Annotated in this window: 54 protein-coding genes (1 of these 54 cut by a window edge); 34 read left to right on the top strand and 20 right to left on the bottom strand. The window is 64.3% G+C overall.

What is annotated here, in order from left to right; all coding sequences use genetic code 11:
• On the bottom strand, window positions 1–582 hold the 5' portion of the coding sequence (locus ACODSK_RS13645; protein WP_489016721.1) for a PA1041 family peptidoglycan-binding anchor lipoprotein. The gene continues 120 nt to the left of window position 1, outside the view; the window shows 582 of its 702 coding nt (coding positions 1–582); its start codon is at window positions 580–582; its stop codon lies beyond the left edge, outside the window.
• A 140-nt stretch (window positions 583–722) separates the two neighbouring features.
• Between ACODSK_RS13645 and ACODSK_RS13640 the strand changes: the two genes are divergently transcribed.
• The 7 genes from ACODSK_RS13640 to ACODSK_RS13610 all read left to right on the top strand — a co-directional run bounded on the left by ACODSK_RS13640 (window position 723) and on the right by ACODSK_RS13610 (window position 6880).
• The gene (locus ACODSK_RS13640) at window positions 723–1217 is read left to right on the top strand and encodes a DUF6231 family protein (RefSeq protein ID WP_489016719.1); all 495 of its coding nucleotides are present in this window, start codon (window positions 723–725) and stop codon (window positions 1215–1217) included.
• A gap of 4 nt (window positions 1218–1221) precedes the next feature.
• Window positions 1222–1698: a YchJ family protein gene (locus ACODSK_RS13635; RefSeq protein WP_489016718.1), complete on the top strand. Its 477-nt coding sequence runs from the start codon at window positions 1222–1224 to the stop codon at window positions 1696–1698.
• A gap of 3 nt (window positions 1699–1701) precedes the next feature.
• Window positions 1702–2175, top strand: coding sequence for an LEA/WHy family protein (locus ACODSK_RS13630; RefSeq protein ID WP_489016717.1), 474 nt, complete (start codon window positions 1702–1704; stop codon window positions 2173–2175).
• Between the two features lie 6 nt (window positions 2176–2181).
• Entirely contained in the window at window positions 2182–2382 is a 201-nt protein-coding gene (locus ACODSK_RS13625; protein ID WP_489016715.1) for an SEC-C metal-binding domain-containing protein, read from the top strand.
• 128 nt (window positions 2383–2510) lie between these two features.
• Window positions 2511–3152, top strand: coding sequence for a glutathione binding-like protein (locus tag ACODSK_RS13620; protein WP_489016714.1), 642 nt, complete (start codon window positions 2511–2513; stop codon window positions 3150–3152).
• A gap of 124 nt (window positions 3153–3276) precedes the next feature.
• Window positions 3277–5706, top strand: coding sequence for a penicillin acylase family protein (locus tag ACODSK_RS13615; protein WP_489016713.1), 2430 nt, complete (start codon window positions 3277–3279; stop codon window positions 5704–5706).
• Between the two features lie 157 nt (window positions 5707–5863).
• Window positions 5864–6880 (top strand): ligase-associated DNA damage response exonuclease, encoded by a 1017-nt coding sequence (locus ACODSK_RS13610; RefSeq protein WP_489016712.1) that lies wholly within the window; start codon window positions 5864–5866, stop codon window positions 6878–6880.
• Here ACODSK_RS13610 and ACODSK_RS13605 read toward each other — a convergent pair.
• A complete protein-coding gene (locus ACODSK_RS13605) occupies window positions 6877–8487 on the bottom strand; it encodes a mechanosensitive ion channel family protein (RefSeq protein WP_489016711.1) in 1611 nt (536 codons plus the stop codon). The genes ACODSK_RS13610 and ACODSK_RS13605 overlap by 4 nt on opposite strands.
• Before the next feature lie 140 nt (window positions 8488–8627).
• On the opposite strand from ACODSK_RS13605, the gene ACODSK_RS13600 reads away from it, so the two are divergent.
• Window positions 8628–10286: an ATP-dependent DNA ligase gene (locus tag ACODSK_RS13600; protein WP_489016710.1), complete on the top strand. Its 1659-nt coding sequence runs from the start codon at window positions 8628–8630 to the stop codon at window positions 10284–10286.
• A 114-nt stretch (window positions 10287–10400) separates the two neighbouring features.
• Here the strand turns inward: ACODSK_RS13600 and ACODSK_RS13595 are convergent, their stop codons facing one another.
• From ACODSK_RS13595 to ACODSK_RS13560, 8 genes are all read right to left on the bottom strand, one after another.
• Window positions 10401–11864 (bottom strand): MFS transporter, encoded by a 1464-nt coding sequence (locus ACODSK_RS13595; RefSeq protein WP_489016708.1) that lies wholly within the window; start codon window positions 11862–11864, stop codon window positions 10401–10403.
• The gene (locus ACODSK_RS13590; protein WP_489016707.1) at window positions 11761–12750 is read right to left on the bottom strand and encodes a prephenate dehydrogenase dimerization domain-containing protein; all 990 of its coding nucleotides are present in this window, start codon (window positions 12748–12750) and stop codon (window positions 11761–11763) included. The genes ACODSK_RS13595 and ACODSK_RS13590 overlap by 104 nt, the downstream gene beginning before the upstream one ends.
• A 3-nt stretch (window positions 12751–12753) precedes the next feature.
• Window positions 12754–14772, bottom strand: a complete 2019-nt coding sequence (pabB, locus tag ACODSK_RS13585; RefSeq protein WP_489016706.1) for an aminodeoxychorismate synthase component I — start codon at window positions 14770–14772, stop codon at window positions 12754–12756.
• Window positions 14773–14775: 3 nt separating this feature from the next.
• Window positions 14776–15096, bottom strand: a complete 321-nt coding sequence (locus ACODSK_RS13580) for a chorismate mutase (protein ID WP_489016705.1) — start codon at window positions 15094–15096, stop codon at window positions 14776–14778.
• Window positions 15097–15112: 16 nt separating this feature from the next.
• Window positions 15113–16381 carry an aminotransferase class I/II-fold pyridoxal phosphate-dependent enzyme gene (locus tag ACODSK_RS13575; RefSeq protein WP_489016703.1) on the bottom strand — a complete coding sequence of 423 codons (1269 nt, stop codon included), beginning with the start codon at window positions 16379–16381 and terminating at the stop codon, window positions 15113–15115.
• Window positions 16378–17223: a N5-glutamine methyltransferase family protein gene (locus ACODSK_RS13570; protein ID WP_489016702.1), complete on the bottom strand. Its 846-nt coding sequence runs from the start codon at window positions 17221–17223 to the stop codon at window positions 16378–16380. The genes ACODSK_RS13575 and ACODSK_RS13570 overlap by 4 nt, the downstream gene beginning before the upstream one ends.
• Window positions 17220–18650, bottom strand: a complete 1431-nt coding sequence (locus ACODSK_RS13565; protein WP_489016700.1) for an FAD-dependent oxidoreductase — start codon at window positions 18648–18650, stop codon at window positions 17220–17222. The genes ACODSK_RS13570 and ACODSK_RS13565 overlap by 4 nt, the downstream gene beginning before the upstream one ends.
• A 367-nt stretch (window positions 18651–19017) precedes the next feature.
• Entirely contained in the window at window positions 19018–19680 is a 663-nt protein-coding gene (locus ACODSK_RS13560; RefSeq protein ID WP_489016699.1) for a LuxR C-terminal-related transcriptional regulator, read from the bottom strand.
• A gap of 468 nt (window positions 19681–20148) precedes the next feature.
• Between ACODSK_RS13560 and ACODSK_RS13555 the strand changes: the two genes are divergently transcribed.
• The 7 genes from ACODSK_RS13555 to pdeM all read left to right on the top strand — a co-directional run bounded on the left by ACODSK_RS13555 (window position 20149) and on the right by pdeM (window position 27496).
• The gene (locus ACODSK_RS13555; protein ID WP_489016697.1) at window positions 20149–20931 is read left to right on the top strand and encodes a transporter substrate-binding domain-containing protein; all 783 of its coding nucleotides are present in this window, start codon (window positions 20149–20151) and stop codon (window positions 20929–20931) included.
• Window positions 20932–20998: 67 nt separating this feature from the next.
• Entirely contained in the window at window positions 20999–21727 is a 729-nt protein-coding gene (locus ACODSK_RS13550; protein WP_489016696.1) for an ABC transporter permease, read from the top strand.
• Window positions 21724–22434 (top strand): ABC transporter permease, encoded by a 711-nt coding sequence (locus ACODSK_RS13545; protein WP_489016694.1) that lies wholly within the window; start codon window positions 21724–21726, stop codon window positions 22432–22434. The genes ACODSK_RS13550 and ACODSK_RS13545 overlap by 4 nt, the downstream gene beginning before the upstream one ends.
• A gap of 8 nt (window positions 22435–22442) precedes the next feature.
• Window positions 22443–23558, top strand: a complete 1116-nt coding sequence (locus ACODSK_RS13540; protein ID WP_489016692.1) for a succinylglutamate desuccinylase/aspartoacylase family protein — start codon at window positions 22443–22445, stop codon at window positions 23556–23558.
• 10 nt (window positions 23559–23568) lie between these two features.
• Window positions 23569–24333 carry an ABC transporter ATP-binding protein gene (locus tag ACODSK_RS13535; RefSeq protein ID WP_489016690.1) on the top strand — a complete coding sequence of 255 codons (765 nt, stop codon included), beginning with the start codon at window positions 23569–23571 and terminating at the stop codon, window positions 24331–24333.
• A 54-nt stretch (window positions 24334–24387) separates the two neighbouring features.
• Window positions 24388–26853: a ligase-associated DNA damage response DEXH box helicase gene (locus ACODSK_RS13530; protein ID WP_489016688.1), complete on the top strand. Its 2466-nt coding sequence runs from the start codon at window positions 24388–24390 to the stop codon at window positions 26851–26853.
• On the top strand, window positions 26837–27496 hold the full coding sequence (pdeM, locus tag ACODSK_RS13525) for a ligase-associated DNA damage response endonuclease PdeM (protein WP_489016686.1): 660 nt from the start codon (window positions 26837–26839) through the stop codon (window positions 27494–27496). Before ACODSK_RS13530 ends, pdeM begins: the two co-directional genes overlap by 17 nt.
• 2 nt (window positions 27497–27498) lie before the next feature.
• Here the strand turns inward: pdeM and ACODSK_RS13520 are convergent, their stop codons facing one another.
• Window positions 27499–27723 carry a hypothetical protein gene (locus tag ACODSK_RS13520; protein ID WP_489016684.1) on the bottom strand — a complete coding sequence of 75 codons (225 nt, stop codon included), beginning with the start codon at window positions 27721–27723 and terminating at the stop codon, window positions 27499–27501.
• A 98-nt stretch (window positions 27724–27821) separates the two neighbouring features.
• Window positions 27822–28388: a dCTP deaminase gene (gene dcd, locus ACODSK_RS13515; protein WP_042122772.1), complete on the bottom strand. Its 567-nt coding sequence runs from the start codon at window positions 28386–28388 to the stop codon at window positions 27822–27824.
• Between the two features lie 335 nt (window positions 28389–28723).
• On the opposite strand from dcd, the gene ACODSK_RS13510 reads away from it, so the two are divergent.
• A complete protein-coding gene (locus ACODSK_RS13510; protein WP_028943495.1) occupies window positions 28724–28933 on the top strand; it encodes a cold-shock protein in 210 nt (69 codons plus the stop codon).
• Between the two features lie 97 nt (window positions 28934–29030).
• Here ACODSK_RS13510 and apbC read toward each other — a convergent pair whose 3' ends face one another.
• Entirely contained in the window at window positions 29031–30125 is a 1095-nt protein-coding gene (gene apbC, locus ACODSK_RS13505) for an iron-sulfur cluster carrier protein ApbC (RefSeq protein ID WP_489016682.1), read from the bottom strand.
• 154 nt (window positions 30126–30279) lie between these two features.
• Here apbC and metG point away from each other — a divergent pair, with 154 nt between their 5' ends.
• The 7 genes from metG (at window position 30280) to ACODSK_RS13470 (ending at window position 36112) form a co-directional block, all read left to right on the top strand.
• The gene (gene metG, locus ACODSK_RS13500) at window positions 30280–32322 is read left to right on the top strand and encodes a methionine--tRNA ligase (RefSeq protein ID WP_489016680.1); all 2043 of its coding nucleotides are present in this window, start codon (window positions 30280–30282) and stop codon (window positions 32320–32322) included.
• A gap of 60 nt (window positions 32323–32382) precedes the next feature.
• Window positions 32383–33045 (top strand): Rnf-Nqr domain containing protein, encoded by a 663-nt coding sequence (locus ACODSK_RS13495; RefSeq protein WP_489016678.1) that lies wholly within the window; start codon window positions 32383–32385, stop codon window positions 33043–33045.
• Window positions 33042–34025: an RnfABCDGE type electron transport complex subunit D gene (locus ACODSK_RS13490; RefSeq protein WP_489016677.1), complete on the top strand. Its 984-nt coding sequence runs from the start codon at window positions 33042–33044 to the stop codon at window positions 34023–34025. Before ACODSK_RS13495 ends, ACODSK_RS13490 begins: the two co-directional genes overlap by 4 nt.
• The gene (locus ACODSK_RS13485) at window positions 34022–34633 is read left to right on the top strand and encodes an RnfABCDGE type electron transport complex subunit G (protein ID WP_489016676.1); all 612 of its coding nucleotides are present in this window, start codon (window positions 34022–34024) and stop codon (window positions 34631–34633) included. The genes ACODSK_RS13490 and ACODSK_RS13485 overlap by 4 nt, the downstream gene beginning before the upstream one ends.
• Window positions 34626–35186: an Rnf-Nqr domain containing protein gene (locus ACODSK_RS13480; RefSeq protein WP_489016674.1), complete on the top strand. Its 561-nt coding sequence runs from the start codon at window positions 34626–34628 to the stop codon at window positions 35184–35186. The genes ACODSK_RS13485 and ACODSK_RS13480 overlap by 8 nt, the downstream gene beginning before the upstream one ends.
• A gap of 3 nt (window positions 35187–35189) precedes the next feature.
• Window positions 35190–35828 carry an endonuclease III gene (gene nth / locus ACODSK_RS13475; RefSeq protein ID WP_489016673.1) on the top strand — a complete coding sequence of 213 codons (639 nt, stop codon included), beginning with the start codon at window positions 35190–35192 and terminating at the stop codon, window positions 35826–35828.
• A 104-nt stretch (window positions 35829–35932) separates the two neighbouring features.
• Window positions 35933–36112, top strand: coding sequence for a PA3496 family putative envelope integrity protein (locus tag ACODSK_RS13470; protein WP_489016671.1), 180 nt, complete (start codon window positions 35933–35935; stop codon window positions 36110–36112).
• 65 nt (window positions 36113–36177) lie between these two features.
• Here ACODSK_RS13470 and ACODSK_RS13465 read toward each other — a convergent pair whose 3' ends face one another.
• Entirely contained in the window at window positions 36178–36804 is a 627-nt protein-coding gene (locus ACODSK_RS13465; protein WP_489016669.1) for a response regulator, read from the bottom strand.
• Between the two features lie 463 nt (window positions 36805–37267).
• Between ACODSK_RS13465 and ACODSK_RS13460 the strand changes: the two genes are divergently transcribed.
• Window positions 37268–37741 carry a hypothetical protein gene (locus ACODSK_RS13460; protein ID WP_489016667.1) on the top strand — a complete coding sequence of 158 codons (474 nt, stop codon included), beginning with the start codon at window positions 37268–37270 and terminating at the stop codon, window positions 37739–37741.
• A 72-nt stretch (window positions 37742–37813) separates the two neighbouring features.
• Here the strand turns inward: ACODSK_RS13460 and ACODSK_RS13455 are convergent, their stop codons facing one another.
• Together ACODSK_RS13455 and ACODSK_RS13450 are read right to left on the bottom strand one after the other, a co-directional pair.
• Window positions 37814–39031 carry an argininosuccinate synthase gene (locus ACODSK_RS13455; RefSeq protein WP_009396513.1) on the bottom strand — a complete coding sequence of 406 codons (1218 nt, stop codon included), beginning with the start codon at window positions 39029–39031 and terminating at the stop codon, window positions 37814–37816.
• A 128-nt stretch (window positions 39032–39159) separates the two neighbouring features.
• Window positions 39160–40143: a flagellar protein MotY gene (locus tag ACODSK_RS13450; RefSeq protein ID WP_489016665.1), complete on the bottom strand. Its 984-nt coding sequence runs from the start codon at window positions 40141–40143 to the stop codon at window positions 39160–39162.
• A 131-nt stretch (window positions 40144–40274) separates the two neighbouring features.
• Here ACODSK_RS13450 and pyrC point away from each other — a divergent pair, with 131 nt between their 5' ends.
• Together pyrC and rnt are read left to right on the top strand one after the other, a co-directional pair.
• Window positions 40275–41321 carry a dihydroorotase gene (gene pyrC / locus ACODSK_RS13445; protein WP_489016663.1) on the top strand — a complete coding sequence of 349 codons (1047 nt, stop codon included), beginning with the start codon at window positions 40275–40277 and terminating at the stop codon, window positions 41319–41321.
• Complete coding sequence (rnt, locus tag ACODSK_RS13440) at window positions 41318–41992, top strand: ribonuclease T (protein ID WP_489016662.1); 675 nt, start codon at window positions 41318–41320, stop codon at window positions 41990–41992. The genes pyrC and rnt overlap by 4 nt, the downstream gene beginning before the upstream one ends.
• 79 nt (window positions 41993–42071) lie before the next feature.
• On the opposite strand, the gene ACODSK_RS13435 is transcribed toward rnt, so the two are convergent.
• The gene (locus tag ACODSK_RS13435) at window positions 42072–42674 is read right to left on the bottom strand and encodes a peroxiredoxin (protein WP_489016661.1); all 603 of its coding nucleotides are present in this window, start codon (window positions 42672–42674) and stop codon (window positions 42072–42074) included.
• A gap of 231 nt (window positions 42675–42905) precedes the next feature.
• Between ACODSK_RS13435 and ACODSK_RS13430 the strand changes: the two genes are divergently transcribed.
• Complete coding sequence (locus ACODSK_RS13430) at window positions 42906–43127, top strand: bacterioferritin-associated ferredoxin (protein ID WP_042122752.1); 222 nt, start codon at window positions 42906–42908, stop codon at window positions 43125–43127.
• 208 nt (window positions 43128–43335) lie between these two features.
• Window positions 43336–43806: a bacterioferritin gene (gene bfr / locus ACODSK_RS13425; protein WP_009399751.1), complete on the top strand. Its 471-nt coding sequence runs from the start codon at window positions 43336–43338 to the stop codon at window positions 43804–43806.
• A 179-nt stretch (window positions 43807–43985) separates the two neighbouring features.
• Here bfr and grxD read toward each other — a convergent pair whose 3' ends face one another.
• Window positions 43986–44321: a Grx4 family monothiol glutaredoxin gene (grxD, locus tag ACODSK_RS13420; protein ID WP_489016659.1), complete on the bottom strand. Its 336-nt coding sequence runs from the start codon at window positions 44319–44321 to the stop codon at window positions 43986–43988.
• A gap of 92 nt (window positions 44322–44413) precedes the next feature.
• The gene (locus ACODSK_RS13415; RefSeq protein ID WP_489016657.1) at window positions 44414–46522 is read right to left on the bottom strand and encodes a molybdopterin oxidoreductase family protein; all 2109 of its coding nucleotides are present in this window, start codon (window positions 46520–46522) and stop codon (window positions 44414–44416) included.
• A 396-nt stretch (window positions 46523–46918) separates the two neighbouring features.
• Between ACODSK_RS13415 and argF the strand changes: the two genes are divergently transcribed.
• Entirely contained in the window at window positions 46919–47839 is a 921-nt protein-coding gene (argF, locus tag ACODSK_RS13410) for an ornithine carbamoyltransferase (protein ID WP_489016655.1), read from the top strand.
• Window positions 47836–48945 (top strand): ABC transporter ATP-binding protein, encoded by a 1110-nt coding sequence (locus ACODSK_RS13405; protein ID WP_489016653.1) that lies wholly within the window; start codon window positions 47836–47838, stop codon window positions 48943–48945. The genes argF and ACODSK_RS13405 overlap by 4 nt, the downstream gene beginning before the upstream one ends.
• Before the next feature lie 191 nt (window positions 48946–49136).
• On the opposite strand, the gene ybaK is transcribed toward ACODSK_RS13405, so the two are convergent.
• Entirely contained in the window at window positions 49137–49607 is a 471-nt protein-coding gene (ybaK, locus tag ACODSK_RS13400; protein ID WP_489016652.1) for a Cys-tRNA(Pro) deacylase, read from the bottom strand.
• A gap of 303 nt (window positions 49608–49910) precedes the next feature.
• On the opposite strand from ybaK, the gene ACODSK_RS13395 reads away from it, so the two are divergent.
• The 4 genes from ACODSK_RS13395 to glpD all read left to right on the top strand — a co-directional run bounded on the left by ACODSK_RS13395 (window position 49911) and on the right by glpD (window position 54916).
• On the top strand, window positions 49911–50759 hold the full coding sequence (locus ACODSK_RS13395; protein ID WP_489016650.1) for an MIP/aquaporin family protein: 849 nt from the start codon (window positions 49911–49913) through the stop codon (window positions 50757–50759).
• Window positions 50760–50813: 54 nt separating this feature from the next.
• Entirely contained in the window at window positions 50814–52313 is a 1500-nt protein-coding gene (glpK, locus tag ACODSK_RS13390; protein WP_489016648.1) for a glycerol kinase GlpK, read from the top strand.
• Between the two features lie 142 nt (window positions 52314–52455).
• Complete coding sequence (locus tag ACODSK_RS13385; RefSeq protein WP_489016647.1) at window positions 52456–53211, top strand: DeoR/GlpR family transcriptional regulator; 756 nt, start codon at window positions 52456–52458, stop codon at window positions 53209–53211.
• A 184-nt stretch (window positions 53212–53395) separates the two neighbouring features.
• Window positions 53396–54916, top strand: coding sequence for a glycerol-3-phosphate dehydrogenase (glpD, locus tag ACODSK_RS13380; RefSeq protein ID WP_489016645.1), 1521 nt, complete (start codon window positions 53396–53398; stop codon window positions 54914–54916).
• Window positions 54917–54988: the final 72 nt, after the last annotated feature.

Genomic DNA, 54988 nt, shown 5'->3' with positions numbered 1-54988 from the left:
GCCGGTTTCCACCAGGTATTTCACTACCGAGTGGGCACGCTTGTCCGACAGCCGCTGGTTGTAGGCATCGGAACCGACGCTGTCGGTATGTCCGGTCACGGTCAGGCGCACGCCTTCTTTTTCAGCACGCAGGCGCTCGGCGATGCTGTTCAGGCGCGACTTGTCGGCGGCGGTGAGCTTGTCGGAATCGAAGGCGAAGTGCACATCGCGGATCACGATGGTTTCTTCTTTCACCACCACCACTTCCTCGACCACAGGTGGCGGTGCAGGCGGCGCCAGCGGGCAGCCCGTGGCATCGACCGGCGTGCCACGTGGCGTACCCGGGCACTTGTCGCGGCTGTCCGGTACGCCATCGCCATCTTCATCGCCATCGCCGTGGGCCCAGCAGTAACCCGCCGCCAGGCCACCGCCGATCAGCGCGCCCCAACCGGCCCAGCTACTGCTCTCGATGGCGCCCAGTGCGGCACCACCGACGCCGCCAACGGCAGCACACTTCGGCCAATCGGTTTTTTGCAGACCTGCACAACCAGTCAATACGCTGGTTAGCAGAACCAGAGGTAAAGCTGTGCGAACTATGCTCATCTGTTGCTTCTCCATGGGAAATATGCCTTGCGGTACCGCTGCTCTGGGAGTAAAGACCGGCGAAACCATCTCCGCCAGCAATAAGCCATGACGTGGAAGCCTTTGCCCGCTAGGCTTGGCGGATTGGATGAGGACCTTCGATGACCGAGAGCTTTTCTTCGCGCACGCCACAACAGGCCCTGGCGGCGCTGCTGGAACACCACGCACCGCAGCACCTGCTGCTGGTCGGCGCACGCTTCCCCGCGCTGGACGCCTTTGCCGCCGCGCACCCGGATACCCGTATCGATGTCGCCGAGCCCGGCCAACTGCCGGCTGAACTGGCCGGCCAGCGCTACGACCTGGCCCTGCTGGTGGACTGCCTGGAGCACCTGCCCAAGCGCAACGGCCTGGAGCTGCTCGGCGGCATCCGCAATCTCAACGCCAGCCGCATCGCCGTGCTCGCCGACAAGCACGCCAGCGGCTGGCAGGACCGCGACTTCTTCTCCCTGGCCCTGCAGGCTACGGAGCGTTTCCAGCGCGACGAGCAGGTGCTCGACCTGTTCACCTACGATCTGCGCGACTACAAGCAGGTGCCGGACTGGCTCAACGCCAAGTTCTGGGCCAACCCGCAAAACTTCGGCAAGTACTGGTGGTGAGACGATGAGCGTTTCGGTTTGTCCCTGCGGCAGCGGCAACCTGCTGGATGCCTGCTGCGGGCATTATCACGCCGGCCATCCGGCCCCCGACGCCCAGGCGCTGATGCGCTCGCGCTACAGCGCCTATGTGCTGGGCCTGATCGATTACCTGGTGGCGACCACCCTGCCGGTGCAGCAGGCCGGCCTCGACCGTGCCGGCATCGCGGCGTGGAGCGCGCAAAGCACCTGGCTCGGGCTGGACGTGGAGTCGGCGGAGGTCTTCGGCGGCCAGCCCGAGCATGCCTTCGTCACCTTCACCGCACGCTGGCACGACCTGGACGGCGAGCACAGCCACCGCGAGCGTTCGGCCTTCGTGCAGAACCAGGGCCGCTGGTACTTCATCGACCCGACCGTGGGCCTCAAGGCCGGGCGCAACGATGCCTGCCCCTGCGCCAGCGGGCAGAAATACAAGAAATGCTGTTCGAGCTACGTCGGTAGCTGAGCCATGTCGACGCTCGCGCGCCTGCTCCTGCTCAACCTGCTGTTGAGTCTGGGCGGCTGCGCCAGCTGGCTCGACAGCGATTTCCGCAAGCCCGAGGTGCACCTGGTGCAGGTGGAGACGGTCCGCGCGCGCCTGCTGCAACAGCACTTCATCCTCCACCTGCGCATCGACAACCCCAACGACAGCACCCTGCAGGTCCGCGGCCTGAGCTACGCGGTGCACCTCAACGACCTGTTGCTGGCCGAGGGCGACAGTGGCCAGTGGTTCCGTGTCGAAGCCAATGGCAGCCGGGTGTTCCAGGTCGAGGTGCGCACCAACCTGTGGCAGCACGCCAAGCCGGTGACGAAGATGCTGCGCCAGAACACGCCCCTGCATTACCGTCTCGAAGGTACCCTGCGCACCGGATTATTCTTTGCCCGCGACCTGCACTTGGCGCGCAGTGGTGAGATAATCCCCGGCGATTTTTTCCCGGAGTGACCCGCAATGAGCCAGCAACCCCACGTCCACGGTCCTGACTGCAACCACGACCACGACCATCACCACCACGATCACGGCCATGTGCATGGCCCGCACTGCAACCACGGCCACCAGGAGCCGGTGCGCAACGCCCTGAAGGACGTCGGCCGCAACGACCCTTGCCCGTGCGGCAGCGAGAAGAAATTCAAGAAGTGCCACGGCGCCTGAGTGCGTCGCCCTGTAACAGCGGTCGCGCTTTGTGATATCCATTGACGCCGACCGCTGTGCCCGGGACCTTCCCGGCGCGGCAGACCGACGGCAGCGCCCTTTGCTGCCGTCTCCTGACGGAGCGCCTCATGATCGATCTGTACTACTGGACCACCCCCAACGGCCACAAGATCAGCCTGTTCCTTGAGGAGACCGGCCTTCCCTACCGGATCCACCCGATCAACATCGGCAAAGGCGAACAATTCGCCGCCGACTTCCTGAAAATCGCCCCCAACAACCGCATTCCGGCCATCGTCGACCACGACACGGCGGACGGCCAGCCGCTGTCGCTGTTCGAATCCGGGGCCATCCTGCTCTACCTCGCCGAAAAAACCGGCAAGTTCATCCCCCAGGACCTGCGCGGCCGCCAGGAAGTCCTGCAATGGCTGTTCTGGCAGATGGGCGGCCTCGGCCCGATGGCCGGGCAGAACCACCACTTCAACCGCTTCGCCCCGGAAAAGATCCCCTACGCGATCAAGCGCTACGTCGACGAGACCGCTCGCCTGTACGGGGTGCTGAACAAACGCCTGGGCGACCGACCGTTCGTCGCCGGCGAGGCCTACAGCATTGCCGACATGGCGATCTATCCGTGGATCGTTTCGCACAAGTGGCAAGAGCAGAATCTTGACGATTTCCCGCACCTGAAGGCCTGGTTCGAGCGGATTCAGGCACGTCCGGCAACCCAGCGCGCCTACGCCCTGGTCGAGAAGATCAACCCGCCGCAGAAATAACCGCGCAAACCGGCGCAGGACTTTGCAAATAAAGCCTGCGCCCCCGCTTGCATGGGGCCTGCGCGCTCACTAACGTAGCGCCTTTCGCCGCCCGCCTTTCCCCCTTGCATGCAGGAGCTTCGCCATGGCCTCGCCAGCCTTTCCCCTTTCACGTCTGCGCTTCGGCGTCGCCGCGGCCGCCCTCGGGCTGCTCGGCCTGACGGGTTGCCAGACCGGCAGCCATGGCGACAGCGTACCGCCCACGGTCGGCGTGCAGCCGCTCAAGGGCCTGGCGAACAACGTCTCGGTCCGGCGCAGCGCCCAGGGCCTGCCGCTGATCGAAAGCAGCTCGTTCCATGACGCCCTGTTCAGCCTCGGTTACGTGCATGCCTCGGACCGCATCGGGCAGATGCTGGCCATGCGTCTGCTGGCCCAGGGACGCCTGGCGGAAATGGCCGGTGCCGATGCCCTGGACGTCGACCGCTTCATGCGCGCCGCCAATCTGCGGCAGAGCGCCAACCAGCTCTACGCCGATGCTTCGCCGCGGGTGAAGCGCTTCTTCGACGTGTATGCCCGGGGCGTCAACGCCTACCTGTTCCGCTACCGCGAAAAACTGCCGTCGCCGCTCGCCGGCTACCGTCCGGAATACTGGAAGGCCGAGGACTCGGCGCTGGTCTTCGCCCTGTACAGCTTCAGCCAGTCGGTGAACCTGCAGGAAGAACTGGCGGCCCTGACCCTGGCGCAGAAGGTCGGTGCCGACAAGCTCGCCTGGCTGCTGCCGACCTACCCCGACGAACCACTGGCCGAAGCCGAGGCCGACAAGCTCAAGGGCGTCAACCTGGCCAGCCAGTTGAGCAGCCTGCCAGCAGTTACCGCGGCCAGCGCGCAACTGGCGGCGTTCAACGTACTGGGCAGCGGCAACTCGGCCAATTGGGCCATCGCCCCGCAACGCAGCCGCAGCGGCAAGAGCCTGCTGGCCGCCGACAGCCAGGGCGCCTGGGTGCTGAGTCCGGTGCAGATCCGCACCAGCAAGTACCAGGCCGCCGGCTTTACCCTGCCGGGCCTGCCCTTCGTGCTGTCCGGCTTCAACGGCGCGCTGGCCTGGAGCGGCAGCGCGGTGATGGGCGACAACCAGGACCTGTACCTGGAAAAACTGCGTCGCCAGGGCAGCCAGCTCAGCTATGAAGTGGACGGCCGTTGGCAGCCGGCGCGGGCACGCAACGAAACCTACTTCATCAAAGGCCGCAGCCCGCTGCGCGAGGTGATCTACGAAACCGGCCACGGCGCGCTGCTGGGTGGCGCCCAGGGCGGTCTGGGCCTGGCCCTGAAAATGCCCGACTTCAAGGGTGACCGCAGCCTCGACGCGCTGTTCGACCTGAGCCGCGCGCGCAATGTCGAACGGGCCTCCGAAGCCAGCAGGGAAATCGGCGCGGTAGCACTGAACATGGTCTTCGCCGACGCCAGCAACATCGGCTGGCAGGTCACCGGGCGCTACCCCAACCGCCGCGAAGGCCAGGGCCTGGTGCCGTCGCCGGGCTGGGAAAGCCGTTACGACTGGGACGGCTACGCCGACCCGATGCTCCACCCCTACGACCAGGACCCGCTGGCCGGCTGGCTCGGCACCGCCAACCAGCGCAGCGCGCCGAAGGGCTATGGCATGCAGCTGTCGAGCAGTTGGTCCTACCCGGAGCGCGCCGAGCGCCTGGCGCAACTGGCCGGCAACGGCAAGCACGACGGGCGCAGCCTGATCGCCATGCAGAACGACCAGACCACCCTGTTCGCCGCCAAGCTCAAGGCAATGTTCGAAGCCCCCGGTATGGCCCAGGCCCTGAAAAAGGCCATCGATGCCCTGCCAGCCGAGCAGAAGGCCAAGGCCCGCGAGGCCCAGACCCGGCTGATGGCCTTCGACGGCCGCCTCAGCCAGACCTCCACCGATGCGGCGATCTACCAGTTGTTCCTCCAGGAAAGCGCCAAGGCCACCTTCCTCGATGAACTGGGCCCCGAATCAGGCGCGGCCTGGCAGGCGTTCGTGGCCAATGCGCGCTTCTCCTACTCGGCCCAGGCCGACCATCTGCTAGGTCGCGACGACAGCCCGTTCTGGGATGACCGCAACACCCCGGCCAAGGAAGACAAACCGGCCATCCTCGCCCGCAGCCTGGCGGCCGCCATCAGCGAGGGTGAACGGCAGATGGGCGCCGACCGCCGTAGCTGGCAATGGGGCCGCCTGCACCAGTACCAATGGCCGCAGGCCAACCTGTTCGGCATCGGCGACAGCATCGAGCGCCGGGCCCAGGCCACGGGTGGCGACCACAGCACCCTGAGCCCGTCGGGCTACGCCTGGGGCCAGGACTTCAAGGCCACCTTGCCGCCCACCCTGCGCATGGTGGTGGACTTCGGCCAGGCCGAGCCCTTGCAGTTGCTGACCAGCAGCGGCCAGTCGGGCAACCCGGCGAGCCCGCAGTTCAATGGCCTGGATGCCTGGTTCCGCGGGCAATACCAGAGCGTGCCGTTGCAAGGGCAGAACTATGAGCGGGTATTTGGCAGCAAGCGCCTGACCCTGGTGCCTGGCAAATAATTCAGGGCGGTCTTTCGGCCCTCATCGCTGGCAAGCCAGCTCCCACAACGCGATCCCTGTGGGAGCTGGCTTGCCAGCGATGGGGCCCTCAAAAACAGCGAACTTCTCCAGCCGATCACCGCTCTACCGCTACAACCCCACCACCCCGGCCCCCGCCATGGACCTCGTCATCGCCCGCCCCGAAGGCCTCTACTGCCCGCCCGGCGATTTCTACATCGACCCCTGGCGACCGGTGGACCGCGCGGTCATCACCCACGGCCACGGCGACCATGCCCGAACCGGCAACAACCATTACCTCTGTGCCGAACCCGGCGCCGGCATCCTGCGCAGCCGCCTCGGCAACGATATCGACCTGCAGACCCTGCCCTACGGCCAGCGCCTTGACCACCATGGCGTAACCCTCAGCTTCCACCCCGCCGGCCATGTCCTCGGCTCGGCCCAGGTGCGCCTGGAATACCGCGGCGAAGTCTGGGTCGCGTCCGGCGACTACAAGGTGGAGCCCGACGGCACCTGCGCGCCGTTCGAGCCGGTGCGCTGCCACACCTTCATCACCGAATCGACCTTCGGCCTGCCGATCTACCGCTGGCAGCCCCAGGCCGAGATCTTCGAGCAGATCAACGCCTGGTGGCGCGACAACCAGGCACGGGGCAAGGCCAGCGTGCTGTTCTGCTACGCCTTCGGCAAAGCCCAGCGCATCCTCCACGGCATCGACGCCAGCCTCGGCCCGATCCTCGCCCACGGCGCGGTCGAGCCGCTGAACCGGGTCTACCGCGAAGCCGGCGTGCATATCCCGGAAACCCGCTACGCCGGTGATATCCCGCGCAACGATCCGCTGCTGCGCCAGGCCCTGGTCATCGCTCCGCCCTCGGCCGGCGGCAGCAGCTGGATGCGCCGCTTCGGCGACTACAGCGACAGCTTCGCCAGCGGCTGGATGCGCCTGCGCGGCACACGGAGGCGGCGCGGGGTGGATCGCGGCTTCGTGCTGTCCGACCATGCCGACTGGCCCGGCCTGTTGTGGGCCATCGAACAGACCGGCGCCGAGCGGGTGATGGTCACCCACGGCTCGGTGCAGGTGCTGGTGCGCTACCTCAAGGAACTGGGCCTGGACGCCCGCGGTTTCGTGACCGAGACCGGCAACGACAATCTCTATGTGGAAACCGAAGCGGACGTCTAGACGTCCTGCTCCGGCGCCTTGGCCGGCGCAGTGAACCATGCCTCACGCGGTACCCATTTTTCCTTGTCGGGATCGCCCAGGTAGTGCGGCGACATGATCTGCACGCCGTATTCGTTGAACACGTCCTGGATATTGGCGTGCAGCAGGCTCAGCAGTTCGGCCCGGGGCCGCGGCTCGCTGGGCACGGCCTGGGCCACCAGGCGGTACTCGGGATAGAAGTCCGACAGCCCGGTCTGGAACACCTGCGGCCTGGGGTCGTCGCGCACCCCCTCGGTACGCCGCGCCGCCTCCAGCAGCATCGCCTCGACCTGGCGCCAGGGCGTGTCGTAGCCGATGGTCACGGTGGTGTCGACGATATAGCCGACGCCCTTGACCACCCGCGAGTAGTTGCGCGTGACGGAACCGGTGATCAGCGAATTGGGCAGGGTCAGCACCTCGCCCAGGCCGGTACGGATGGTGGTGTTGAACATGCCGACCTCGGTCACCGTGCCCTCGTGCTCGCCGACGCGCACGTACTCGCCGCTTTTCAGGGTGTGCGAGTAGGTCAGGATCAGCCCGGCCGCCGCCTGCCCCACCACACTCGACGCGCCCAGGGAAATCATCAGGCCGAGCAGCACCGACAAGCCCTTGAAGGCATCGGTGCCGGAGCCCGGCAGGTAGGGATAGGCCATCACCAGGGCGAACAGCCATATCGCCAGGGCAGTCAGGCGCGTGGTCGGTTGCAGGGTTTCGGCGGTAAGCCAGCCGAGGGTGCCGGGGCGTGCCAGGCGGGTCAGCAGGTGGCGGCTGAAACTGCTGATGGCACGGGCGATGAAGAAGATCATCAAGGCCACGCCGATCCCGGGAATGGCATCGAGAATGCCGCTGAGCACGTAGTGCAGGGTATCCAGCAAGTAGCTGTTGAGGCCCTCGCCCCAGGGCCGGGTGTAGGGAAAGCGCGACAGCACGAAGCTCAACCACTGGTAGCTGAGCAGGAACAGCAGCAGCCAGTAGATCAGGTGCACCAGGCGGTCCATCAACACATAGACCTGATGCAGGTCGAACAGCGGCATCTGCCCCACCTTGAACTGCCGCGTGCGATTGTGCAGGGCCCGCGGCAGCAGGCCGCTCAGCTTGCGCTGGCAGTAGCCTGCGAGCTTCAGCGCCAGCAGGTAGACCAGGGTCGCCGCCAGGGAAATCAGCGCGGCCCGCACCAGGAAGTGCAGGTTGCGCGCCTCACCGGTTTCCGCCAGCACCTGGCGCAGCCGGCCGGCCGCCTGCTCGGCCAGCATCCGCGTATCACCGTCAGCGGGTCCGATATCCTGCTCGGTGACGATAAACGCCCGGCGCCCGCCCAACAGCACCAATTGGCTGTTCATCACCGCATCGACCTTGACCTGCAGCTCGTCATCGCCACGCAGTGCCTCGTCGATCACCGCCGCCGCGCGTTGCATGCGTGCCGCCGGTGCCTCGCCCAGAACGCTGGCGCGGAAAGTGAAAATGCTGCGATTGGCGACCCGCAGATCCGCCGTCTCGCCGCCGCTGCTCGCCGGCGTCACCTCGACGGCCTGGACCTGCAGCGGCACCACCAGCCACACCCACAGCAACAACCTGGACAACCCCCTCATCGTCGACGCTCCCTGACCCGTCCGTCTCACTGCCTGAGCTAACGATAGCCACTGCGCCGACAGACGGTGAGGCCAACCCGATCGGACTTTTCCGTCGCCCGCCGGTCACAGCAACAAGCCCCTCACCCTGAAGCGCACCGATGAAAGCCTTTGCCGAGCTCTACCTGCGCCTCGACGCCACCACCTCCAGCAACGCCAGGCTGCAGGCGCTGCAGGACTACTTCAGCCAGGCCCCGGCAGAGGATGCGGCCTGGGCGGTGTATTTCCTCTCCGGTGGACGCCCGCGCCAATTGGTGCCGACCCGCCTGCTGCGGGAGCTGGCGGTTCACCTGTCGGGCCTGCCGGAATGGCTGTTCGAGGAGAGCTACCAGGCGGTCGGCGACCTGGCCGAGACCTTCTCCCTGCTGCTGCCGGAAAGCGCGTACAGCAGCGACGAAGGCCTGGCGCATTGGGTCGAGGAGCACCTCCTGCCCCTGCGCGGGCTGCCCCCGGAAGTCCTGACCGAACGCCTGCCGGCGCTGTGGGCGCAGCTGGACCGCAACAGCCTGCTGGTGTGCATGAAGCTGATCACCGGCAGCTTCCGCGTTGGCGTGTCCAAGCTGCTGGTCACCCGCGCCCTGGCGCAACTGGCCGGGCTGGATGCCAAGCAGGTGGCGCAGCGCCTGGTCGGCTATACCGATCTTGCCCATCGCCCCACGGCCGCCAGCTACCGTGCCCTGGTCGCCCCGCCCAACGCCGAGGAACATGCCCAACGCGGCGGCCAGCCCTATCCGTTCTTTCTTGCCCATGCCCTGCAACAACCGCTGGAGCAGTTCGACACCCTGCTCGGCCCGGTCGACGACTGGCAGGCGGAATGGAAGTGGGACGGCATTCGCGCGCAACTGGTCAAGCGCGACGGCCAGCTATGGATCTGGTCGCGGGGCGAGGAACTGGTAACCGAGCGTTTTCCCGAACTGCACGCCCTGGCGGATAGCCTGGCGGACGGCACGGTGCTGGATGGCGAGATCGTCGTATGGAAGCCGGACGATCGCGCCGACGCCATCGCCGTGCAGCCGTTCGCCCTGCTGCAACAGCGCATCGGCCGCAAGACCCTGGGCAAGAAGCTGCTGGCGGATGCGCCGGTGGTCCTGCTGGTCTATGACCTGCTGGAGTGGCGAGGCGAGGACTGGCGCAATCGGCCGCAAGTGCAGCGCCGCCGGCAGTTGGAAACGGTGGTCGAGAACTGCGCCCGCGAGGTGCTGCGCCTGTCGCCGGTACTGACGGCGACGGACTGGACCGACCTTGCCCGGCAACGGGAAGCGTCGCGCAGCCTCGGCGTCGAGGGGTTGATGCTCAAGGCTCGCGAGGCGCTCTACGGGGTGGGCCGGACCAAGGATCTGGGGGTGTGGTGGAAATGGAAGATCGACCCCTTCACTGTGGACGCCGTGCTGATCTATGCCCAGCGCGGCCATGGCCGCCGGGCCAGCCTCTACAGCGACTACACCTTCGCCGTCTGGGACGCCCCGCCCGGCTCGCCGCAGCGCAGCCTGGTGCCGTTCGCCAAGGCCTACTCGGGGTTGACCGATGCCGAAATGCGCAGCGTCGACGGGGTGATTCGCAAGACCACCATCGAAACCTTCGGCCCGGTGCGCAGCGTCACGCCGAGCATGGTGTTCGAACTGGCCTTCGAAGGCATTGCCCTGTCCAAGCGACACAAGAGCGGCATCGCCGTGCGCTTTCCGCGCATGCTGCGCTGGCGCCAGGACAAGCCGGTGGAAGAAGCGGATGACCTGGCGAGCTTGCAGGCGCTACTCAACTGATCCTGAAGGTGTGCTGTTTCTGATGGCCTCATCGCTGGCAAGCCAGCTCCCACAGGTCCGGTGCATGCAGTACCTGTGGGAGCTGGCTTGCCAGCGATGAGGCCCTCAGCCTATCTACCTGACCCGCAGACCGCGCATCACCACCCAGGCAAACCCCACGACCACCACCGCCACCACCCCGCTGGTCAGCATCACCCCCTCACGGAACGCCAGCCCCGCCGCCTGGGCCAGGCCCTCGATGGCATAGGCCCCACCCAGGGTCGCCGCCGCGTCGTTCATGCCTTCCGGCACCACCAGCGACAAGCGATACACCGCTGCCACCGCCCCGCCGATCAGCGTGGTCCCGAGCACCACACCCACTTCATAGGCGGTTTCGCTTACCGATGAAGCACTGCCGGCACTTTCCACCGGCACGCTGCCCAGCACCAGGTCATTGGACACACTGGTGATCGCCGCCACGCTGACATTCAGCAGCAGGAAGGCGATCCCCAGGCTCAGCACCGTGGCCGGCACCAGCGCCATCACGGCAAACGCCGCCGCCGCACCCAGCAGGCAGAAGGCGATCAACTGGTTCGGCGCCACCCGCCGCGCCACCGGCACCACCGCCATGCCGGCGACGATCGCCAGCGCCTGGCCGGGAACCAGCACCAAACAGGCAGCCAGCGGCGACAGGCCGAACACCAGTTGCAGCAATTGGGTGGCGAAGAAGATAAAGCCGATCAGCAAGCCCAGGCTGACCAGGTTGACCAGGATCGACACGCTGAACGCCGGCCGGCGGAACAGGCGCAGGTCCAGCAGCGGCTGTTCCAATTGCAACTGGCGGCGCACAAAGAGCATCCCCCAGGCGCCACCCGCCAACAGGCAGAACAGCGCCTGGGCATCGAACCCACTAGCCGCCGCATGCTTGAGGCCGAGCATCACCCCGGTCATGGCCGCCAGGCTGAGCAGGATGCTGGCAACGTCGATGGCGCCACCGACATGTCGCTCGGTCTCGCTGATCGACGGCGCCAGCAGCAACACCGGCAGGAGGAACGGCAGGGCCACCAGGAACACCGACGGCCAGTCGAAGAACTGCAACAGCACCCCGCCCAGCAAGGGTCCGAGGGCCGAACCCAGGGTCAGGCAGGTGGCCCAGACCGCCACGGCGATGCGGCGCTCCTCGCGGTCCTCGAAGGCGCTGCGGATCAACGCCAGGGTCGCCGGCAGGATCATCGCCCCGAATACTCCGAGCAAGGCCCGCCCGGCGATCACCTGCCAGGCCTGCTGGGACAACGCCAGCAACAACGAAACCAGGGCAAAACCGCCGCAACCGATGAACAGCAAGCGCCGATGACCGAAGCGGTCGCCGCTGCTGCCCATGGTCACCAGCAACCCGGCCAGCACCAGGGAGCAGGCATCGATCATCCACAACTGGGCGGCGGCGGACGGACTGAGAGCCACGGCAATGCGCGGCAGGGCGAAGTTGAGGATGGTGTTATCGATGGTGACCAGTAGCACCGGCAGCATGATCACCAGCAGGGCCGCCCCCTTGGCGCGGTCCCTGATCATCGAGAACAGAGGGCTTGCCGCTTCTTGCATCGTGGTGCTCTCCCTGAGAGGTGTTCAACAGATTGAAAAGCCGCGTGCAGGTGCGGCTGTGCCCGGCCACTCCCGGGCCGAACCAGGCGCGCACTGCGTCGAGCTCGGCGGCGAAGGCATCCGTCGAGTCCTGGCGGCAAAACTGGTGCAACTGGTCGAGGCCACCGGCCAGGTACTCGCGCTGGCGCGCCCCGTGACGGTTGTGGCGCTGGATGTCCCAGTAGGTTTGCGGCGGGTTGTGCAGGATCCGCGCAGCCAGGGCGAACAGGGTCTGCATCGGTGGCGGCGCCAGTTCGGCGAGCAGTTCGGGATCGCACTCGCTGCGTTGCAGGGCGAAGGCAAAGGCCATGACCGCGGCGTGGGGCAGGGTCTGGCACACCGCCATGGTGCGGTCATGGGCCTCCGGACTCAGATGGCGCACGCGCATGCCATGCTCGCCGAGCAAGGTGGCGAAGCGCGCCCCGGCCGCCCCGGGCTCGCGCTCGCAGAGCACCACCGGACGGCCGCGACAATCGAGGGTCGGCGAGAACATCGGGTTGATCCCCAGCGACGGTATGCCCGGCAGCAGTTGCGCAGCCCGCTCCTGGAACGGCTGCTGCACCGAACAGGTGTTGACCAGCAGGCGCAACGACGGCATGCGCCGGGCATAACACTCCAGCACCTGCAAGGCCACCTCTTCTGGCAAAGCGAGGACCAGCGCGGTGGTAGCTTCGAGCAGCTCCGGGGCCTGCTCCGGCAGCTCCAGGGCATCCATCACCCGCTGGTCGAAGGCGCGCCCGGCGGGCTCGCGGTCGATGATGATCGGCGCGTGGCCGGCATCGGCCAGCAGGCCGGCGATAAAGCGCCCGACAATGCCGGCGCCGCCGATGATCAGGTACTTGTCCATGGCTCACCTCTTGATGCTGTGGATGCTATGAAAAGGCACGCTGGCCTTGACCAGCGTTTCGCGCATTTCTTCCGCCGGGTCCGAGGCCGCAACGATGGCGCCGCCAATGCCGAAACTGGCGGTGCCATCCTTGAGCACGGCGGTGCGGATGACAATGCTCAGGTCGGTGTAGCCATCCACGCCGATCCAGCCGAGGGCGCCGGAATAGACGCCGCGCGCCGAGGACTCAAGGCGGTCGATGATCTCCATGGTCCGGCGTTTCGGCGCCCCGGTCATCGAGCCGCCGGGGAAACAGGCACGGATCGCCGCGAAAGGGGCGATATCGGCGCGCAACTGGCCCTCCACGGTGGATACCAGCTGGTGCACCGAGGAATAGCTTTCGATGGCGAACGCACGGGGCACCTTCACCGAACCGGGCACGCAGACGCCGTTGAGGTCGTGCCGGACCAGGTCGACGATCATCAGGTTTTCCGCGCGGTCCTTGGCCGAGTCGGCCAGGTCCTGGCGCAGCGACTGGTCGACCTCGGTATTGCACCCGCGCGGCCGGGTGCCCTTGATCGGTCGCGAGAGAATGCGCCCGCCGCAGTCGATGCGCAGGAAGGTCTCCGGCGAGGCACTGAGGATGGCGAAGTCGCCGGTGTCGATAAAGGCGCCGTAGGGCACCGGACTGATCGCGCGCATGCGCTGGTAGACCTTGAGCGGCGGCTCGGCGCAGGGCATGCGGGCGCGGTTGGTCAGGCAGATTTCATAGGACTCGCCATCGACGATCTCGCGCAGGCAATGGTCGACCTTTTCCTGGTAGGTGGCCGCGCAGTCGGCCAGCCCCAGGGCGGACTCCGCCACCGGGCCGGGAAAATACGCCGGGACCTGCGCCCGCGGCGCCATGCCGGGCGGCTGCAGGACCAGGCGCTCACCCCAGAGGTGGCAGAGCCAGGCCTTGTTGCGCAGGTGATCGAACACCAGCAGGTTCTGCGGCAGGTAGAACAGCGCGTCGGGCAGCTCCGAAACATGGATGTTGTCGGTGCCGGTCAGGGCCTTGAGCTCGTAGCCGAGGTAGCCCACCAGCCCACCGGTAAAGGGAAATGGCGCCTGTGGCCGCTGCGCCTGGCGCAGTTGCGCCATGACCTGCCCCATCAGCTCGAAGAAGTCGCCCTTGAGCAGGCTCTGCCCGGCCGGGCCGCGAATGCTCAACTGGCGGTTTTCCACGTCGTAGGCGAACACCAGGGCCGCGTCCGGATCGCAGGCCCCCATCAGCGAATAACGCGCCTGCCCGCGATCCGCCAGTTCGCTGTCGAGCCAGAAGGCCGCGCCGCGCCCGGCGAACTGGCTGGCGAAGGCATCCAGCGGTGCGGGCACCCGGGCCAGGGGCTGGAAGTCGAAACCCAGGCGCGGCGGACCGCCTGCCGCACGCAGGGCCTGGGCGACCTCCGCCTGACGCCGGTGCGCCCGCCCTTCGCCGACCAGGCGCACGAAGTTGCGCAGCAACTGCCGGCCGAATTCGGAATCGATGGATTCGGGATGGAACTGCACGCCCCAGATCGGCCGCTGGCGGTGGGCCAGGCCCATCACCAGGCCACAGTCGGAACGGGCGGTGACCTCCAGGCAGTCCGCAATCTCGGTGCACACCAGCGAGTGGTAGCGCACTACCTCGAAATCCTGGGCAATACCGGCGAACAGGCCTTGGCCGACGTGGCGAATGCGGGTGCGGTAGCCATGTACCGGCTGCGGCGCATGCTCGACCTTGCCGCCGAAAAAGCAGTTGATGCCCTGGTGGCCAAGACAGATACCGAGCAACGGAATCCGCGCGCGTTCCAGCACCTCGCGACAGACCCCGAAATCCGCCTCGCGGGTCGGATGCCCCGGCCCCGGCGACAGCACCACCGCATCGAAGCGCTCCAGGTCGAGCTGGTCGAAGCTGCGGGTATTGGGTAGCACCACCGGTTGCTCGCCGCCGACCTCGTAGAGGTATTGGGCAATGTTGTTGGTGAAGGAGTCGAAGTTGTCGACGATCAGAACGCGCATGCCTCAGCCCTCCTCCGCCGGCCCGCCGATGCGGGCCATGACCCGCAGCTCCTCGTCGCAGGTCTCCTCGATGATCAGCCGGAACAGGCCGTGCAGGTACTCCGGGCGCAACTGCCGTGACGACGACAGCGCCTGCACCTGGTCCAGGGTGGAAGAGACCCGCGACGGCTGCATCATCGGGATGCCCCGGGCAGACTTGACCCGGGCGATGACCCGGCAGATCTCCATGCGCTCGGCAAGCAGGTCGACCAACAGTTCATTGATCTGGTCCAGTTGCTCCCGGTAGGGCTGCAAGGCGGCAGCGCCGCTGGCATTCATGGACATGGGCGTTCCTCCACCGTCAGCGCTGGCCAGGGGCCCGGCTGATCTGCAGGTTGAGCTTGCGCGCCAGGCAGTCGATCTGCTCGGTGCTGTGCGCCGCCGACAGCGCACAGCGCAGCAGCGCCTTGCCGCTTTCGACGATCGGGTAGAACACCGGGAACACCACCAGGCCTGAAGCGCGCAGGGCGCTGGCGGCCAGGTTGCCCTGGCGTTCGTTGTCGAACAGCGCACCGCGGATCGGTGCGCGCAGGCCGGCATTGAGCATGCGCTGCTCGACCCGTTCGTCGAGGCGTCGCACATTGCTCCATAGCGCCTGCTGCAAGGTCACGATTTCCGAGGACAGGTGAATCTGCGCGGCGGCGACATTGGCCGCCTGCAACGGCAGCGGAATGCTGTGGCCGAACACCAGCGGGTTGGCCAGGGCGCGCAGTTGCCCGGCATTGGCCCCGGGCTTGAGCACGATGAAACCGCCGGCACCACCGAAAGCCTTGCTCAATGAACCGGCGATCAAGGTGTTGCCCGGCAAGCGGTGGCCCAGTTGCTCGAAGGCATAGCCCGCGCCGTAGCAGCCGCTGATGGAGATGCCATGGGCATCGTCGACATACAGGTAGCCGTGGTAGCGCTGCAGGCGCTCGCTCAGTTCGGCCACCGGCAACAGGCCGGACATCGAGCCGACCCCGTCGATCAGCATGACCGGGGTCAGGCTCTCGCGCTGGCAATGGATCAGCGCTTCCTCAAGGCCGTCGCTGTCATCACTGTCGACCCGGCGCACCGGCCCGAACTGGGCAAGCAACCCGCGCAGCACCTGCATCGAAGCATGGGCGGTGCGGTCCACCAGCCACATCACCCCGCGCTCGCGGGTCGGATAGCCGTCCATCGCACCGCTGCCGAGCAAGGGCAGGACGCCGAGGTGGGCGTTGCTGGTGGAACTGAACACGGTGACGCTGCAACCGCTGTAGATATCGCCGAGCAGTTGCTCCAGCTGGCGCAGGTACAACGGGCTCATGGCCGCGCGGCTGGCGGACAGGTGCACACCGAAGCGCTCCAGCGCCACCTGGGCGGCGAGGACCAGGGCCGGGTGATTCTCCAGGCCGAGGTAGGAGCAGGAGACGAATTCGGTGCACTGGCTGCCGTCCACCAGGGTCAGTTGCTTGCCATTGCGGGCAATCACCTCGAAGCCGGTCAGGCCATCGGCGACAGCGTCATCGAGGGCAGCGCTGGTGCGCTGGTGGCGGATGTTCATCCAGTTGTCTTCGCTGCCCGCAGGCGTCCGTGCGTGACCGTTCATGGCGCTCTCCCCAGGGTAAAGACGGAAGGTCCCGTCGCATCGCTGAAATCGTCGTCCTGACAATGGCGGATCGAATGCAGGCCGTGCTGCTCCAGGGCGCTCGCGGCCTGCTCGGCCTGGCTTTCACCATGCTCGATCAGCAAAACCCCGCCCGGGCGCAACAGCCGCGCAGCGAGGCGAGCACTGGCGGCGATCAGTTCGGCGCCCTCCTCCCGCGCATAAATGGCCCCCGGCGGATGGTGGCAGCCCCATTCCGGCAGCAACTCGCTGCCAGCGGGCACATAGGGCGGGTTACTCACCACCACATCGGCGCAGCCATGCCCTGCGGCGAAGGCTTCGGGTCGGCTGATATCGGCGGCCAGCACACTGACCTCGCGCTGCGCGTCGAGACGGCGGATATTGCGCCGCAGGTAGGCGCGAGCGGTGGCGTCGCTGTCGACACAGAAGGTCCGCGCACCGCTGCCGGCCCAGATCGACAGGCCGATGGCGCCCACCCCGCTGCACAGGTCGTAGACCGTGGAATCGCCGGTCAGCGCCAGGTTGCGCTCGATCCAGCGGACCATGGCCAGGCTCTGCCGACGCGGGACGAAGGTGCCGCTGCCGACCAGCAGGCGCTGCTCACCGAAATCGGCATAGCCGAGGACATGGCCGAGGGGAATGCGCGCGCAACGCTCGGCGATATCGTCGCGAAAGGCGTCGAGGCGGCGGGCATCAAGGGCACGGTCGGCCCTGAAATGCTTGTCGGTGATGGCCCGCAGATCACCCAGCGGATCCCATAGCCCGGCCTCGCTCAGCTCGCGCAGGGCCACGGCCTGATGGTGTTCGAAGGCACTGAGGATCATGACCAGGCCTCGTAGTAGGCGGCCAGGCGCTCGTACATCGAGCGGTACAGCCAGGAGAACGCCACCAGTTCCGGTGTCGGGGTAAAGCGCGGGTGCAGCGAGGTGATCAAGCGCGTGTAGTTTTCGCTCATGCCCTGGTCGAGCAAGGGCATCCAGTAGGGCTTGATGTTCCAGCGGTACTCGTAGCCGGTGGCGAACATCTGCCGCACCGTCTCGGCCACGGTTTCGTCGCGGGGCAAGCCGGCCAGGGGCGCGCGGATCGGGCTGAAGCAGGACAGGTCGAGGCTGTTGTCGAGGCCCTCGATGCGGTCGGCGATCCAGGTCGCCAGCAACGGCGACTGGTGCAGGCCATCGCGGTAGGTGCCACTGACCAGCCACAGGCCGTCGTAGTCGCAGGCGCCGATCAACGGGAAGCCGTCGGCGCTGACCGGGCGGTTGCCGACCTGGATATCGAGGATCGACGCATCATGCAGGTCGAGGCTGAGCTGATCGACGGCGCAGTCGAGGAGAAACTGCACATCGGACACCTGGGCGTGGCTGCGCGGCTGTTCGGCGAGGATATTGGTCGCGCCGATATACAGCAGGTCCTCGCCCCGTGGCACACAGTGCAGGCCGCAGGCGAAAGCGCGATTGGGCGTGCGGATCACCGTTTGCGGGACCTTCTGCCCCGGGCGCAGGCGCAGCAGGATCGACACCCCGTAGCCGGCGAACAGCGGCGGGATATGCCGGCGGATTTCCTCCAAGCCGTCGAACAGCTCCAGGGAGTGCACGCCGGCGGCCACCACCACATGCCGTGCCGGCAGGTGGCGACCGTCGTGCAGGGCGACGCCCGTGGCGCTCCAGCCTTCGCTGAGCACCCGGCTGGCGTTGCCGTCGATGATTTCACCGCCACAACCGAGCAAGGCGGCGTCGAGCTTGTCCAGCAGCAGGTGGGCGTCGATGGCGTTTTCGTCGGGGATCAGCAGCGCCTGCATCGGCCGCACCAGGTCGTTGGCCTTGATCCAGTCCAGCTCGGCGGGCGCCACCGGGGTGTAGAAGGTCTGGTAATCGCGCAGTGCCTGTTCGATGGCGGCGTAGTTGACGCTGTCGATCTCGGCCATGCCGGCAGAATTGAGAATCACATGGGTACCGCAGGCGCTGAGCAGCCCGGCGGGGTTGCCGCTGGCCCGGGTCAGCCGTTCGTTCCAGCGCGCCCAGAGGCCCTTGGCCTGGATATCCATGGCCAGTTTCAGGCGACCGTAGTCGCTGGCCAGAAGACCGCGGGTCACTTCCCCGAAACAGCCGTTCATCGCGCCCGCGGCACGGGACGCGGCGTTGCGCCGGGCGGTTTCCCCGACCCGGCAGACGCTGAGTCCGCGACTGGCCAGCTCGAAGGCGATGGACGCGCCGACAGCACCGCTGCCGACCACAACAACGTCGTGGATCATGGTTGTCTCCCGCGATAGCGAAACGGAAAAACAGGACGGCTGGCACTGTAGGAGAGCAGTGCCAGGAGACAAGCTGCCGGCTTGTCTCGAACCCGTCCGAACGTCAGGGAGAACAACGCGGACAAAGGGTGGGATTGTCCGGGTGCGTTGTTCCACCGCTCGACAGCACGGCGAGAACACTAGGGGCTTGGAGGCGAGGGAACAACTACCGGAACAGGCGGGTTAGTTGGCGTAGGAAACGTCTTAGTCAAGCAGTTGCAAGGGATAGGAACAACGCTATTGGCACTTTCGATCCGAACGTTTTGCAACTTCGCTGGACAGTTAAACATTCGTCGCCGGGCTATTTTTAATTTGCTCCCGGACAGGCTCAGATCAGGCCCAGTGCCGCGGCCTGGGCCGCTGCCCGGACGCGGTTGGACGAGCCGAACTTGCGCAGGATGCTCTTGATATGAAAGTTCACCGTGTGCTCGGAAAGTTCCAGGATCTCGGCGATGCCTTGCGAACATTTGCCATCGGCGATCCAGCGCAATACCTGGACTTCCCGCTCGCTGAGGCGGATCGCAGAGGGCATGCCTTCGACTCGCAGCAGATGCTCGTCGAGCAACTCGACAAGGCTGCGAAGTTGCAACTTCAAGAACACCGGCTCGTGCTTTTTGATCGGCCCCTTGCGCCGCGCCACGCAGAGCATGCGCCAGGAGCCGTCGCCAGCACGGTGGCTGAAGGTGGCGCCGCAGGCGTAGCCAAACTCGCGCAGGCTGCCGGCGGCATCGCAACTGGCGTCCCACAGCGAGAGGCCGGGCGCCGGGCATTGCACTTCAGCGGACGGCCATTCGTCCGGGTAGGTACCGCTGAAATGCACCGCAGTCTGGCTGAAGGGCACGGCATGACGGCGGCCCCAGGCGAAACGGTCGAAACCGAGCGCACGGGTCAGGTGGTCGGTCTCGCCGAACAGTTCGGCGGGGGTCTGGCAGTCGGCGAAGCGGGTATTGGCTTCGAGCCACCAGGGCATGAAGTCGGGGGTGGGCCTCATTGGCGGGGATCCTGTCTGTCCCTGATGGGGTGTTGTTCAGGCCCTCATCGCTGGCAAGCCAGCTCCCACAAGGACCGCGCCGAGCACAGAAACTGTGGCTGATCCAGAACCCTGTGGGAGTCGGCTTGCCGACGATGAGGCCAGCAACCACAAAATCAATCGGCTTGCCTGCCACCATAGAATCTCCCATAGGGTCGGCATTCACAGTACCTGTGGGAGCTGGCTTGCCAGCGATAGGGCCAGCTGCCACACCATAGCATTCACGATCAATGCACCGCGAAACAGCATCCCCGGCAGACTACAGCTCCACAAAGGGGCAGCGCCATTCATCGGGCGAATACCCTTCCCCCAGCCCACACGCCGCTTTCTGCACACTGGTGCGGAACTTGCTATCACTGTGATGTCGGGCCGCGACCGGTAACGGTGCACGGCCATACCCAATATCCGCCGCTTCTCAAGGACCAAATGATGAAAAAAGCATGGCTGACGCTTTCCGCTGTTGCTCTGTGTCTGGCTGCCGGCAGTACCTTCGCCAAGGAATACAAAGAGCTGCGCTTCGGCGTCGATCCTTCCTATGCACCCTTCGAGTCCAAGGCCGCCGACGGCAACCTGGTGGGCTTCGATATCGACCTGGGCAACGCGATCTGCAAGGAACTCAAGGTCACCTGCAAATGGGTCGAAAGCGATTTCGACGGCATGATTCCGGGCCTGAAGGCCAACAAGTTCGACGGCGTGATTTCGTCGATGACCGTTACCCCGGCTCGGCAGAAGGTCATCGATTTCTCCGAGGAACTGTTCTCCGGCCCTACCTCGCTGGTCTACAAGAAAGGCTCCGGCCTGAGCGCCGACATCGCTTCGCTCAAGGGCAAGAACGTCGGCTACGAGCAGGGCACCATCCAGGAAGCCTATGCCAAGGCCGTGCTGGACAAGGCCGGGGTCAAGACCAAGGCCTACCAGAACCAGGACCAGGTCTACGCCGACCTGACCTCCGGGCGTCTGGACGCCTCGATCCAGGACATGCTGCAAGCCGAACTGGGCTTCCTCAAGTCGCCGCAAGGCGCGGATTACGAAGTGAGCGAGCCGGTCAACAGCGACCTGCTGCCGTCCAAGACGGCGATCGGTATCAAAAAAGGTAACACCGAGCTGCAGACGCTCCTTAACAAAGGTATCAAAGCGTTACACGACGACGGCACCTACGCCGAAATCCAGAAGAAGCACTTCGGTGAGCTGAACCTCTACAGCGGCAAATAACCGCTGAAACAGTGCCCGCCTGTTCAAGGCGGGCATTTCTATTTCAATGCCTTGGGGTTTGCGTCAAATGCTCGACGACCTGCTCGCCCTGCTCGGGCTTTCCGCCTTCAGTCTGAAAGGCTTCGGCCCGCTGCTCTGGCTGGGCACCTGGATGACCATCAAGCTGTCGTTCATGTCCCTGCTGGTGGCTGTGGGCCTGGGCCTGCTCGGCGCCAGCGCCAAGCTCTCGGCGGTGCGCCCGCTGCGCCTGATCGCCCAGTGCTACACCACGCTGATCCGCGGCGTGCCCGACCTGGTACTGATGCTGCTGATCTTCTATAGCCTGCAAACCTGGCTCACCAGCCTCACCGATTACATGGAATGGGAATACATCGAGATCGACCCGTTCGCCGCCGGGGTGATCACCCTCGGGTTCATCTACGGTGCCTATTTCACCGAGACCTTCCGCGGCGCCATCCTCGCCGTGCCCCGCGGCCAGGTCGAAGCGGCCACGGCCTATGGCCTCAAGCGCATGCAGCGATTTCGCTTCGTGGTCTTCCCGCAGATGATGCGTTTCGCCCTGCCGGGCATCGGCAACAACTGGATGGTGATGCTCAAGGCCACCGCACTGGTGTCGATCATCGGCCTGGCCGACCTGGTCAAGGCGGCCCAGGATGCCGGCAAGAGCACCTACCAACTGTTCTACTTCCTGGTGGTCGCGGCCTTGATCTACCTGGTCATTACCAGCACCTCGAACCTGGTCCTGCGCTGGCTGGAACGGCGCTATAACGTCGGCACCCGGGAGGCGCTGCGATGATCGAACTGCTCCAGGAATACTGGCGGGCCTTCCTCTATACCGACGGCACCCATATCACCGGCCTGGCCATGACCCTGTGGCTGCTCAGCGCCTCGCTGCTGATCGGCTTCATCGTCTCCATCCCGCTGTCGATCGCCCGGGTCTCGCGGCGTTTCTGGATACGCTGGCCGGTGCAGTTCTACACCTACCTGTTCCGCGGCACACCGCTGTATATCCAGTTGCTGATCTGCTACACCGGGATCTACAGCATCGCCGCAGTGCGCGAACAACCCGTGCTGGATGCGTTCTTCCGCGATGCGATGAACTGCACCATCCTCGCCTTCGCCCTTAACACCTGCGCCTACACCACGGAGATCTTCGCCGGGGCGATCCGCAGCATGCACCACGGTGAAATCGAGGCGGCCAAGGCCTACGGGCTGCACGGCTGGAAGCTCTATGCTTACATCATCATGCCGTCGGCGCTGCGCCGCTCGCTGCCGTTCTACAGCAACGAGGTGATCCTGATGCTGCACTCGACCACGGTGGCCTTCACCGCTACCGTGCCGGATATCCTCAAGGTCGCCCGGGACGCCAACTCGGCCACCTTCATGACTTTCCAGTCGTTCGGCATCGCGGCGTTGATCTACCTGTGCGTCACCTTTGCCCTGGTCGGCCTGTTCCGCCTCGCCGAACGGCGCTGGCTGGCCTTCCTCGGCCCTGCTCACTAGGACTTTCCATGCACCACAAGACCCATGATCTGCTGGCCCCGGTGCCCGGTATCGCCCGGCAGATCCACAGCTTCCACTTCGGCCCGCGTGCCGGCGGCAAGATCTATATCCAGGCCTCGCTGCATGCCGACGAACTGCCCGGCATGCTGGTGGCCTGGCACCTGAAGCAGCGCTTCGCCGACCTCGAAGCCCGCGGCCTGCTGCGCCGCGAGATCGTCCTGGTGCCGGTGGCCAACCCCGTGGGCCTGGAACAGGTGCTGATGGACGTACCCCTGGGCCGCTACGAACTGCAAAGCGGCGAGAACTTCAACCGCCGCTTCGTCGATCTCTCCGACCAGATCGGCGACCAGATCGAAGGCCATCTGACCCAGGATCCCCAGCACAACCTGGAACTGATCCGCGAGTACCTGCGCCGCGGCCTCGATGCCCATCCGGCCAATACCCCGCTGCAATCGCAACGCCTGACCCTGCAACGGCTGGCCTGCGACGCCGACATGGTGCTCGACCTGCACTGCGACTTCGAGGCGGTGGAACACCTCTACACCACCCCGGAGGCCTGGGCCCAGGTCGAACCGCTGTCGCGCTACCTCGGAGTACAGGCCAGCCTGCTGGCCACCGACTCCGGCGGGCAGTCCTTCGACGAGTGCTTCACCCTGGTCTGGTGGCAATTGCAGCAGCGCTTCGGCAAGCAGTTCCCGATCCCCATGGGCAGTTTCTCGGTGACCGTCGAGCTGCGCGGCCAGGGCGATGTCAGCCATCCGCTGGCCGAGGCCGACTGCGAGGCGATCATCCAGTACCTGACCCGCTTCGGCGCCATCGATGGCCAGCCGGCGCCGTTGCCGCCACTGCTTTACCCGGCCACGCCGCTGGCCGCCGTGGAGCCGGTAGCCACGCCGCTGGGCGGGCTGCTGGTGTTCCATGTCAAACCCGGGCAGTACCTGGAGGCGGGGGAACTGGTGGCCGAGGTCATCGACCCGCTCAACGACCGGGTGACCCCGGTCCGCAATACCCAGGCCGGCCTGCTCTACGCCCGTTCGCTGCGGCGCATGGCCACCGCCGGGATGGTCATCGCCCATGTCGCTGGCCGCGAGGCCTACCGTAGCGGCTATCTGCTGTCGCCTTGAGGAGTCGTGCGTGTACAAACTGACCATCGAAGACCTGCACAAGAGCTACGGCGAGCACAAGGTGCTCAAGGGCGTATCGCTGAAGGCCAGGAGCGGCGACGTGATCAGCCTGATCGGCGCCAGCGGCTCGGGAAAAAGTACCTTCCTGCGCTGCATCAACTTTCTTGAACAACCCGACGACGGGCGCATGACCCTGGACGGCAAGGACATCCGCATGGTCCATGACCGCCACGGCATGCACGTGGCCGACGCCGACGAACTGCAACGCCTGCGCACCCGCCTGGCCATGGTGTTCCAGCACTTCAACCTGTGGAGCCACCTCAGCGTGCTGGAAAATATCTGCATGGCGCCGCGGCGGGTGCTCGGGGTGAGCAAGCAGGAGGCCGAGGAACGCGCCCGGCGCTACCTGGACAAGGTCGGCCTGGCGCCGCGGGTGGCCGAGCAGTACCCGGCCTTCCTGTCCGGCGGCCAGCAGCAGCGGGTGGCCATCGCCCGGGCCCTGGCGATGGAGCCGGAGGTGCTGCTGTTCGACGAACCGACCTCGGCCCTCGACCCGGAACTGGTGGGCGAGGTGCTCAAGGTGATCCAGGGCCTGGCCGAGGAAGGCCGGACCATGATCATGGTCACCCACGAAATGGCCTTCGCCCGCCAGGTGTCGAGCCAGGTGATGTTCCTCCACCAGGGCCTGGTGGAAGAGCAAGGGCCACCGGCCGAAGTGCTCGGCCAGCCGAAAAGCGAGCGCCTGCAGCAGTTCCTGCGCGGCAATCTGAAATAAAACCAACCGGGGCGGCCGGTGGTCTGTGAAGACACAGCCCTTGCCGAGCCGCCCATGCCCGCCACGCCCAATCTCGCCGATGCCTGGTTCGCCACCCGTGGCTGGACGCCGTTCGCCTTCCAGCGCCAGGTGTGGGCGGCGGTGGGCCGTGGCGAGTCCGGCCTGCTGCACGCCAGCACCGGTGCGGGCAAGACCTATGCCGTATGGCTCGCCGCCCTGCGCGCCTTCGCTCGCCCGGGCAATCAACCGGCGCCCTTGCAGGTGCTGTGGATCACACCGATGCGAGCTCTGGCCGCCGACACCGCCCGCGCCCTGCACAGCCCGCTGGATGACCTCGGACTGCCGTGGACGGTTGGCGTGCGCAGCGGCGATACCGGCAGCGCCGAGCGGGCGCGCCAGGCCCGGCGCCTGCCTTCGACCCTGATCACCACGCCGGAAAGCCTGACCCTGCTGCTGACCCGAGCCCAGGCGCAGAGCGACTTCGCCAGCCTGCGCATGGTGGTGGTCGACGAATGGCACGAGTTGCTCGGCAACAAGCGCGGCGTGCAGTTGCAACTGGCCCTGGCGCGCCTGCGTCGCTGGCAGCCCGGCTTGGTGGTGTGGGGCTTGTCGGCGACCCTGGGCAACCTGCCCCACGCCCTGGAGGTGCTGCTGCCGCAAGGGGGGCGCCTGATCGAAGGCCGCCAGGACAAGCGCTTGCTGGTGGATTGCCTGCTACCCAAGGCCATCGAGCGCTTTCCCTGGGCCGGGCATATGGGCTTGAGCCAGTTGGGTCAGGTGGTCGACGAGATCGAGGCCTGCAAGAGCTGCCTGGTCTTCACCAATACCCGGGCCCAGGCCGAACGCTGGTACCAGGGATTGCTGGAGGCCCGGCCGGACTGGGCGGGGTTGATCGCCCTGCACCATGCCTCGCTGGCCCGCACTACCCGCGACTGGGTCGAGCGCAGCCTCAAGGAGGGCGGCCTGAAAGCCGTGGTCTGTACCTCCAGCCTCGATCTGGGGGTGGACTTTCTGCCCGTCGAGCGGGTGTTGCAGATCGGCTCGGCCAAGGGCGTGGCGCGCCTGATGCAGCGTGCCGGGCGCTCCGGCCACGCACCGGGGCGGGCCTCGCGCATCACCCTGGTGCCGACCCACAGCCTGGAACTGGTGGAAGCCGCTGCGGCGCGCCAGGCCCTGGCGGCCGGGCAGATCGAGGCGCGGCAATCGCCACGGCTGTGCCTGGACGTGCTGGTCCAGCATCTGGTCAGCATGGCCCTTGGTGCAGGGTTCCGGCCCGATGCATTGCGCGAGGAAGTCCGCAGCACCTGGGCCTTCCGCGACCTGCAGGACAGCCAGTGGCAATGGGCGCTGGACTTCGTCCGGCATGGCGGCAGCTCGCTGAGCGCCTACCCCGACTACCAGCGGGTGGAGCCCGACGCGGACGGGGTCTGGCGGGTGGTCAGCGAACGCCTGGCGCGGCGCCATCGCATGGGCATCGGCACCATCGTCAGCGACGCCAGCATCCAGTTGAAGTTCTGGAGCAAGGGTGGCGGCGGTGCCAGCCTGGGCAGCGTCGAGGAGGCTTTTATCGCGCGCCTGCGCCCGGACGATGCGTTCGTCTTCGCCGGTCGGGTGCTGGAACTGGTGCGCGTGGAGAACATGACCGCCTATGTGCGCCGCAGCACCTCGCGCAAGGCCGCGCTGGCGCGCTGGAATGGCGGGCGCATGCCGCTCTCCAGCGAACTGGCGGATGCCCTGGTGGCGCAACTGGATGCCGCCGCCCACGGTCACTTCGATGGCCCGGAAATGCGCGCAGTACGGCCGCTGCTGGCGTTGCAGGCCGAATGGTCGGCGCTGCCCACGCAAAGCAGCCTGCTGGCCGAGACCTGGCACTCGCGCCAGGGCTGGCACCTGTTTCTCTACCCCTTCGCCGGGCGCATGGCCAACCTCGGCCTGGCCAGCCTGGTGGCCTGGCGGGCGAGCCGGGAACAGCCGCTGAGCGTGTCCATCGCGGTCAACGACTATGGCTTCGAACTGCTGACCCCCACGGCCGTGGACTGGGCGGCGCTGCTGCCGGCGGCACTGAGTCCGGATCATCTGCTGGAAGACGTGCTGGCCAGTCTCAATGCCGGTGAAATGGCCCAGCGGCGCTTTCGCGAGATCGCGCAGATTTCCGGGCTGGTTTTTGGCGGGTATCCGGCGGCGCAGAAAAGCACCCGGCAGATCCAGGCGTCCAGCGGACTGTTCTTCGAGGTCTTCCGCCGCCATGACGCGGGCAACCTGCTGCTGGGCCAGGCCCGCGACGAAGTGCTGCGCGAGGAGCTGGAGATCGAGCGCCTGCAAGGCCAGTTGCACAAGATGAACGGTTTGCGCCTCGACCTGCATGCGCTGCGCCGCCCCGGACCATTGGCCTTTGCCCTGGTGGTCGAAGGCATGCGCGAAACCCTGAGCACGGAAAAACTCGCCGAGCGCATCGCGCGGATGGTCGCCGAGCTGGAACAGGCCGCCGAACGGAGGCCGCGCCATGCCCGCGCACGTTGAGATCGAACTGTGTGGCACGCGCCTGTGGCTGCTGGCGGACCGCGCGCTGTACTGGCCGGCGCGCAAGGCGCTGCTGCTGGCCGACGTGCACATCGGCAAGGCCGCCAGCTACCGCGCCCTGCATCAACCGGTGCCGCGAGGTACCACGGCGGCGACGCTGCAACGCCTGGACGCCTTGCTGGGCGCTTATCCCTGCGAGCAACTGATCGTGCTGGGAGACTTCATCCATGCCCGCTCCGGTCGCGCACCGGCCACCCTGGCCCTGCTGCGGGAATGGCGTGAGCGTCATGCGGGGTTGCGGATCTGCCTGGTTCGCGGCAATCACGATCGACATGCTGGCGATCCGCCCGCGGAATTGGCTATCGATGTGCTGGACGAGCCCTGGCTGCTGGAGCCCTTCGCCCTGCAACACGAGCCGGTGGCGCATCCGGACAGGCCGGTATTGGCCGGGCATGTGCATCCGGTCTGCGTGTTGCGTGGCCGGGCGCGACAGAGGCTGCGCCTGCCGTGCTTCGTGATCGACGAGCAGGTCAGCCTGCTGCCGGCCTTCGGCGAATTCACCGGGGGCTGGGAGGTGACTCCCGCAGCCCCGGCGCGGCTGTACCTGGCGGGGGATGGCCAGGTCTGGCCGCTGACACGCTGAATTCAGGCGACCGGGGCAGGAGGTGGTTCGTCGGGCAGGGTCGGCTCGCCAGGTTCCATCGGCGGGGTATCACCGGGTTGTGGCGGTTGCGGGGTATCGGGATCGGGCTGACCGGGCACACCACCGGCGTGCACGGGCGGATGCGCCAGCAGCGACCACGCCGGAAGCCCGATCTGGTTGGGCTGCAAGTGGGCAAGCTTGGCGCTGATACTGGGGTCGAGTTTCATTGGCTACTCCTGACGAGAGCCGGCGCGCCTCGTGCGCGTCGGGACGGTTCATCTCGTTGGAGTGCCGAATGCCGGGGGAATTCCCCCGGCTCGTCGGATCAGGTGCGCGGCAGGGTCACGCCGCGCTGGCCCTGGTACTTGCCGCCGCGGTCCTTGTAGGACACTTCGCATTCTTCATCAGATTCGAGGAAGAGCATCTGCGCCACGCCTTCGTTGGCGTAGATCTTCGCCGGCAGGGTGGTGGTGTTGGAGAACTCCAGGGTCACGTGGCCTTCCCACTCGGGTTCCAGCGGGGTGACGTTGACGATGATGCCGCAGCGCGCGTAGGTGCTCTTGCCCAGGCAGATGGTCAGGACATTGCGCGGAATGCGGAAGTACTCGACGGTGCGGGCCAGGGCGAAGGAGTTCGGCGGGATGATGCAGACGTCGCTCTTGACGTCGACGAAGCTGCCGGCGTCGAAGTTCTTCGGATCGACGGTGGCCGAGTTGATGTTGGTGAACACCTTGAATTCGTCGGCGCAGCGCACGTCGTAGCCATAGCTGGAGACACCGAAGGAGATCAGCTTGTCGTTGCCGTCGTTGCGTACCTGGCGCTCGACGAACGGCTCGATCATGCCGTGTTCCTGCGCCATGCGGCGAATCCACTTGTCCGATTTGATGCTCATGGCGGGGGTCCTGAAATAGCGGGGTGAAAAAGGTGAGGCGCATCTTACCGGGACGAGCGCCCGCTTCAAAGATTTAGCCTGCATCCAATCGCCGGACGGGGTTGTGCAGGCCACGAACGGCGCCGTCAGTCATGAATTGCGCAAAAGCCCCACGAGACCATTGGCACCTCGCGGAAAAAGGGTTAAGGTGCCGCCACTGTGCTGCACGTTGTCACTGAGAATCTCTACTTGATGCAAGATTTCGATCGCCCATCCATGAATTTTCTGTCTTTTTGCACTCAGTCTCGGCCAGGGCGTTCCTGAGCCGAATAAACTTTTGTCCAAGGAGACAGACCATGTCCAATCGCCAAACCGGTACCGTCAAGTGGTTCAACGATGAGAAAGGCTTCGGCTTCATCACCCCACAATCCGGTGACGACCTGTTCGTACACTTCAAAGCCATCAAGGCTGACGGCTTCAAGAGCCTGAAAGAAGGCCAACAGGTTTCTTTCATCGCTACCCGCGGTCAGAAAGGCATGCAAGCTGAAGAAGTTGAAGTTATCTAACTTCTGCTTCATCGCTTGAAAAAAACCCGCCTCACGGCGGGTTTTTTTATGCCTGGAGATTGGTCCGCCCTGAGCGACAGGGCGGACCAAGGGCAAATCAATCGTCGCTGACAGTAATACTCGGCATCGCCGGCGCCGCCGCTTCCTGCAACACCAGACGCGCGCCCACCGAACGGGCCAGTTCCTGGTAGACCATGGCAATCTGGCTCTCCGGTTCGGCAATCGCCGTCGGCTTGCCATTGTCGGCCTGCTCGCGGATCAGCATCGACAGCGGCAGCGAGGCCAGCAGCTCGACACCGTACTGCGCTGCCAGCTTCTCGCCCCCGCCCTCACCGAACAGATGCTCGGCATGCCCGCAGTTCGAGCAGATATGCACGGCCATGTTCTCCACCACGCCGAGCACCGGGATGTTCACCTTGCGGAACATCTCCACGCCCTTCTTCGCGTCGAGCAAGGCCAGGTCCTGGGGCGTGGTGACGATCACCGAGCCTGCCACCGGCACTTTCTGCGCCAGGGTCAGCTGGATATCACCGGTGCCTGGCGGCATGTCGATCACCAGGTAGTCGAGGTTGTTCCAGGCGGTCTGGGTCACCAGTTGCAGGAGCGCGCCGGAGACCATCGGGCCGCGCCAGACCATCGGCGTGTTGTCGTCGGTGAGGAAGGCCATGGACATCACCTCCACGCCATGGGCCTTGATCGGCACGAACCACTTCTGTTCCTTGACCTGCGGCCGGGTGCCCTCGGCGATACCGAACATCACGCCCTGGCTCGGGCCATAGATGTCCGCATCGAGAATGCCGACCCGCGCACCTTCGCGGGCCAGGGCCAGGGCCAGGTTGGCGGCGGTGGTGGACTTGCCCACGCCGCCCTTGCCGGAGGCCACGGCGATGATGTTCTTGACGTTGGCCAGGCCGGGGATCTGCGCCTGGGCCTTGTGCGGCTCGATCACGCAGTCGATGGTCACCTTGGCGGCGCTGACGCCGTCCAGCCCCTCGATGGCGGTTTGCAATACCTGCGCCCAGCCGTTCTTGAACAGGCCGGCGGCGTAGCCGAGCTGCAACAGCACGCCGACCCGGTCGCCCTCGATGACGATGGCGCGCACGCAACCGGCGCTGACCGGGTCCTGGTTCAGATAAGGGTCGGTGTATTGACGAAGGACGGCTTCAACCGCTGCGCGAGTGACGGCGCTCATGGAGACTCCCGAAATAAAGACTGATCGAAACAGGCCGCTATGCTAACCCGTGTGTCAGCGACGGGACGTCCACGGGGTGAAATATATTTGCCGGCGCTTTATAGTTGCCGATCACCGTTTTTTCCTGATAGCCGAATTAAGTAGCCGAGCCCCCATGTCCGAGCCACGCCAGATCCTCGTTACCAGTGCCCTGCCCTATGCCAATGGATCCATCCACCTTGGCCACATGCTCGAGTACATCCAGACCGACATGTGGGTGCGTTTCCAGAAGCACCGTGGCAACCAGTGCATCTACGTCTGCGCTGACGACGCCCACGGCTCGGCGATCATGCTGCGCGCGGAGAAGGAAGGCATCACCCCGGAACAGCTGATCGACGGCGTACAGAAGGAACATGCCGGCGATTTCGCCGACTTCCTCGTCGATTTCGACAACTTCCACTCGACCCACGCCGAAGAAAACCGCGAGCTGTCGAGCAGCATCTACCTGGCGCTGCGCGATGCCGGCCATATCGCCACCCGTTCGGTCACCCAGTACTTCGACCCGGACAAGAAAATGTTCCTCGCCGACCGCTTCATCAAGGGCACCTGCCCGAAATGCGCGGCGGAAGACCAGTACGGCGACAACTGTGAAAAATGCGGCGCCACCTACGCGCCGACCGAGCTGAAGAACCCGAAATCGGCCATTTCCGGCGCCACCCCGGTGCTCAAGGATTCCCAGCACTTCTTCTTCAAGCTGCCGGACTTCCAGGCCATGCTCCAGGAGTGGACCCGCAGCGGCACCCTGCAGGACGCCGTGGCCAACAAGCTGGCCGAGTGGCTGGATTCCGGCCTGCAGGAGTGGGACATTTCCCGCGATGCGCCGTACTTCGGCTTCGAGATCCCGGACGAGCCGGGCAAGTACTTCTACGTCTGGCTGGACGCGCCGATCGGCTACATGGCCAGCTTCAAGAACCTCTGCGCACGCCGTCCCGAGCTGGACTTCGACGCGTTCTGGAACAAGGACTCCACCGCCGAGCTGTACCACTTCATCGGCAAGGACATCGTCAACTTCCACGCCCTGTTCTGGCCAGCCATGCTCCAGGGTGCCGGCTACCGCAAGCCGACCGCGATCAACGTGCACGGCTACCTGACCGTCAACGGCCAGAAGATGTCCAAGTCCCGCGGCACCTTCATCAAGGCGCGCACCTACCTGGACCACCTGCCGCCTGAGTACCTGCGCTACTACTACGCCTCCAAGCTCGGCCGCGGCGTCGATGACCTCGACCTGAACCTCGAGGACTTCGTGCAGAAGGTCAACTCCGACCTGGTCGGCAAGGTGGTCAACATCGCCAGCCGCTGCGCCGGCTTCATCCACAAGGGCAACGACGGCGTGATGGTCGCTGGCGACGCCGCGCCGGAGCTGACCGAGGCCTTCCGTGCCGCTGCGCCGAGCATTGCCGACGCCTACGAGGCCCGTGATTTCTCCCGCGCCATGCGTGAAATCATGGCCCTGGCCGACCGCGCCAACGCCTGGATCGCCGACAAGGCGCCATGGTCGCTGAACAAGCAGGAAGGCAAGCAGGACGAAGTCCAGGCCATCTGCGCCCAGGGCATCAACCTGTTCCGCCAGCTGGTGATCTTCCTCAAGCCGGTGCTGCCGGTGCTGGCCGCCGAGGCCGAGGCGTTCCTGAATGTCGCGCCGCTGACCTGGAACGACCACCAGACCCGCCTGGAAAACCACAAGCTGAACCCGTTCAAGGCGCTGATGACCCGTATCGAGATGGCCAAGGTCGAAGCCATGGTCGAAGCCTCCAAGGAAGACCTGGCCGCCAGCCAGGGCCCTGCGGCACCCGCCGGCAACGGCGAGCTGGCCAAGGATCCGCTGTCCCCGGAAATCGAATTCGATGCCTTTGCCGCGGTCGACCTGCGGGTCGCCCTGATCGTCAAGGCCGAAGCCGTCGAAGGTGCCGACAAGCTGCTGCGCCTGACCCTGGACATCGGTGACGAACAGCGCAACGTGTTCTCCGGCATCAAGTCGGCCTACCCGGACCCGGCCAAGCTGGAGGGACGCCTGACCATGATGATCGCCAACCTGAAGCCGCGGAAAATGCGCTTCGGCGTCTCCGAGGGCATGGTCATGGCCGCCGGCCCTGGCGGTGAAGAGATCTACCTGCTCAGCCCTGACAGCGGCGCCAAGCCGGGTCAGCGCATCAAGTAAACCCCGCGCCCCGGCCTTATCCGCCGGGGCGTTTTCATTGCATCGTCGGTGCCGGATGCCATGACCGAACTGATCCTCGCCCTGATCGGCGCCGCCCTGATCAACAACATCGTCCTGCAGCATGGGCTGGCAATCGACCCGTTGCTGCGAAGGGAACGCGGCCCCTGTGGGAGCTGGCTTGCCAGCGATTACGATAGTGGGCCCACCGACGTCATCGCTGGCAAGCCAGCTCCCACAGGGGCCGCAGCGCGCCTGAGGGTGCATGCACTTGGCCTGGCGACGCTGGTGGCGATGCTGCTGGTCAGCGCCCTCGGCCAGTTGCTCTATCGCTATGCCTTGCAACCCCTGCAACTCGACTACCTGCGCCTGTTCGTCTTCCTTCCGCTTTGTGTGCTGGGCCCTGCGCCGATTCTCGCTGGCCTGCAACGCTGGCTGAAGGACTGGCCATTCGCCGGCCTTCAGCCGCTGCTGACCGGTAACGCCGCGCTGCTCGGCCTGTGCCTGCAACTGAGCAGCGAGCCTCAAGGGGTACTGCACGCCAGCATGGTCGGTCTCGGCAGCGGCCTGGGTTTCTGGCTGGTGCTGGCACTGTTCGACGACCTGCGCCAGCGCAGCCGGCATGACGACATACCCGCCGCCTTTCGCGGCCTGCCCATCGAGCTGATGAGTGCGGGGATCATGGCCGTGGCGTTTCTCGGCTTCAACGGACTGTTCAATTCATGAGCCAGGATCTGCAACCCGACGCCCGCCTGCGCAACGCCATGCACCTGGTGCTGCTGGCGTGCCTGCCTGGCCTGCTGGTGCTGTTCTGGACCTATGGCTGGGGCGTGCTGTTCAACCTGCTGCTCAGCGCCGGCGCCGCCCTGCTGACCGAGGCGGCGCTGCTGCGCCTGCACGGGCGGACGGTGCTGGCAGCACTGAACGATGGCAGCGCGCTGGTCAGCGCCACCCTGCTGGCCATCGCCCTGCCCGCCCATGCGCCCTGGTGGCTGGTGGTGATTGCCGCCAGCAGCGCAATCGCCCTGGGCAAGCAGCTCTATGGCGGGGTCGGGCGCAATCCGTTCAATCCGGCGATGCTCGGCTATGCCATCGTCCTGCTGTCGTTTCCCGTGGCGATGACCCATTGGCCGGCGCCCCAGGGGCTGGATTTCGCCCATAGCCTCGACGCCCTGCTCGGCCTCGGGGAACGGCCGGATGCCTGGAGCCAGGCCACGGTACTCGACGGACTGCGGCAAAACCGCAGCCTGACCATAGAGGAGTTGTTCGCCAGTCATCCCGGCTTCGGTCACCTGGCCGGACGCGGTACCGAGTGGGCCAGCCTGGCGTTTCTCGCCGGTGGCCTGTTCCTGCTGCAACGCAAGGTGATCGCTTGGCAAGCACCCTTGGCGATGCTTGCCAGCCTGTTGCTGATCAGCCTGCTGTGCTGGAACGGTTCGGGCTCGGACTCCAATGGCTCGCCTGTGCTTCATCTGCTGGCCGGTTCGACCATGCTGACCGCCTTCTTCATCATCACCGAGCCGGTCAGCGGGCCGAAAACACCATGGGGGCGCCTGCTGTTCGGCGCCGGTGTCGGCCTGCTGGTCTACCTGATCCGCACTTGGGGCAACTACCCCGATGGCGCAGCCTTCGCCGTATTGCTGATGAACCTCGGCGTGCCGGCCCTGGATCGCTGGGCGGAACGTCGAGGCGCGGAGGCGACATGAACCGTCGAGGCGTACTGATCGTGGCAGTGCTGGCGCTGACCGGCGTGGCTGCCAGCGTTGCCTGGCAACACTATTGCGCGCCGCGCATCGCTGCCGCCGAAGCACAACAGCAAGAGCGTGCCTGGCTCGCGGTACTGCCCCCGGACAGCTACGACAATCAGCCGCTGCAACGGCCAATCGCCCTGCCCGATGCCGAACTGCTGCACAGCCGCTTGCAGGCCGGCTATCTCGCCACCCTGCACGGCCGCACCAGCGCGGTGTTGCTGCACAGCCGCTTTGCCGGTTATGCCGGAGCGATCGACCTGCTGATCGCCATCGACCGGGATGGCCGGGTGATCGCCAGCCGTGTGCTGCAGCAGCAGGAAACCCCGGGGTTGGGCGGGCGTATCGCAGAACAGGACAACACCTGGCTGCAAGGCTTCAACGGCCATGGCCAGGCCAACACGGCAGAAGGGGCCTGGGCACTGAAACGCGATAACGGCCAGTTCGATCAGTTGGCCGGGGCCAGCATCACCTCCCGCGCTGTGATCCATGCAATCCAGGATGCCCTGCGCTACTTCGACCAGCACGCCAGCGACTGGCTGGGGGAGGAGAAGACCAATGAATAGCGTCTGGCTGGCCGCCCTCAGCCTTGCGCCGCTGCTCGGTGCGAGCCAGACATTGACCCAGGCCATTGCCATGGCGCTGCTCAGCAGCCTGGCGATCCTGATCCACCGGGTACTGATGACGCCCCTGCGAAAGCGGCTGGACGCGACCTCCAGCCTGATCGCCAGCGTGCTGCTGGCCAGCACCGTAGTGACCTGCCAGACCCTGGCCCTGCACACCTGGGCCCTGGAATTGCGCCAGGCCTTGGGGATTTATCCGGAACTGATCGCCCTGTCCTGCCTGCTGTTCGAACAAAACCTCGGCAAACCGGGCCAATGGCCGCGTGTGGCAAGCCTGCTGGGCGGCTACGCAGCCTTGTTCCTGCTGCTGGGCGCCAGTCGCGAGCTGCTGGCCAGCGGCACCCTGCATTTCTCGTTCGCGAGCGGGCCGCACACCAGCGGCCTGCACCTCGCCAGCCTGGCACCGGGAGCCCTGCTGCTACTCGGCCTGCTGCTGGCCCTGATCAAACGAGCCTGTCCGAAACAGGCCGCCCCAGACCGTGAAGGAAACAGCTGATAAATGAATGCCACAAAACGCCTGGAGATTTTCCGCCGGCTACACGAAGACAACCCCGAACCGAAAACCGAGCTGGCCTACAGTTCGCCCTTCGAGCTGCTTATCGCCGTGATCCTCTCGGCGCAGGCCACCGATGTCGGCGTCAACAAGGCCACTGCCAAGCTGTTCCCGGTCGCCAATACCCCTGCGGCGATCCACGCTCTTGGGGTGGAGGGGCTGTCGGAGTACATCAAGACCATCGGTCTGTACAACAGCAAGGCGAAGAACGTCATCGAGACCTGCCGCATTCTCGTCGAACAACACGACAGCCAGGTTCCGGAAACGCGTGAGGAGCTAGAGGCGCTACCAGGGGTCGGGCGCAAGACAGCCAACGTGGTGCTCAACACCGCCTTCCGCCAACTGGCCATGGCCGTGGACACCCATATTTTCCGAGTGAGCAATCGCACTGGCATCGCACCGGGAAAGAATGTGGTGGACGTGGAAAAGGCTCTGCTGAAGTTCGTGCCCAAGGCTTATCTGCTGGATGCACACCATTGGTTGATCCTGCACGGACGCTATGTTTGCCAGGCACGCAAACCGCGTTGTGGAAGTTGTCGCATCGAGGATTTGTGCGAGTACAAGCACAAGACCTCCGACGATTGATGAAATAGGGAAATCCAGCCCTGCCGATTGAAAAAATCTTTTTTACCAGTCTCTGGAATATCGATATAAGGGGCGCCAATGGCCCTCTTGGCACGGAGTGACACATGAGCACTGATAAAGAAGACCTGGATATCGACGACGACTCCCCGGCGGCCGAAGAGTTTGCCGCCGACAACCCGGCGCAGGCTGCGAAAACCAATCTGAGCAAGCGCCGGACCATCGACAACCTGCTGGAAGAACGCCGTCTGCAAAAGCAATTGGCTGATTACGACTTCGATCTCTGAGACGTCATGGGCCCGAAAAACAAAAGCCTCCTGCAATTGGAGGCTTTTTGCATTATGCCGCAGGTTCAGACCAGACCATTACGCTGCGCCAGTTCAATCAGGTCGACAAGAGAGCGGGCATTGAGCTTTAGCAACAGACGGGTCTTGTAAGTACTGACCGTCTTGTTGCTGAGAAACATGCCATCGGCAATTTCCTTGTTGGACTTGCCTCTTGCCAGTTGCTGCAGAACCATCATTTCACGCCCTGACAAACGTCCCACCATATCGGCTTCACTGGATCCACCCAGATTGGTGCGTACGGAGTGCAATGCCTGGTTGGGAAAATAACTGTAACCGGAAAGTACCGCCTTTATGGCGCTGAGCAACTCGGTGAGGTCCTGTTGCTTGCATACGTAACCTGCCGCCCCTGCCTGCATGCAACGCATGGAAAAATGTCCGGGCGCCTGGGAAGTCAGCACCAGTACCTTGATCACGATACCGTTGGCCGTCAGACGGCCGATGACCTCCAGCCCGTCGAGCTTGGGAATTCCGATGTCCAGAATGACGATATCCGGCAGATGCTCCCGGGCGAGTTGCAACGCGTCCACGCCGTTGTCCGTTTCCCCAATCACTTCATAACCATGCCGGTCCATCAGCATGCGCACGGCCAAGCGAATGACGGGGTGGTCATCGACGATCAGCACTTTATTCATGGGCAAGATCCATTCTTAAACTATTCGACTTATTAGAAGCCCGCACAATAGCCCAGTCAGCCGGAGCAATGCATGGTGCTCGCGATGAACACCAACACATTCAGAAAGGGACTACTTAAATAAAGGAAAACTCCTACAAAGAATTCCTACAGGCTGTGTTTTTGAAAATAATTGCGCGCCTCATTTGCAATAAAAAAGGCATATCAGGATGCTAGCCGGAGACATTGAAAATATCGCTACGAATATTGGCTAATCATATGCAGGAAATGTCCGTAATACCCACGAAATTAATCCTAGTGCACCTGCCACATTCATCCGTCCCTTCTGTCCGACCCACGGAAATGCTGCTCCACCAAGAGCAATCACCCTGTGTTGAATGGATCCATTGCGCTGCACACTCCCGGTAATCGTCCTATTGCCCCACCGGGCCCAGCCGGAACACCGTGAAACAGAGACCAGGCCCATGAACAGCCCAGAGCCGAAGAGCCCCCTGACCATCATTGCCATCTTCGCCGGGATCATCGAAGCATCGGCATTGGCCTCGCTGCCGTTCCTGGATGAAAGCAGCCAAAGCATCTACACATGGTTCCTGGTTGGTTTTCCACCGTTTCTGACATTGCTGTTCTTCCTGACATTGAACTTCAATACCAAAAGTCTCTACGGACCGGATGATCCCGGGAACGAAGCCAGTATGGAAAGCGAACCCTCTGTACAGGATGCGCCGGAAAAGCCCCTGCCCTCTCCTGCGGCTTGCAGACTTGCACTGGGGCTTTCACACACGCAGGAAAAATCCACTGTCGTGGTTTCCGGCCCCGACTCGCGGGCATTGCTGGAAGTTGTCGCCCGCCACGCCCTGCAACACCCCGAAAGCGGCGGAATCATTGTGCATGACCTTGAACAGGGAACCCGGGTCAGCATTGTTATCGAGGCTCGGTAGAGCCTCGCTCCTGCACTGACGGGCAAAAAAAACCGGCAATCAATGCCGGTTTTTTCATGCCGAAGCGACTGCTTAGAGTGGCGAACGACCTTTGCTCGCCGCGATGCGCATACGCAGGGCGTTGAGCTTGATGAAGCCTGCGGCGTCAGCCTGGTTGTAGGCACCGCCGTCTTCTTCGAAGGTAGCGATGTTGGCGTCGAACAGCGAGTCGTCGGACTTGCGGCCGGTGACGATGACGTTGCCCTTGTACAGCTTCAGGCGCACCACACCGTTCACGTTGACCTGCGAAGCGTCGATCATCTGTTGCAGCATCAGACGCTCCGGGCTCCACCAGTAGCCGGTGTAGATCAGGCTGGCGTACTTCGGCATCAGCTCATCCTTCAGGTGAGCGACTTCGCGGTCCAGGGTGATCGACTCGATGGCGCGGTGGGCCTTGAGCATGATGGTGCCGCCAGGAGTCTCGTAGCAGCCACGGGACTTCATGCCGACGTAACGGTTCTCGACGATGTCCAGGCGACCGATGCCGTTGGCACCGCCGATGCGGTTCAGTTCGGCGAGAACGGTAGCCGGAGTCATCTCGACGCCGTCGATGGCGACGATGTCACCGTTGCGATAGGTCAGTTCCAGGTAGGTTGCCTGGTCCGGGGCGTTTTCCGGGGAAACGCTCCAGCGCCACATGTCTTCCTCGTGCTCGGTCCAGGTATCTTCCAGGACACCGCCTTCGTAGGAGATGTGCAGCAGGTTGGCGTCCATCGAGTACGGCGACTTCTTCTTGCCGTGGCGCTCGATCGGGATGCCGTGCTTCTCGGCGTAGTCCATCAGCTTCTCGCGGGACAGCAGGTCCCACTCGCGCCATGGTGCGATGACCTTGACGCCCGGCTTCAGCGCGTAGGCGCCCAGCTCGAAGCGAACCTGGTCGTTGCCCTTGCCGGTAGCGCCATGGGAAATGGCGTCGGCGCCGGTTTCGTTGGCGATTTCGATCAGGCGCTTGGCGATCAGCGGACGAGCGATGGAAGTACCCAGCAGGTACTCGCCTTCGTAGACGGTGTTGGCGCGGAACATCGGGAATACGAAGTCTCGGACGAACTCTTCGCGCAGGTCATCGATGTAGATCTCTTTCACGCCCATGGCCTGGGCTTTGGCGCGGGCCGGCTCGACCTCTTCGCCCTGACCCAGATCAGCGGTGAACGTCACCACTTCACAGTTGTAGGTATCCTGCAGCCACTTGAGAATCACCGAAGTATCAAGGCCGCCGGAATACGCCAGTACGACCTTTTTTACGTCCGCCATGCCATCACTCCACGGGGTTGTACGGAAAACCCCGGATTCTACCGCTCTCGCGGGTGAATTTACAGTGGGGCGACAGCTTGTGACGACAAAGCGACAGGAACTGTCGTGAGCGCGACGGTCGGTCGCACTCAGGACTTGGGCACGGGTTTGGCGGGTGCCGGGGTTGTCGGTGCAGCCTGCGCTGCCGGCGTGGAGGGTGCGGTCGGGGCGGCCGGAATCACCGGATCAGCCGGCTTTTCTGCAACCGGCTTCTCCACCGGGGTCACGCGATCCAGCTGGATGTTCACCCGGCGGTTGCGTGCGCGGTTGGCTGCGGAATTGTTGGCTGCCAGCGGATAACGCTCACCATGGAAGCGCACGACGATGTTCTCTGCCGGAACACCGTGGGCCTTGAGGTATTCCTCCACGGCCAGGGCACGCCGACGCGACAGGTCGCGGTTGGTCAGGCGGTTGCCACTGTTGTCGGAGTGGCCGTCCAGCTCGATATGGTTGACCGTGGGGTCGGCCTTGAGGAAATCGAGGATCACGTCGAGACGCGCACGGGCGTCGGCGTCCAGGTCGATGCCGTTGCCGGGGAAGCCGATACGGGCCTGGCGGATCTGGTCGAAGTTCATCGGCAGCAGCTTGGCCGCACAAGCCTGGTAGTCGGCGTACGCCTTGTTGAACCTCACCGGCAGCAGGTGCACTTCCATGGTCTGCCCGGACTCGCCGGCGTAGTTGCGAATCACCGTGCTGCGACCATCCATCAGGCCATTGATCAGGCGGCTGGCCTGACCCTGGGAGCTGTTGAACAGCACGCCGCTGCGCGCCATGCGGATCGAACCGAGGTTGATATCGCCACGCCCGGGCTGCCACGGTGCGGCCGCCGCCAACAGGGTTGCCGAACCGCTGCCGAGCATGTTGTTGGTCGAGCGCAGGCGGAAGGTCGCCTGCTCGCCAGCGCGGCGCACGAACTCACCCGTGCCGAAATCGGCAATGGGCTGGATCAGGCGGCACTCGAACTGATCGCCTTCGACCTTCCACTCGATATTTTCCACTCGCGTCTGAAACGTGAGGGCGGTGGCCGGAAGGCTGGCGAACAGACTGAGCAGGGCTAGATAACGCTGGCGCACGGGCGGCTCCACAAAATTTCCATCACTTACCAGCAGGCTATCGGACGCCTTTGGCAAAACTTGATAGCGAGTGCTCGGGGAAGGCTTTTCCGGTAGCATTCGCCCAGAGTTCGAACCGCCTGGAAACCCCAATGTCCGATCGCCTGACCCTTCTGCGTCCCGACGACTGGCACATCCATCTTCGTGATGGAGCCGTCCTGCCTCATACCGTCGGCGACGTAGCGCGCACCTTCGCCCGTGCCATCATCATGCCCAACCTGGTTCCGCCAGTGCGCAACGCCGCCGAAGCCGGCGCCTATCGTCAGCGCATCCTCGATGCCCGCCCGGCGGGTAGCCGGTTCGAGCCGCTGATGGTCCTGTACCTCACCGACCGTACCCAGCCGGAAGACATCCGCGCGGCCAAGGCCAGCGGTTTCGTCTACGCCGCCAAGCTGTACCCGGCCGGCGCGACCACCAACTCCGATTCCGGCGTCACCAGCATCGACAAGATCTTCCCGGCCCTGGAAGCCATGGCCGAAGTCGGCATGCTCCTGCTGGTCCACGGTGAAGTGACCCGCGGCGAGATCGACGTGTTCGACCGCGAGAAGCTGTTCATCGAGGAACACCTGCGCCGCGTGGTCGAACGCTTCCCGACCCTGAAGATCGTCTTCGAGCACATCACCACCGCCGAGGCCGCACAGTTCGTCAAGGAAGCCCCGGCCAACGTCGGCGCGACCATCACCGCCCAGCACCTGCTGTACAACCGCAACCACATGCTGGTCGGTGGTATTCGCCCGCACTTCTACTGCCTGCCGATCCTCAAGCGCAACACGCACCAGCTTGCGCTGCTGGATGCCGCCACCAGCGGCAACCCGAAGTTCTTCCTCGGTACCGACTCGGCCCCTCACGCCCGTCACGCCAAGGAAGCCGCCTGCGGTTGCGCCGGTTGCTACACCGCCTATGCGGCGATCGAGCTGTACGCCGAAGCCTTCGAGCAACGCAACGCGCTGGACAAGCTGGAAGGCTTCGCCAGCCTGCACGGCCCGGCTTTCTACGGCCTGCCGGCGAACACCGATACCATCACCCTGGTCCGTGAAGAGTGGACCGCCCCGGACAGCCTGCCATTCGGCGACCACACCGTGGTTCCGCTGCGCGCCGGTGAACAACTGCGCTGGCGCCTGCTGGAGGAAAGCAAGTGAGTGACGATCAGTTCGACGACGACCAGGAAGGTCTTGGCGGCGGCGGTTCGCGCCACCCGATGGCGGAGCGTTTTCGCGGCTACCTGCCGGTCGTGGTGGATGTCGAGACCGGCGGTTTCAACAGCGCCACCGACGCGCTGCTGGAAATCGCCGCAGTGACCATCGGCATGGACGAAAAAGGTTTCCTGTTCCCCGAACACACCTATTTCTTCCGTGTCGAGCCGTTCGAAGGCGCCAACATCGAGCAGGCGGCCCTGGAGTTCACCGGGATCAAGCTCGATCATCCGCTGCGCATGGCGGTAAGCGAGGAAGCGGCGCTGACCGATATCTTCCGCGGCGTGCGCAAGGCGCTGAAGGCCAACGGCTGCAAGCGGGCGATCCTGGTCGGTCACAACAGCAGCTTCGACCTCGGTTTCCTCAACGCCGCGGTGGCCCGTAACGACCTGAAGCGCAACCCGTTCCACCCGTTCTCCAGCTTCGACACCGCGACCCTGGCGGGCCTGGCTTACGGCCAGACCGTACTGGCGCGAGCCTGCCAGAGCGCCGACATCGACTTCGACGGACGCGAGGCGCACTCCGCCCGCTACGACACGGAGAAGACCGCCGAGCTGTTCTGCGGCATCGTCAACCGCTGGAAGGAAATGGGCGGCTGGCACGACTTCCACGACTAAACGCGGTAAGTGGCAAGCTTCAAGCTTCTCCCATAAAAAAACCGGCCATGAAAGGCCGGTTTTTTTACGCCTGGCGAAATTACAGATTGCCAGCGTTCTCGCTCAGGTAAGCAGCAACGCCTTCTGGCGAAGCGGTCATGCCCTTGTCGCCTTTTTTCCAGTTGGCAGGGCAGACTTCGCCGTGCTCTTCGTGGAATTGCAGGGCGTCGACCAGACGCAGCAGCTCGTCCATGTTGCGGCCCAGCGGCAGGTCGTTGACGATCTGCGAACGCACGACGCCGTTGGTGTCGATCAGGAAGGCGCCACGGAAGGCCACGCCGCCTTCGGACTCAACGTCGTAGGCCTTGCAGATTTCGTGGGTGATGTCGGCGGCCAGGGTGTATTTGACCGGGCCGATACCGCCGTTGTTGACCGGGGTGTTACGCCAGGCGTTGTGGGTGAAGTGCGAGTCGATCGAAACGCCGATGACTTCGACGTTGCGTGCCTGGAACTCAGGAATGCGGTGATCCAGGGCGATCAGCTCGGATGGGCAAACGAAGGTGAAGTCCAGTGGGTAGAAGAACACCAGGCCGTACTTGCCCTTGATAGCGGAAGCCAGGTTGAAGCTCTCGACGATTTCGCCATTGCCCAGTACAGCGGCGACGGTGAAGTCCGGGGCTTTTTTGCCAACGAGTACGCTCATTCGATATCTCCTGATGGTGTTTGGAAATTGACTACGCAGAGGGCCGAAGCCGTCTGACACGGGTTGAGCATCATACACGGCCCCGGGCAGGACGCCGAGTCATGGCGATTCGACTCTTTTTCCTACCGGCGGTCGCTCTATTTCGTACCTTCGATAAAGTGCTTTGACAAGCATTCTCATTACTATTAGGCTTCACTTCATTCGAGCCTAACGCCCTGATGGTTTTCTTCTATGTATGTGTGTCTTTGTGTTGGTGTAACCGACGGACAGATCCGCGATGCGATCTATGAAGGATGCTGTAGCTACAAGGAAGTGCGTGCCGCCACCAATGTAGCCAGCCAGTGTGGCAAATGTGCATGCGTCGCCAAGCAGGTAGTACGCGAGACCCTGGCCGAAATCCAGATCAGCCAGGCAGCCGCCCTGCCCTATCCGGTGGAATTTACCGCCGCCTGAAAATTAATTTTCCCGCATTCCTGAAGAACCGGACCCCGTGTCCGGTTTTTTTATGCCCGGAATTCAAGTAGTTAGCGTTAAAACGAGGAATACAAACATTCTTATTCCGATTAAATTTCACTTATTATTCAATAACTTAGGTTTGACAGAGAAAGTTGTCAGGCTCAAACTTCCGCTTATTGGCACATAGACAGGGCGGGACCCCACCATGAAAGGCGACGTAAGCGTCATCCAGCATCTCAACAAGATCCTCGGAAACGAGCTGGTCGCGATCAACCAATACTTCCTGCATGCGCGCATGTACGAAGACTGGGGTCTGGATAAGCTCGGCAAGCACGAATACAAAGAATCCATCGATGAAATGAAGCACGCTGACAAGCTGATCAAGCGGATTCTGTTCCTCGAAGGCATCCCCAACGTCCAGGACCTGGGCAAGCTGCTGATCGGCGAGCACACCCGCGAAATGCTGGAGTGCGACCTGAAGATCGAGCAGAAAGGCCTGATCGACCTGAAAGCCGCCATCGCCCATTGCGAAACCGTCGGCGACTTCGGCAGCCGTGAGCTGCTGGAAGACATCCTCGAATCCGAGGAAGAGCACATCGACTGGCTGGAAACCCAGCTGAGCCTGATCGACAAGGTCGGCCTGGAGAACTATCTGCAATCGCAGATGGGTGAGTGACAGCTTCAAGCTGCATGTTGTAAGCGGCAAGAAAGAGCAGTGGCCATCGGCCGCTGCTTTTTTTTTGAGATTACACGGACCTTGTGGGAGCGGGTTCACCCGCTCCCACAAGGTTGGCGATTATCCTTCAGGCAAGAAAAAGCCCCGCACGGGCGGGGCTTTTCGGGATCGGCAGGCGATCAGGCTTCGGAAGCCTTGGCCTTGGCTGCTGCGTCCTTGATCAGGGTCTGCAGCTCGCCGTTGGCGAACATCTCGGCCATGATGTCGCTGCCGCCGACCAGCTCGCCAGCCACCCACAGTTGCGGGAAGGTCGGCCAGTTGGCGTACTTCGGCAGGTTGGCGCGGATTTCCGGGTTCTGCAGGATGTCGACGTAAGCGAACTTCTCGCCGCAACCCATCACGGCTTGCGCCGCTTTTGCCGAGAAGCCGCACTGTGGCGCATTCGGCGAGCCTTTCATGTACAGCAGAATGGTGTTGTTAGCGATCTGCTCTTTGATTGTTTCGATGATATCCATGAAGCACCTCGGCTGAACTTTCCGACCTGGTTTGTCGGCACGGTGGCGCATTGTATCGGAAAGCCGAGGCGCACGCTCGGTCTTGCCGACAATCAAGCGGCAACCACTTCCACCGGAACGCCATTGAGTACCGCGTTGCCCGACAACCCATCGATCAGGCGCTCGTCGGTCAGGTCATTGGCACTCGCCCCGCCCTGGGCACTGGCGATATCCAGCAGTACGCCAGGACGGGCATGGCCGAAGCCGTGGGGCAGGCTGACCACACCCGGCATCATGTCGGTACTGGCCTGCACCTCGACCTCGATGGTGCCCACCCGCGAGGTCACGCGCACGCGCTGGCCGTCCTGCAACTGCCGTCCGGCCAGGTCCTCGGGATGCATCAGCAACTGATGGCGCGGCTTGCCTTTGACCAGGCGATGAAAGTTATGCATCCAGGAGTTGTTGCTGCGCACATGACGCCTGCCGATCAGCAGCAACTGGGCGGCGCTGGGCGGTTGTTGCGCGGCAAAGCGCTGCAGGTCGGCAAGCAGCACCCCGGGCGCGGCCTCGATGGCTTTGCTTTCGGTCTTCAGGCGCGCCGCCAGATTCGGCTGCAACGGCCCAAGATCGATGCCATGGGGATGCTGGTCGAGGGTGCGCAGCGACAGGTCGAACGGCGAGCCCTCGCCATAACGCCCGCCACGCAGGCCCAGGTCGATCATCTTCGAAGGCGGGATGGTCGGTTTCAGCGGCTTGTCGGCGATCCGCGCAAAGGCTTCGGCCAGACCGACGAAAATCTCCCAGTCATGCAGCGCACCCTCGGGCTTGGGCAGGATCGCGCGATTGAAGCGCGTGACATTGCGTACCGCGAACAGATTGAAGGTGGTGTCGTAGTGATCGTTCTCCAGCGCCGAGGTGGACGGCAGGATCAGGTCGGCATAACGAGTGGTCTCGTTGATGTAGAGATCGACGCTGAGCATGAACTCCAGGCCATCCAGGGCCTGCTCCAGCTGCCGTCCGTTGGGTGTCGACAGCACCGGGTTGCCGGCGACGGTGACCAGCGCCCGCACCTGGCCCTCACCCTCGGTCAGCATTTCCTCGGCCAGGGCCGAGACCGGCAGTTCGCCGCCGTACTCCGGCAACCCCGACACCCGGCTCTGCCAGGCATTGAAATGTCCACCGCTGGTGGTCGCCACCAGGTCCACCGCCGGTTCGGTACACAGCGCACCGCCGACCCGATCGAGATTGCCGCTGACCAGGTTGATCAGTTGCACCAGCCAGTGGCAAAGCGTGCCGAAGGCCTGGGTGGAGACGCCCATGCGCCCGTAGCACACGGCCTTGTCCGCCGCCGCGAAGTCTCGCGCCAATTGGCGGATCAAACCCGCCTCGATGCCGCAAAGCAGGCTCATCACTTCCGGAGTGAACGGCTGCAGCGCCGCGCGCACCTCATCCAGGCCACTGACCGGCAGATGGCTGGCACGGGTCAGACCTTCCTCGAACAGGGTGTTGAGCAGGCCGCACAGCAACGCCGCGTCACCGCCTGGGCGAACGAACAGGTGCTGGTCGGCCATCGCTGCGGTCTCGCTGCGCCGCGGATCGACCACCACCAGCTTGCCGCCCCGGGCCTGCAAGGCCTTGAGGCGCTTCTCGACGTCCGGCACGGTCATGATGCTGCCGTTGGAGGCCAGCGGATTGCCGCCGAGGATCAGCATGAAGTCGGTGTGATCGATATCCGGGATCGGCAACAACAGGCCATGGCCGTACATCAGGTAGCTGGTCAGGTGATGGGGCAACTGGTCGACCGAGGTGGCGGAAAAGCGGTTACGGGTTTTCAGCAGGCCGAGAAAGTAGTTGCTGTGGGTCATCAACCCATAGTTGTGCACGCTGGGATTGCCCTGGTACACCGCCACAGCGTTCTGCCCGTGACGTTGCTGAATCTCGTGCAGCTTGCGCGCGGCCAGCTCGAAGGCCTCCTCCCACTCGATCGGCAGCCATTGCTCGCCCACCCGTACGACCGGGCCGCGCAAGCGATTCGGATCGTTCTGGATATCCTGCAGGGCCACCGCTTTGGGGCAGATATGGCCGCGGCTGAAGCTGTCCTGGGGGTCGCCCTTGATCGACGCGATACGCGGCGTGCCGCCCTCGTCGGTGTCGAGCTCGAAGGTCAGGCCGCAGATGGCCTCGCACAGGTGACAGGCGCGGTGGTGCACGGTCTTGGTCATGGCCGCCTCTTGTTCTTTGATCCGGGGGGAGTGCCGTCCCCGACTATGGCCTCGGCCCGGGCTGCTCGCCAGCGATCTTCGCCTGGTGAATCCTGCGGCATCAGCCTGGACGATGGTCCCAGGAGGCCGACAAAGCCCCGTCCGTTCGTTGCAAAGTCCTTCCGGGGCAGTGTAAAAAGCTCTCTTGCTCCGCAAAAAGGAGCAGACAGACGGCACGTGTTGTGTTCGACCAAGACCGTCGAGGCAGCCCCCACTTGGTAAGACGCGACATTTAATTATAGTATTGCGCCTTCCCCTATTTCGTCGCCCCGTGCGGCTTACGCCGCAGGTCTCATCCGTGTTTCCGAAAAACCGGTTTTTGCTGATCTGCGGTCTGTTGCAAAAAGGTAGTCAATGATGAGCGCTAGGCACTTTCTCTCCCTGATGGATTTCACCGCCGATGAACTGGTCAGTGTGATCCGCCGAGGGATCGAGCTGAAAGACCTGCGTAACCGCGGCGTACTCTTCGAGCCCCTGAAAAACCGCGTACTGGGCATGATTTTCGAGAAATCCTCGACCCGTACCCGGCTGTCCTTCGAAGCCGGTATGATCCAGCTCGGCGGCCAGGCGATCTTCCTCTCCCCGCGTGACACCCAACTGGGCCGCGGCGAGCCGATCGGCGACTGCGCCATCGTCATGTCGCGCATGCTCGATGCGGTGATGATCCGTACCTTTGCCCACAGCACCCTGACCGAATTCGCCGCCAACTCCCGCGTGCCGGTGATCAACGGCCTGTCCGACGACCTGCACCCGTGCCAGCTGCTGGCCGACATGCAGACCTTCCTCGAACACCGCGGCTCGATCCAGGGCAAGACCGTGGCCTGGATCGGCGACGGCAACAACATGTGCAACAGCTATATAGAAGCGGCCATCCAGTTCGACTTCCAGCTGCGCGTGGCCTGCCCGGAAGGCTACGAGCCGAATCCGAAGTTCGTCGCCCAGGCCGGTGACCGCGTGCAGATCGTCCGCGATCCGAAGGAAGCGGTACGTGGTGCCCATCTGGTCAGCACCGACGTCTGGACCTCCATGGGCCAGGAAGACGAGACCGCACGGCGCCTGGAGCGTTTCGCGCCCTACCAGGTCACCCGCGAACTCCTCGACCTGGCCGCTGCCGACGTTCTGTTCATGCACTGCCTGCCCGCCCACCGCGGCGAGGAAATCAGCCTCGACCTGCTCGACGACCCGCGTTCGGTCGCCTGGGATCAGGCCGAAAACCGCCTGCATGCGCAGAAGGCACTTCTCGAATTTCTTGTTGAACCGGCCTATCACCACGCATGAGCAAGCCCCTACTGCTTAACCTGCGCGACCTCGCCTGCGGCTATGGCGAGGCGCGTATCGTCCAGAACCTCAACCTGCACCTCAACGTCGGCGATATCGGTTGCCTGCTGGGCTCGTCGGGCTGCGGCAAGACCACCACCCTGCGCGCCATCGCCGGCTTCGAACCGGTGCATGGCGGCGAGATCAGCCTGGCCGGCGAAGTCATTTCCAAGGCCGGTTTCACCCTGGCCCCGGAAAAGCGCCGGATCGGCATGGTGTTCCAGGACTATGCGCTGTTCCCGCACCTGACCGTGGCGCAGAACGTCGCCTTCGGCATCGGCAAGCACCCGCGCCAGCAGGACGTGGTCAAGGAGATGCTGGAACTGGTCAAGCTCGACGGTCTCGGCGGGCGCTACCCGCACGAACTGTCCGGCGGCCAGCAGCAACGGGTCGCCCTGGCCCGCGCCCTGGCTCCCGAACCGCAACTGCTGCTGCTCGACGAGCCCTTCTCCAACCTCGACGTGGAACTGCGCCGGCGCCTCAGCCATGAGGTTCGCGACATCCTCAAGAGCCGCGGCACCAGCGCCGTACTGGTCACCCACGACCAGGAAGAAGCCTTTGCCGTCAGCGACCATGTCGGGGTGTTCAAGGAAGGCCGCCTGGAGCAATGGGATACGCCGTACAACCTCTATCACGAGCCGGCTACGCCATTCGTGGCCAGCTTCATCGGCCAGGGCTACTTTATTCGCGGCCAGTTGCTCAGCCCGGATACGGTACAGACCGAACTCGGCGAGCTGCGCGGCAATCGTGCCTATTCACTGCCGGTAGGTGGTGCCGTGGATGTGCTGCTGCGCCCCGACGACATCGTGCATGCCGCCGACAGTGGCCTGCAGGCGCGGGTCAGCGGCAAGAGCTTCCAGGGCGCCTCGACCCTGTATCGCCTGCAACTGGCCACCGGCACTCAACTGGAAGCCATCTTCCCCAGCCATCTGGACTACCAGGTCGGCCAGGAGGTCGGGATTGCCGTTGCGGCGGATCACCTGGTGCTGTTTGCGGCTTCCGGCAGTGTCGAAGCGCGCTTGCCCGCCGATGAGAACGGCGTGCGCCGCTACAGCTCGGCACACTGAAATCCTGTGGGGGCTAATCGCTGGCAAGCCAGCTCCCACAGGGACCACGCCGAACACCAACCCTGTGGCTGCCCCGGAACCTGTGGGAGCCGGCTTGCCGGCGATGAGGCCGACCTGAACAATGATGTTGTCAGGTTCGGCCAATTCGCTGGCAAGCCAGCTCCCACAGAGATAGCTTAAAGCCAGCCACTCTATTCTTTACCGATAGCCGCAAATTTCCCCTGGGTGTGCTCGGCCAACACCGCCGCAGCCAACTCCACCTCCAATCCTCGCCGACCGGCACTGACGTGAATGGTGGGAAACTCTTCCGAGGACTTGTCGATAAAAGTCCTCAGACGTTTCTTCTGCCCAAGCGGGCTGATTCCCCCAACCAGATATCCCGTTGAACGCTGGGCCGCAGCCGGATCAGCCATTTCGCACTTCTTCGCCCCCGCCGCCTGGGCCAGGGCCTTCAAATCCAGGGTCCCCACCACCGGGACCACCGCCACCAGCAACTCGCCCTTCTCCGTCGCCGCGAGCAGGGTCTTGAACACCTGCTTCGGGTTCAGATTCAGCTTCTCGGCAGCTTCAAGGCCATAGGACGCGGCTTTGGGATCGTGTTCATAACTGTGAATGCGATGTTCGGCGCGAACCTTCTTCAACAGATCCAGGGCAGGGGTCATGCGGGGGCTCCAACAGCGATGTTCGGTTTCCTTTGGCTGGCTACTGTAGGACAAATCCCCACACACAACCATTGCCTTGTAGGACAAGGTCCGTACGCGCTGTGGGCCGCCAGTCAGTTTGTGAATGATGGTTCGCTTTCGACCTTTGACATAATCGTTTCTTGTCTATATTTTTTCGTTTTTGAATGTAGTACCGCCCTTATAAGGTGCATTTCCACCCCCGCCTGACCGGAAATGGGGATTTCCGTCGGGTTTCCGTCGAGCGCTCACTGCGCCTCACAACAACAAGAACCGAGGTATCGAATGACGACTGCTCTACAACAACCGACGTTATCCAGCCAATGCCTGGCCGAATTCTTCGGCACCGCGCTGCTGATCTTTTTCGGCACCGGCTGCGTCGCCGCGCTCAAGGTCGCGGGTGCCAGCTTCGGCCTGTGGGAAATCAGCATCATCTGGGGGATCGGCGTGAGCATGGCGATCTACCTGACCGCCGGAATCTCCGGCGCACACCTGAACCCGGCCGTGAGCATCGCCCTGTGCCTGTTCGCCGGTTTCGAAAAAGCCAAACTGCCCTTCTACATCCTCGCCCAGGTCGCTGGCGCCTTCTGCGGCGCAGCGTTGGTATACGCGCTGTACAGCAACCTGTTCTTCGATTACGAACAGACCCATGCCATGGTCCGCGGCAGCCAGGCCAGCCTGGAGCTGGCCTCGGTGTTCTCCACCTACCCGCATCCGGCCCTGTCCACCGGCCAGGCGTTCCTGGTCGAAGTGATCATCACCGCCATCCTCATGGCCGTGATCATGGCCCTGACCGACGACAACAACGGCCTGCCCCGTGGCCCCCTGGCGCCGCTGCTGATCGGCCTGCTGATCGCGGTGATCGGCAGCGCCATGGGTCCGCTGACCGGCTTCGCGATGAACCCGGCGCGGGATTTCGGGCCCAAGCTCATGACCTTCCTCGCCGGCTGGGGCGACGTCGCCTTTACCGGCGGGCGTGACATTCCCTACTTCCTCGTTCCGGTTTTCGCGCCGATCATGGGAGCCAGTCTCGGTGCCGCCCTTTACCGTGGCGTATTTGCCCGCAGCCTGCCGACTGCCGCTGCGGCCGCCCCGAGCGACGACAACGCTCAAGGCAAGACCCAGGCCTCGTGATCCGCAGGATCGCCAACGCCTGATTCCAACCCTATTCACTGCAAGGCCAACGACATGACAGACCTTCAGAACAAGAACTACATCATTGCCCTCGACCAGGGCACGACCAGTTCGCGGGCCATCATCTTCGACCGTGACGCAAACGTTGTCGGTACCTCCCAGCGCGAGTTCGCCCAGCACTATCCGCAGGCCGGCTGGGTCGAGCACGACCCGATGGAAATCTTCGCCACCCAAAGCGCGACCATGGTCGAGGCCCTGGCCCAGGCCGGCATCAGCCACGACCAGGTGGCCGCCATCGGCATCACCAACCAGCGCGAAACCACCGTGGTCTGGGACAAGGAAACCGGGCGCCCGGTGTACAACGCCATCGTCTGGCAGTGCCGCCGCAGCACCGAGATCTGCGAGCAGCTCAAGCGCGACGGCCTGCAGGACTACATCCGCGAAACCACCGGCCTGGTCACCGACCCGTACTTCTCCGGAACCAAGCTGAAGTGGATCCTCGACAACGTCGAAGGCGCCCGCGAACGCGCCGAGCGCGGCGATCTGCTGTTCGGCACCGTCGACAGCTGGCTGATCTGGAAATTCTCCGGCGGCAAGGTGCATGTCACCGACTACACCAACGCCTCGCGCACCCTGCTGTTCAACATCCATACCCTGCAATGGGACGACAGGATGCTTGAAGTGCTGGGCATCCCGCGGCAGATGCTGCCGGAAGTGCGCCCGTCCTCGCAGATCTACGGCAAGACCAAGAGCGGCATCGATATCGCCGGTATCGCCGGCGACCAGCAGGCCGCGCTGTTCGGCCAGATGTGCGTGGAACCGGGCCAGGCCAAGAACACCTATGGCACCGGCTGCTTCCTGCTGATGAACACCGGCGCACAGGCGGTGCAATCGTCCCACGGCCTGCTCACCACCATCGCCTGCGGCCCACGCGGCGAAGTGGCCTACGCCCTGGAAGGTGCGGTATTCAACGGCGGCTCCACCGTGCAGTGGCTGCGCGACGAACTGAAGATCGTCAACGACGCCCATGACACCGAGTACTTCGCCAGCAAGGTCAAGGACAGCAACGGCGTCTACCTGGTGCCAGCCTTCACCGGCCTCGGCGCGCCGTACTGGGATCCGTATGCCCGTGGCGCCCTGTTCGGCCTGACCCGCGGGGTCAAGGTCGACCACATCATCCGCGCCGCCCTGGAATCCATCGCCTACCAGACCCGCGACGTGCTCGACGCCATGCAGCAGGACTGCGGCCAGCGTCTCAGCGCCCTGCGCGTGGACGGCGGCGCGGTGGCCAACAACTTCCTCATGCAGTTCCAGGCGGACATTCTCGGCACCTGTGTCGAGCGCCCGCAGATGCGCGAAACCACGGCCCTCGGCGCCGCCTACCTGGCCGGCCTGGCCTGCGGTTTCTGGAGCGGCCTGGACGAACTGCGCGGCAAGGCGCTGATCGAGCGGGAGTTCACTCCGCAACTGGCCGAAGCGGAAAAAGAGAAGCTGTACAGCGGCTGGCTCAAGGCCGTTGACCGCACCCGCGACTGGGAGCCCCACGAGGAGTAACCGCGCAGCCAGGCTTCGGCACGGCCGTTTCCAAACGGGAACGGCTGCGCTGCAAGCCATGCCGGGGACGCCTCCAGACTGGTCCCCGGCTCCTTCCTCCGGCATCATTGCAGCATTTTTCGGCCGCCCCTGAAGGACGCCCATGAATCTGCCTCCCCGCCAACAACAAATTCTCGAACTGGTCCGCGAGCGTGGCTACGTCAGTATCGAGGAAATGGCGCAGTTGTTCGTCGTCACCCCGCAAACCATCCGCCGCGATATCAACCAGCTGGCGGAGGTCAACCTGCTGCGCCGTTATCACGGTGGCGCGGCCTACGACTCCAGCATCGAGAACACCGCCTACGCCATGCGCGCCGACCAGATGCGCGACGAGAAGCAGCGCATCGCCGAGGCCGTGGCCCGGCAAATCCCCGACCATGCCTCGCTGTTCATCAATATCGGCACCACCACCGAATCCATCGCCCGCGCCCTGCTCAACCACAACCACCTGAAGATCATCACCAACAACCTGCATGTCGCCTCGATCCTCAGTGCCAAGGACGATTTCGAAGTGCAACTGGCTGGCGGCAATGTGCGCCGCGATGGCGGCGTGGTGGGTCAGGCCAGTGTCGACTTCATCAACCAGTTCAAGGTCGATTTCGCCCTGGTCGGCATCAGCGGCATCGACGAAGACGGTAGCCTGCTGGACTTCGATTATCAGGAAGTGCGGGTCTCCCAGGCGATCATCGCCAACGCCCGCCAAGTGATCCTGGCTGCCGACTCGAGCAAATTCGGACGCAATGCCATGGTCCGCCTGGGCTCGATCAGCCTGGTCGATTGCCTGGTGACCGACCAGGCGCCGGTCAGCGCCCTGGCCCAGTTGCTCAACCAGTACAAGATCCGCCTCGAAGTGGTCTGAGCCAGTGACTGCCGCCGGCGCAAGGCCGGTGGCGTGAATGTTCGTTATTTTTCATTTGTTTGTAATCCGATCAGTATTTTCTATGGAAAGTCACTGGTCGGCGGCTTTTCGTTCGGCTAACATTTTCGAATACGAACATTCATGTTCATAAAAGATATCAGAACGACTTTCGAGAGGCCTTGCCGTGTCCCAATCCAGCGCTCCCATCCTCGCCGAGGTGTATGACGTCGCCGTCATCGGTGGCGGCATCAATGGTGTCGGCATCGCCGCCGACGCCGCCGGACGCGGCCTGTCGGTGTTCCTTTGCGAAAAGGACGACCTGGCCAGCCACACCTCCTCGGCCAGCAGCAAGCTGATCCATGGCGGCCTGCGCTATCTCGAACATTACGAATTCCGCCTGGTCCGTGAAGCCCTGGCCGAGCGCGAGGTGCTGCTGGCCAAGGCGCCGCACATCGTCAAGCCGATGCGCTTCGTCCTGCCCCATCGCCCGCACCTGCGTCCGGCCTGGATGATCCGCGCCGGCCTGTTCCTCTACGACAACCTCGGCAAGCGCAAGCAGCTCGGCGCCTCGCGCAGCCTGCGCTTCGGCCCGGAAAACCCGCTGAAGGCGGAAATCACCCGCGGTTTCGAGTACGCCGATTGCGCGGTGGACGATGCCCGCCTGGTGGTACTCAACGCCATGGCCGCCCGCGAGCACGGCGCGCACATCCTCACCCGCACCCGCTGCGTCAGTGCCAGCCGCCACGGCAAGCTGTGGAACGTGCAGGTCGAGCGGGCCGACGGCAGCCTGCAGAGCATCCAGGCCCGTTCGCTGGTGAATGCGGCCGGCCCATGGGTGGCCAAGTTCATCAAGGATGATCTGCACCTGAGCGCACCCTACGGTATCCGCCTGATCCAGGGCAGCCACCTGATCGTGCCGAAGCTCTACGAGGGCGAGCACGCCTACATCCTGCAGAACGAAGACCAGCGCATCGTCTTCGCCATCCCGTACCTGGAGCGTTTCACCCTGATCGGCACCACCGACCGCGAATACAGCGGCGATCCGGCCAAGGTGGCGATCACCGAGCAGGAGACCGACTACCTGCTCAAGGTGGTCAACCAGCACTTCAAGCACCGCCTGAACCGCGACGACATTCTCCTCACCTACTCCGGCGTGCGTCCGCTGTGCAACGACGAGTCGGACAACCCGTCGGCGGTGACCCGTGACTACACCCTGGCGCTGTCCTCGGAGGATGGCCAGGCACCGCTGCTGTCGGTGTTCGGCGGCAAGCTGACCACCTACCGCAAGCTGGCGGAATCGGCTATGCGCGAGCTGGCGCCCTGGTTCACCCAGATGCGGCCGAGCTGGACCGCCAGTGCGCCGCTGCCCGGGGGCGAGGGCATGAGCACGCCGCAAGCGCTGAGCGACGAGATCCTCGCCCGCTTCGGCTGGCTGCCGAGTGCACTGGCCAAGCGTTGGGCGCTGACCTATGGCAGCCGTACCTGGCAACTGCTGGACGGTGCCAAGGGTCCGGAAGATTTGGGTGAAGCCCTCGGCGGCGGGTTGTTCAGCCGGGAAGTGGATTACCTGTGCCGGGAAGAGTGGGCGGTGTCGGCAGACGACATCCTGTGGCGCAGGAGCAAGCTGGGCCTGTTCATGACCGAAGCCGAACAGCAGAACCTGGTGGCTTACCTGCAACGGCGGGAATTGAGCCGGGCTGCCTGATCTTTATTGCTGCTTAGGGCCTCATCGCCGGCAACGCCGGCTCCCACAAGGTTTGCGTGCTCCGCTGAACCT

Source organism: Pseudomonas sp. FG98, assembly GCF_057808595.1.
The sequence above is the reverse complement of the archived record's forward strand: the minus strand, read 5'-3'. Positions and strand labels throughout refer to the sequence as shown.

Excerpts from the sequence above, each read along its gene's own strand:
- ACODSK_RS13565 (WP_489016700.1), bottom strand. The coding sequence starts at position 18,650 with ATGATCCACGACGTTGTTGTGGTCGGCAGCGGTGCTGTCGGCGCGTCC.
- ACODSK_RS13570 (WP_489016702.1), bottom strand. The coding sequence starts at position 17,223 with ATGATCCTCAGTGCCTTCGAACACCATCAGGCCGTGGCCCTGCGCGAG.
- ACODSK_RS13550 (WP_489016696.1), top strand. The coding sequence starts at position 20,999 with ATGCTCGACGACCTGCTCGCCCTGCTCGGGCTTTCCGCCTTCAGTCTG.
- ACODSK_RS13460 (WP_489016667.1), top strand. The coding sequence starts at position 37,268 with ATGAACAGCCCAGAGCCGAAGAGCCCCCTGACCATCATTGCCATCTTC.
- dcd (WP_042122772.1), bottom strand. The coding sequence starts at position 28,388 with ATGAGCATCAAATCGGACAAGTGGATTCGCCGCATGGCGCAGGAACAC.
- ACODSK_RS13395 (WP_489016650.1), top strand. The coding sequence starts at position 49,911 with ATGACGACTGCTCTACAACAACCGACGTTATCCAGCCAATGCCTGGCC.
- pabB (WP_489016706.1), bottom strand. The coding sequence starts at position 14,772 with ATGCGCGTTCTGATCGTCGACAACTTCGACTCCTTCACCAACAACATT.
- glpK (WP_489016648.1), top strand. The coding sequence starts at position 50,814 with ATGACAGACCTTCAGAACAAGAACTACATCATTGCCCTCGACCAGGGC.
- ACODSK_RS13465 (WP_489016669.1), bottom strand. The coding sequence starts at position 36,804 with ATGAATAAAGTGCTGATCGTCGATGACCACCCCGTCATTCGCTTGGCC.
- ACODSK_RS13490 (WP_489016677.1), top strand. The coding sequence starts at position 33,042 with ATGAGCCAGGATCTGCAACCCGACGCCCGCCTGCGCAACGCCATGCAC.
- ACODSK_RS13575 (WP_489016703.1), bottom strand. The coding sequence starts at position 16,381 with ATGAACGGTCACGCACGGACGCCTGCGGGCAGCGAAGACAACTGGATG.
- ACODSK_RS13415 (WP_489016657.1), bottom strand. The coding sequence starts at position 46,522 with ATGACCAAGACCGTGCACCACCGCGCCTGTCACCTGTGCGAGGCCATC.
- apbC (WP_489016682.1), bottom strand. The coding sequence starts at position 30,125 with ATGAGCGCCGTCACTCGCGCAGCGGTTGAAGCCGTCCTTCGTCAATAC.
- ACODSK_RS13495 (WP_489016678.1), top strand. The coding sequence starts at position 32,383 with ATGACCGAACTGATCCTCGCCCTGATCGGCGCCGCCCTGATCAACAAC.
- ACODSK_RS13605 (WP_489016711.1), bottom strand. The coding sequence starts at position 8,487 with ATGAGGGGGTTGTCCAGGTTGTTGCTGTGGGTGTGGCTGGTGGTGCCG.
- ACODSK_RS13510 (WP_028943495.1), top strand. The coding sequence starts at position 28,724 with ATGTCCAATCGCCAAACCGGTACCGTCAAGTGGTTCAACGATGAGAAA.
- ACODSK_RS13545 (WP_489016694.1), top strand. The coding sequence starts at position 21,724 with ATGATCGAACTGCTCCAGGAATACTGGCGGGCCTTCCTCTATACCGAC.
- ACODSK_RS13580 (WP_489016705.1), bottom strand. The coding sequence starts at position 15,096 with ATGTCCATGAATGCCAGCGGCGCTGCCGCCTTGCAGCCCTACCGGGAG.
- argF (WP_489016655.1), top strand. The coding sequence starts at position 46,919 with ATGAGCGCTAGGCACTTTCTCTCCCTGATGGATTTCACCGCCGATGAA.
- ACODSK_RS13520 (WP_489016684.1), bottom strand. The coding sequence starts at position 27,723 with ATGAAACTCGACCCCAGTATCAGCGCCAAGCTTGCCCACTTGCAGCCC.
- ACODSK_RS13640 (WP_489016719.1), top strand. The coding sequence starts at position 723 with ATGACCGAGAGCTTTTCTTCGCGCACGCCACAACAGGCCCTGGCGGCG.
- ybaK (WP_489016652.1), bottom strand. The coding sequence starts at position 49,607 with ATGACCCCTGCCCTGGATCTGTTGAAGAAGGTTCGCGCCGAACATCGC.
- ACODSK_RS13615 (WP_489016713.1), top strand. The coding sequence starts at position 3,277 with ATGGCCTCGCCAGCCTTTCCCCTTTCACGTCTGCGCTTCGGCGTCGCC.
- ACODSK_RS13485 (WP_489016676.1), top strand. The coding sequence starts at position 34,022 with ATGAACCGTCGAGGCGTACTGATCGTGGCAGTGCTGGCGCTGACCGGC.
- ACODSK_RS13530 (WP_489016688.1), top strand. The coding sequence starts at position 24,388 with ATGCCCGCCACGCCCAATCTCGCCGATGCCTGGTTCGCCACCCGTGGC.
- ACODSK_RS13435 (WP_489016661.1), bottom strand. The coding sequence starts at position 42,674 with ATGAGCGTACTCGTTGGCAAAAAAGCCCCGGACTTCACCGTCGCCGCT.
- ACODSK_RS13630 (WP_489016717.1), top strand. The coding sequence starts at position 1,702 with ATGTCGACGCTCGCGCGCCTGCTCCTGCTCAACCTGCTGTTGAGTCTG.
- nth (WP_489016673.1), top strand. The coding sequence starts at position 35,190 with ATGAATGCCACAAAACGCCTGGAGATTTTCCGCCGGCTACACGAAGAC.
- ACODSK_RS13600 (WP_489016710.1), top strand. The coding sequence starts at position 8,628 with ATGAAAGCCTTTGCCGAGCTCTACCTGCGCCTCGACGCCACCACCTCC.
- ACODSK_RS13455 (WP_009396513.1), bottom strand. The coding sequence starts at position 39,031 with ATGGCGGACGTAAAAAAGGTCGTACTGGCGTATTCCGGCGGCCTTGAT.
- pyrC (WP_489016663.1), top strand. The coding sequence starts at position 40,275 with ATGTCCGATCGCCTGACCCTTCTGCGTCCCGACGACTGGCACATCCAT.
- ACODSK_RS13405 (WP_489016653.1), top strand. The coding sequence starts at position 47,836 with ATGAGCAAGCCCCTACTGCTTAACCTGCGCGACCTCGCCTGCGGCTAT.
- ACODSK_RS13560 (WP_489016699.1), bottom strand. The coding sequence starts at position 19,680 with ATGAGGCCCACCCCCGACTTCATGCCCTGGTGGCTCGAAGCCAATACC.
- ACODSK_RS13555 (WP_489016697.1), top strand. The coding sequence starts at position 20,149 with ATGAAAAAAGCATGGCTGACGCTTTCCGCTGTTGCTCTGTGTCTGGCT.
- ACODSK_RS13595 (WP_489016708.1), bottom strand. The coding sequence starts at position 11,864 with ATGCAAGAAGCGGCAAGCCCTCTGTTCTCGATGATCAGGGACCGCGCC.
- ACODSK_RS13540 (WP_489016692.1), top strand. The coding sequence starts at position 22,443 with ATGCACCACAAGACCCATGATCTGCTGGCCCCGGTGCCCGGTATCGCC.
- bfr (WP_009399751.1), top strand. The coding sequence starts at position 43,336 with ATGAAAGGCGACGTAAGCGTCATCCAGCATCTCAACAAGATCCTCGGA.
- grxD (WP_489016659.1), bottom strand. The coding sequence starts at position 44,321 with ATGGATATCATCGAAACAATCAAAGAGCAGATCGCTAACAACACCATT.
- ACODSK_RS13620 (WP_489016714.1), top strand. The coding sequence starts at position 2,511 with ATGATCGATCTGTACTACTGGACCACCCCCAACGGCCACAAGATCAGC.
- ACODSK_RS13430 (WP_042122752.1), top strand. The coding sequence starts at position 42,906 with ATGTATGTGTGTCTTTGTGTTGGTGTAACCGACGGACAGATCCGCGAT.
- pdeM (WP_489016686.1), top strand. The coding sequence starts at position 26,837 with ATGCCCGCGCACGTTGAGATCGAACTGTGTGGCACGCGCCTGTGGCTG.
- ACODSK_RS13625 (WP_489016715.1), top strand. The coding sequence starts at position 2,182 with ATGAGCCAGCAACCCCACGTCCACGGTCCTGACTGCAACCACGACCAC.
- ACODSK_RS13590 (WP_489016707.1), bottom strand. The coding sequence starts at position 12,750 with ATGGACAAGTACCTGATCATCGGCGGCGCCGGCATTGTCGGGCGCTTT.
- metG (WP_489016680.1), top strand. The coding sequence starts at position 30,280 with ATGTCCGAGCCACGCCAGATCCTCGTTACCAGTGCCCTGCCCTATGCC.
- ACODSK_RS13635 (WP_489016718.1), top strand. The coding sequence starts at position 1,222 with ATGAGCGTTTCGGTTTGTCCCTGCGGCAGCGGCAACCTGCTGGATGCC.
- ACODSK_RS13480 (WP_489016674.1), top strand. The coding sequence starts at position 34,626 with ATGAATAGCGTCTGGCTGGCCGCCCTCAGCCTTGCGCCGCTGCTCGGT.
- ACODSK_RS13610 (WP_489016712.1), top strand. The coding sequence starts at position 5,864 with ATGGACCTCGTCATCGCCCGCCCCGAAGGCCTCTACTGCCCGCCCGGC.
- ACODSK_RS13470 (WP_489016671.1), top strand. The coding sequence starts at position 35,933 with ATGAGCACTGATAAAGAAGACCTGGATATCGACGACGACTCCCCGGCG.
- ACODSK_RS13385 (WP_489016647.1), top strand. The coding sequence starts at position 52,456 with ATGAATCTGCCTCCCCGCCAACAACAAATTCTCGAACTGGTCCGCGAG.